Source organism: Bacillus timonensis, from assembly GCF_000285535.1.
GTDB lineage: Bacteria > Bacillota > Bacilli > Bacillales > Bacillaceae_L > Ferdinandcohnia > Ferdinandcohnia timonensis.
Window position 1 is genome coordinate 368,633 of the sequence record NZ_HE610985.1, and the last position, 57,671, is coordinate 426,303.

Genomic DNA, 57,671 nt, shown 5'->3' on the forward strand with positions numbered 1-57,671 from the left:
AAATGCCCAGATAAGCTCTGGGCATTTTACCAATTATTCGTAAAGTCCTTCTAATTCTTCAATTAACTCGCCAACATACGCGACGGCTTTCCGAATTGCATCAGGCTTAGTCATGTCAACACCAGCATATTTCATTAACTCCAGTGGTTTCATTGTGCCTCCTGCTTTTAATACCTCAATCCAACGATCAACAACAGGCTGACCTTCTTCTTTTATCAACTGTGCCACAGCAGTAGAGGCTGTTAACCCAGCTGAGTACGTATAAGGATAAAGACCCATATAGTAATGTGGCTGACGCATCCATGTTAAGCTTGCAGCATCATCAATTTCCACCGTGTCTCCCCAGAAGGATTTCAACACGTCACCTTTAATGGTACTTAAGGCAGGGGCAGTAATTGGTTTTCCACTTTCAGCTAGCGCGTAGACTCGACGTTGATATTCACCCTCAAGTAAGTGAGTCACAAAGTTATGATAGTAAGTTCCTAATAACTGAAGAATTACCCAACGCTTCATTTTCTTATCATCTGTTTTTGATAATAGATGATCAGCCAAAAGTAATTCGTTCATTGTCGAAGGAGCCTCGATAAAGTACATAGATGGACGAGTATTACCAACGCGTTGATGTCCATTCGCATAGTAAAAATGCCCAGCATGTCCTAGTTCGTGAGCTAGAATAAATGCCCCACGCATTGTGTCAGTCCAAGTAATTAAAATGTATGGATGAGCACCATATGGACTTGAACAGAATGCACCAGTTGATTTTCCAACGTTCGCAGGGAGATCAACCCAGCGCTCGGTGAGACCTTTTTCCATGATCGCACTATATTCAGGACCCATTACCTGTAATGCTTCAAGTATCGTTATTGATGCCTCTTCATAAGTTGTTTTTGGATTGAAATCTGGATCAAGAGGTGCTTTTAAATCACTAAAATGCATCGTTTCTAAACCAAGTACACGTTGCTTAAGTTTAGCAAACTTCCGCATATGTGGTGCAAGCTCGGTTTGGATAATATCTAATTGATTATTGTACATCTCTAATGTAACCTGCTGCGGTTGTAAAAGCATTTCAGTCACAGATTTATAGTTTCGTATTTTAGATAATGCCACTTGTTTTTTACTTCGGTCGCATAGGCAGCAGCGAATGTATTTTGATATTTTTTTAATGTTTCAGAGAAAGCTTGAAAAGCATTTCGTCTAACTACTGGACTCTCAGACAGTTCATAACGATCCTCAAATAATGCAAAAGATAGTGGAAGGTCGTTACCTTCCTCATCTTTAAAGGTAGGGAATGTCATATCAGAAGCTTTGCTTCGTTGATAAATCATATATGGCGCATCATGAACTTCTCCAAGAGCAGCAAGTGCTTCTTCCGTTTCTGGTGATAGGGTATACGGTTTTTTCTCCAAAATCATATTTAAATTATTCTGAAATACTTCTAATTCGTTCTCTTCTTTTATGTATTGTTCTATTGTCCCCTTCGGTAAAGCAAGGATTTCAGACTCAATGAATGACAGCGCTGCACTAATTGCTGAAAAAATAGACGAAACCCTAGCTGCATTCCCTTGGTTTTCAGGATTCGTTGCATCTTCACTGAAGCGAAGACTTGCATATGTGCCAACTAAAATCATTCGTTTTTTTAGCTCTTCTTCAGCAAGTAAACAGTCTAAAAAAGTCTTTGAATCATTTCCTAATTGGCCTTTAAATTGGGTAACAGATGAGACGTCCGCCTCAATCGCTGCTAATTCTTGTTCCCATGCATCAACTGACGGAAACAAATCCTCAAGCTTCCACGTTTGGTCAACAGGAACCTCGGAGCGAGTTACTAATTTCTCTTTCACTATAGTCATGATTTTGCCCCCTCAATAAACTATTTCGATACACTAACAATTTTTATTATAAACGAAATAGTAGAAGTATTAATAGTATTTTCAGAAAGTTTTTTCGAAAAAATAAAAAGTGACTGTGACCATTTGGTCTACGTCACTTTTTTGACATCGCCGTCACCGATTTATCCATCTCAATTAGCCACCTTATTTAAACCAGCCTTTTTGCTTAAACCAAACAAACATCCCAATTCCAATCACAATCATAATTGCTTGAATCACGAAATACCCATATTTATAAGTAAGTTCGGGCATATGTGTAAAATTCATTCCATATATTCCAGCAATGAAGGTGAGTGGCATGAAAATGGTCGTAATCACTGTTAATATACGCATCACTTTATTTGTTTGGTGTGAATTCAATGACAGATAGCTGTCCCGTATATCTGCCGTTAGCTCACGACTTGCGTCAATCTTTTCAGTTAGTCGTAACAGGTGATCATGAATGTCATGAAAATATTCGATACGATGCTGCAACAAATCAAGACGATGTGAATTGATAATCCGATAAACTAAATCGCGCATGGGCATCACTGTATGTCGTAAAGTAAGTAAATTGTGACGTGTTTCAAAAAGTTCATCGAGAAGCTCTTCCATTGATTTTTCATTCAAATTATCTTCAATTTCATTTAATGTGTCTTCAAGGTGGTACACAATTGGAAAGTAATTATCAACAAGTTTATCAATGATATGATATAACACAAGGGAGGGGTCCCATTTTTCAATCGTTTCCGTCACCACTAACCTATTCCATACATCATTAATTTCACTTGATTCTTTTAAATGAAAGGTTACAATATAATCCTCACCCAAAAACATATTGATTTCTTCTTTTTCCATTGTATCCTGTTGAAGGCTATGTGAGACGAAGAAGGTATTTGTTTCATAAAAATCTAATTTGGGTCGTTGTAACACATGGATGCAATCTTCAATGGCTAGTGGATGAAAATGAAGGGTTGTTGATAATTCATCTATTTCCATTTCAGTCGGTCGATTAAAATCAATCCAAATCCATTTATAATTCGTATTTTTTATATCTGAAATGGGGATTTCTGTTAGGCGTTCATTTTTATGTGTAATTGCATTAATGCGAATCATGAAATAACCTCATTTTTTGGTTTATCTATAAGAGTTTTGAAAAAAAAACGATACTTCTTGGTTTTTCAAAATCTGTATGATAGTAGAGTAATTTAAGCTAAAAGGGGAAGAAAAAATGAAATCAAAACCATTTGTTTTAGTAAGTATTGTACTTGCGATGCTCATTAGTGCCATGGACACGACAATCCTTCAGACGACTGCCCCGACGATTGCAGAAACGCTTGGCGGTTACAAGTTTTATGGATGGATGTTTGCCATATATGTATTATTTTCTACTGTTTCCTTACCAATATTCGGGAAACTTGCCGATATTTATGGGAGAAAAAAGATTTTTAGCATTTCTATCATTCTCTTCACAGTCGGATCACTACTTTGTGGATTAGCGGACTCTATGATAGAACTTATCGTATACCGAGGCATTCAAGGTTTAGGTGCTGGTGGGGTATCACCTTTAACAATGATTATTGCTGGTGACCTTTACTCTATCGAAAAACGAGGTAAAATCCAGGGCTTCTTTTCAGCCATGTGGGGAGTTTCTGCAGTCATTGCTCCGCTAATCGGAGGCTTTTTCGTTGAAACGATGTCATGGCGTTGGATATTCTTTATCAATATTCCAATCGGGGTTATCGTTCTTTTATGTCTAATTCCTTATAAAGAAAATATTACAAAGGATAAAAATCCACTCAATTATTTTAGTGCATTTCTTTTCACAGCAAGCATGCTTGCATTTTTAATGAACACCATTACCACTAAAAATCTTGTAATCTATAATTTAATTGGGATAATCTTCTTAATCACTTTTATTTTCACAGAGAATAAATCGGATAAACGTTTTATCCCAATCGAGATTTTAAAGAATAACAATATCTTATGGCTGAATATTAATGGTCTATTAATTTTTTTGAGTATTTTTGCGTTCCAAAACTATATTCCTTTATTTATGCAAGAGGTACAGGGGATTTCCATTATTGTAAGTGGACTTGTACTATTTGGAATGAGTGTTGCCTGGATGTTTGCTTCTGTACCATCAGGGAATCTTATCTTAAAATATGGTTATCGCAATACAATTTTCTTTGGAAATGCGCTACTCATCCTTTCTGCGTTTCTTGCATTGTTCATCAATAAGGACACAAGCTTTTGGTATATCTTTGCTATTTTAACAATCCAAGGCTTTGCGTTTGGTATTGTCGTTACAATTGGAACAATTGGGTCACAGGAATTGGCAAAAGCCCATCAAAAGGGGATGTCAACTAGTCTTCATTTCTTTGCAAGAAATATTGGTACCACATTCGGGGCAAGTATTATGGGGATGCTAATTACAAATCAGGTCGATGTCGCAAAAGGAATGCATAATCTCATTTTATTTATGCTGATTGCAGTCGCAGTTGCCACAATCATTAGCTTTTTTGCCAGTCAAAAACTATATTCATATAATCTACAAAAACAGTAGAACACCAAAAGCTCATGCTTTTGGTCTTTTTTTTCTATAATAATAGTGAATTTTGTTGTATGATAAAAATAATTCGAGAATTGAAAGAATTATTTGGTAACATATTTTGGAGGCAATTATGTATAGAATGCTTGTGTATTTAAAACCTTATCGACTCGCCATAACTGTCGCTCTTTGTTTAACATTTGTTGAACTTGCAGTGGAACTCTTGCAACCGCTTTTAATTGCAAAAGTAATTGATGATGGTATTTTACAAAAAGATCTTTCTGTTGTTTTGAAGTGGGGAGGAATTATGGTAGGAATTTCCCTACTGGCCTTTCTCTCAGGAATTACGAATTCCTTTTTTGCTTCACATACAAGTCAAAGCTTTGCTTTTGATGTTAGAAAAGATTTGTTTACAAAAATTCAATCTTTTTCCTTCGCTAATCTTCAAAAATTTGATACAGCTACATTGATTACAAGAATGACGAACGATGTAACTCAGTTACAAAACACAGTGTTTATGAGTTTACGGATTGCAATGCGTGCACCGATGCTTATCGTTTTTGGGATGATCATGGCTTTGCTCGTAAATGTAAAACTAGCTATGATGCTTATCGTTACAATCCCATTTTTAATTTTGTTTCTCCTTTTTGTAATGACGAGAGCGAGAAGTCTTTTTCAATCCGTTCAAAAGAAATTAGATATGGTCAATGGAGTAATGCGGGAAAATCTATCGGGAATGCGCCTAATAAAAGCATTTGTTAGAGGAGCACATGAAACGAAACGGTTTTTTCATGCGAATGAAGAGTTAAAGAACAAAACCATTACATCTTTGCGCCTTATCGAATTGACAATGCCAGTACTTCTTCTTTTAATGAACGGAAGTATTATCGCCATTCTTTGGTTTGGAAGTATGGATGTAAGTGCGGGTCATGTACAAGTTGGGGAAGTTGTAGCTGTTTTCAATTATACAACTCGGATTACTGGAGCACTTGGTGTTTTTTCTTGGATTATCATGCATTTTTCACGAGCAAAAGCCTCCTCAGACCGTGTTGTTGATGTATTAGATACGGACATTGATTTAGTAGAATCTTCAATAAATAAAACTATCAAAAATGCCGAAGGTAGCATTACATTTTCTCATGTTGACTTCAACTATCCAGGAACAAGTGCCAAGGTATTACAAGATATTTCGTTTTCAATTCAACCAGGTGAAATCGTTGCGATTCTTGGGGCGACAGGGTCTGGTAAAACGTCGCTGTTTCAATTAATTCCACGTTTATATGATGTTAGCCATGGCCATGTACAAGTCGATGGCTTTGATGTTAAAGACAGAAAGCTTGATGAATTACGAAAGCAAATTGGTTATGTTCCTCAGGAGGCATTGTTATTCACTGGAACGATAAAAGACAATATTCGTTGGGGAAAACAGGATGCGACTATGGAAGAAATAATAGAAGCAGCAAAAGTAGCCCAAATACATGGGACGATTGAAAAACTTCCACTACAATACGATACAATCATTGGTCAAAAAGGGGTTAACCTTTCGGGTGGTCAAAAACAGCGAATTTCCATTGCAAGAGCCATTATTCGCAACCCAAAAATTTTATTACTCGACGACAGTACAAGTGCATTGGATTTAAGAACAGAAGCCTCCATTTTAAAGGCCTTGAAAGATTATACGTGCACAACCTTAATCATTACATCAAAAATTTACACAGCTATGGCAACTGATACCATCTTACTCATGGAAGATGGAAAGTTACTTGCTTCTGGAAGTCATGATGACCTTTTACATTCCTCTCCTTTTTATCAAAAGGTCTATGATACACAGTTTGCAAAAAGGGGGACAAGCTCATGGCAACACGGATGAACCGCCCTAAACAAAATCATGGAAAAAAACCACAACAAGCTAAAGATAAAATAGGTACCATTAAAAGAATTTGGTCATACCTAGCTGTAAATGATAAATTATTGATTGCCGTTCTTGCGATGGTAGTAGCGAGCTCGGGTCTTGGACTCCTTGGACCGTTTTTGTTAGGAAGAGGAATTGACGAATATATTGTGACAAAGGATCATAAAGGAATTCTTCTTCTTTTACTTGGTTTAGGATTCGTTTTTATCCTCCATTCACTATCTTTATGGTATCAAAACTACTGGATGGTTGGCATTGCACAAAACACCGTATTCTCAATGAGGACGGAACTTTTCGAACAACTGCATCGTTTACCGATTCATTTTTTTGATAAAAGGCAACATGGAGAACTAATGAGTCGTATTACAAATGATATTGAAAACGTGAGTTCTACTTTGAATTCATCCGTTATACAAATTTTTTCAAGTGTCCTTACATTAATTGGAACTGTGGCGATTATGCTTTGGTTAAGTCCGTTGTTGACACTACTCACGATGATTATTATACCAATTATGTTTATTGGGATTAGATGGATCACGAAACGGACAGGAAAACTATTTAAGCAACAGCAACGTTATTTAGGAGAACTCAATGGTTATATTGAAGAAACCATTTCTGGTCAAAGAATTGTTAAGACGTTTTCTCAAGAAGAGACTGTAATAAACGAGTTTTTAGAAAAAAGCAAAAAGCTAAAGAAAGCCGGATATTTTGCACAAGCTTATTCTGGTTTTATCCCGAAGCTTATGAACGTGTTAAATAACCTAAGCTTTGCAATCATTGCGGGAATTGGGGGTATTCTTGCCTTAAACGGACATATTACTATTGGAACAATTGTTATTTTTGCTGAGTATTCAAGGCAATTTACTCGACCACTTAATGACTTAGCCAACCAATTCAATACCCTACTATCTGCGATTGCGGGAGCAGAACGCGTGTTTGATATTTTAGATGAAGAAGTAGAGGCTTGGGACGAAAACAAAGCGAAAAAAATCAAACACGTTCAAGGAAATGTTGAATTTAAACATGTTTCGTTTTCTTATGAAACAGATCGAAATACGATAAAAGATGTGTCATTTGTTGTAAAGGCGGGGCAATCTGCTGCCTTTGTTGGACCTACAGGTGCTGGGAAAACTACGATTATTAATTTATTATCTAGATTTTACGAGCCGGATTCTGGTTCAATTTTAATAGATGGAATTAATACGTCCACAATCACAAGGGAAAGCCTTCGTCAACAAATGGGCTTCGTCCTCCAAGATGTTTATTTATTCCAAGCATCCATTATGGACAATATACGCTATGGCAGGTTAGATGCAACTGACGAGGAAGTTATTGAAGCAGCAAAGTTAGCAAACGCTCATTCATTTATCATGAAACTTCCAAATCTTTATAAGACGATTCTAAACCAAGATGGAAGTGGCATTAGTCAAGGGCAAAAGCAGTTACTTTCGATTGCTAGAGCAATCCTTGCAAATCCGTCTATTTTAATCCTTGATGAAGCGACAAGCAGTATCGATACTGTAACGGAAATGAAGATACAAGAAGCTTTACAGCGGTTAATGATTGGAAAAACAAGCTTCATCATCGCGCACCGCTTAAACACCATTGAAAGAGCCGATCAAATCATCGTATTAAATGAAGGAAATATCGTGGAAAAGGGAAGTCATGATTCTCTGTTACAGCAAAAAGGATATTATCATAATCTATATAATAGTCAATTAGAGAATCAGGTCATTTAAACGTCAAATTGCTTCTTGTCCAAAAATTACCTTTATATTCTAATACATATCATCAAAAGATATATCTAAATTAGAATGTAAAGGGTGATGTTAAAAATGAGGCATTTTAAAGCGATAGGTATTAAATTTATTGTGATATCAATTGTGCTTTTATCACTTTTTGCAATTTTTCGAGGCGCATCCATTAGTAACATACTCTTGATGAGCTTACTTGTTACAGGGATTGCTTACTTGATTGGTGATTTATTTACGTTACCTAGAATGGGAAATGCAGTAGCTACGATAGCAGATTTTGGGTTATCATTTTTCTCAATCTGGTTTTTGAGTTACTTGTTTATGGAAAATACCTCATCTTTAATTACAGCGTCTCTTACTGCAGCAGCTTTAATTACAGCATCTGAGGCACTTTTCCATGCATACATGCAAAAGAAAGTACTCAAAGATGAAAATCAACAACAAATAAGCCGGCAATTACAACCAAGCTTTCAAACAGAATTCGCTGAAGAAAATGATATAAATCCAGATGAAATAAAAAAGAAATAAAAAGAATGAGACTAAATCGGAGCGGATTTAGTCTTTTTATTATGTTCGAAAGCAGGATTCCCGGCCCTTTTGTTGAATTATGTGGGATAAGACAGAATTTTATCAAGGGAGAGAGACATAAATTGTGATAATGGCGGAAACGGATCCCATCTTAATCAAGATGATACGTGAACGAGATATGGATGCTATCATCAATTGGTTCGACGTAAGAAAGGCAAGTTTTTATAAACTTAGCTGGTCATACATAAAAAATCTTGAGGAGATTCAAGACGTTTTTTATAACTGCATAATAAAGGTACATACAGAGATACGTAAGCAAAAAAAGAATCCATTTTTCGAAAGTTGGGTCATGTCACTTTTTATACAGGAATGTAAGAAAATGGGTTCACAAGGCGTTGAGAGGGAGGAGTTTGATGATGTTCTCATTTTAACCTATGTACTTGGCCTTTCACATGATGAGGTTGCCGAGGTACTTACTATACCTGTAAAAACAGTGAAGGATCGCTTACATAAAGGGATTCGACATTTGAGTGGAGTAGATGGTGCTCATTACCATGAAAAATTTATCGATTATGTAAGTCGAACGTTAGAGCGGCCAGAAAAAATTGAACTTGAAATTCATTTACATGCTTGTCAAATTTGTCAAAATAGTTTAGTTGCATTTCAAGATACAATCCACTCACTAATTGATGAAGCTGAAACGATTAAAGTGCCAACAAATTTCTTGGAAGAAGTAATAAAAAAAGTAAAGAAAGTTGAAGATGGTAAAAGAAAAAAGCAAAAGAAACGCACAACCATTGGAATAGCAGTTTCATCTTCACTCTTTTTACTTCTATTGATTGGTTATGTGACAAATGGATTTCATTATATGTATTATTCTTGGCTAGACTGGCGTGATAAAGAGGATGCGCAGCTACTAGCTTATTTAAAAAGTGGGTTAGGTGAACCACTAAATCTTGTTCAAGAAAGTAATGGAATAAAAGTAACAATAAAAAGTGTCATAGCCGATGATTTTCAAACTTTGATTTATTATGAGGTGGAAAATCGTAAGGGAGATGAGCAATATGGAATTAATTTTTGGAATGGGGTCACTGTGGAAGATGAAATGAAGACATTTGACCAACAGGCGATTTCACTTAACCAGCCACCTGTCCAACCGTTAGAGAGTAAAGGGAAAATTTTTAAAGGAACCATTAGTTTATTACCCGTTTTACCTGATACCAAAAACATAAAAGTGAACTTAACAAAACTACAAAAGATGGAACAGGAAGCTGAAAATTCAAGATGGGCTGAATTCTATGGTGATGAGGCCTTTGTCACAGGAGAATGGAACTTTGAAATTCCGGTTAAAAAGAAGGCATCGATTGAGCATGAAATTGAAAAAAAAATGACAGTGGATGGGATGCCAATTAAATTTGAAAAATTGATAATCGCTCCAACTATTACAATCCTTCAGTACCAATTTGAACAATTTGTAAGTGATAAAAACATTAATGAACTGTTGTTCGAAGGAATTAAAGTGAAAGAAAAGACTGCCGAACCAGCATTATTTGGATGGAATATCCCTATTAATGGCGGTTATGGGCAATGGATATCGTTTCAATCTGCTTTTGATTCACTCTATTTTGAGGATCCAAAAGAAGTGAGTATTCAGTTTGGCTCAATATCCTATTATAAAAATGAGTTTTACAAGGTAGATATAGACATGAACCAACCATTTCCACAGTCCTTTGACTATCTTGGTAATAACATCTCGATTGATAAAATTGAATTAGGAATGCCTACTAAAATTGAATTAACAACAGAAATGACAGAAAACAGACAATTTGAATCCATTATGTTTGACATAGTTGGTGAAAATGATGAGACACCAGTTTCGATGGGGATACATGATGTTGAGGGAGTATTGGTGGATCGAAGTGGAAAGATGTATAAAGAGGATGAATACAACTATTATACGAATATGAACCAACTTGAAAGACCACGCTATTACCAAACGAAAATAGGAATTGAAGTCCATAGCGAAATTACAGAAGAGGAAATCATTCCTGGTTGGCTTCAAATTAACGGTTATCAAGGAACAACGTATTTAGATGATGAGATAGATATAAAATTGCAATAAAAAAAGCTCAGAGTCTTTCTGAGCTTTTTACATCTTGTCTTTTCGAAATTGTAAATATTCCTTTTTTGCAGTTGGATTTTCTTCAAAAAACTCAATCAATGTTGATAAACAAAGAGAGGTTTCTTTGCTAATATAATGTTCAAGTTTTTCAACTTCTTCATAAATATTTTTATCTTGTACGCCAATCATTTTCAAAAAGTCTTCAAGCATCTCATGCTTTTCAACTAGTTTCTTAGCCACACTAGTTCCTTTATCGGTAAGCACAAAGCCTCTATATTTTTCATATATTCCAAAACCTTCCTCGTCCAATTTTTGCATCATTTTTGTAACGGAAGAAGGGAGAACATTTAATGAAGAAGCAATATCTACACTTCGAGCGTAGCCTTTTTGCTGAATTGATAAATAAATTTTTTCTAAATAATCTTCCATACTCGGTGTCGGAATCGTCATTACCGCCTTTCAAAAACATCATAATCATATTATATAATGAAATGCGAGTAATTTTCTATCTCAATCCTCTTTTTGTAATCGGATATTCTGAGTATGGAAGCCAATGGATGTTTTTAAATCAAGAACATCTAAAGAAACAACGGCATTTTCGGGCAAATCAAGATTTGAAAAAGTGACTATGCCACTTTCGTCCTCTGTTATTTCATAGAGTTCATAGTCTACTAGATTCAACCGGTAGGCTACATTCTTTTTTTTCTCTACAGAGAAAGTCAAACTTCCATCATTCACGTCAGTAAGTTCAGGAGTCTTTAATTTGCGGTCCTCATCAATTTTAATACCGGTTTCTTCCTCAATATATTGTTGTAGTTCCTTATTTCCCAAAACATTATCAAGCTTTTGATTTTCATGCTGTGTTCCCATATAAAATGCTTCGTTCGAATAGACACTGCTTCGAGCTGCTTCATCCGCAGCACCATATAATAGCACATAATCATCCGCAAAAATCTCCTGAGGGTACCATTCATGGGACGAAACGGAATAATTAAAAAATGAATTCCAGTGGACAGGCATATGGTCCAATCCTCTTAATTTTGCCCATTTAGAAAATGGAAAATGATGGGACGGAAAATAGGAATAGGCAAAATGGTGCCCGTACTCATGTGACAAAGTATCGCGATATTCTCGTGCATCGGTATATTCATTTCCTTTATAAAGTGTAATACTGCTAATAAAAGGATGGTAAATACCCGTAATCATACTATTTGAAGGTGACGGACCGTCCATTACACGAACTTCCTGTAAAAGGTTCATTTCTTCACCATGTTTATTTTTTACTAATTCTTTATATAAATCTTCTAATTGTGATTCATTCCAGTTATCTGAATAGCTAAGGAAAAGAGTCCCTTGTGGAGATTCGTATTTGGCATAATACGAAGAGTCATACGTGACAGGGTCTAAGCTTAGTAGAATCGAGAGACTACAATATAATACTACTAGGAATGCAATTCTTTTTTTCTTCATAATTCTCACTCCCCAAAGTTCATTCTATCATGCCAAGAACCACTGAATCTCTGTTTTATTTTGCCAGATTAACTTTGTAGATTATAATGGGAAAAGAGCAAGTAAACTAGTAAAATAGGTTGGTGAATAAAATGAGTCGTGTGGTAATCGTAACTGGAGCTGCAAATGGAATTGGAAAAGGGATTGCAATGGCCTTCGCTCAAAATGGGGATACGGTTGTTTTAACAGATGTTGATGTAGAAGCTGGTACTAAGCTTTTAAATGAACTTAAACACCAAGGAAATGAAGCAATTTTCAAGAAAACAGATGTAAGAAATGAACAAGATATCATTCTTTTAATGAACCAAACCTATCAAACTTATGGTAAAATTGATATTTTAATAAACAATGCCGGAAAAGGTTTATTTAAATCACCATTCGATGTTACGGTTGAGGAATGGGATGAAGTGATTCATACAAACTTAAGAAGTGTATTTTTATGCTCAAGAGAAGCAGGCCGATATATGAAGGAAAATGGTGGATCCATAGTAAACATTGCATCAACTAGAGCAATGATGTCTGAGCCTCATTCAGAAGGATACTCAGCAACAAAGGGTGGAATCGTAGCGATTACTCATGCACTTGCTGCATCATTTGCAGAATATCAAATTACTGTAAATGCTATTTCGCCTGGCTGGATTGAAACAGGGAAATATGAGGAACTTCGGAAAATCGACCATGAACAGCATTTTTCAAAACGTGTCGGAAAACCAGCTGATATTGCAAATGCATGTCTTTATTTAACTGATGCGAAGAATAATTTTGTTACTGGAATTAATCTCGTTGTTGATGGCGGTATGACGAGAAAAATGATATATGAGGAGTAACATAGAGGGGAAGCTTTAACATTATGAAACTTGTATCTTGGAATGTAAATGGATTACGAGCATGTGTAAAAAAAGGATTTTTGGATTATTTTCATGAAATGGATGCTGATATTTTTTGTGTGCAGGAAACAAAGCTCCAAGAAGGTCAAATCGAACTAGACCTTGAAGGTTATCACCAATTTTGGAACTATGCGATTAAAAAGGGATATTCTGGTACTGCCGTTTTCACAAAGAAAAAGCCGCTTTCTGTTTCGTATGGTGTAGCTGATGAAAATGAAGAGGACGAGGGACGAATTCTCACGCTAGAGTTTGAGGATTTTTATTTAATTAATGTTTATACGCCAAATTCTCAACGGGATCTTGCAAGACTTCATTTCCGTCTCAATTGGGAAGATAGAATACGTGAATATCTCATTCAATTAAATAAACTAAAGCCAATTGTGTTATGTGGGGATTTGAATGTCGCTCATTCCGACATTGATTTAAAGAATGCAAAATCAAATCGAGGAAATTCAGGATTCACCGAAGAAGAGCGTGGAAAAATGACCGACTTGCTTAACTCTGGGTTCATTGATTCCTTTCGATACTTTTATCCAGATATGACGGATAAATATACGTGGTGGAGCTACATGCGAAATGTAAGAGAAAAAAATATTGGATGGAGAATTGACTATTTTATTGTTTCAGAAGAGTTAAAACATCGTCTAAAAGATTCTCAAATCCACTCTCACGTAATGGGCAGCGACCATTGCCCAGTAGTCCTTCAAATACAAAAATAGGAAAAATTTAAAGTAATACTTTAAAGAAGGACAAACATAGATTACAATAAGAATGCTATTGAATTAGAAAGAGTAGCATCTTATTTGGAGGTAAAAATGGAAAACTGGATAACAGATTTTATGGATCAATTTGGGTATATCGGGATTTTTCTATTAATCGCCTTAGAAAACATTTTCCCACCCATTCCATCTGAAGTTATTTTGACTGCAGGTGGATTTATGACGATTAAAACAAATTTAACAGTAACTGGTGTCATTATCGCCGCTACACTTGGATCAGTTGTAGGAGCGATTATCCTATACGGTATTGGTCGATTACTTGACGTGGAACGATTAGAGAAAATTGTTGACCGCTATGGTCGGATTTTACGTGTGACAAAAGAGGATGTTCACAAAGCGGATTCATGGTTTGATAAATACGGATACTGGACAGTATTTTTCTGCCGGATGGTACCTTTAATCAGAAGTTTAATTTCCATTCCAGCAGGGATGTCCAATATGAATTTTTGGATGTTCATTTTGTTTACAACACTAGGTACATTAATTTGGAATGTAATCCTAGTCTTACTTGGTGCTGCATTTGGCGAATCATGGGATGTAATTGTTCACTACATGGACATCTATTCTAATATTACGTATGCATTAATTGCCTTGGCGGGAATTGGATTTCTTGTTATTTTTTTCACCAAAAGAAGATCAAAAACGAGATAAAGTGAAGAAGGAGTTTATTACGTCTAATGGATATTATTGAACTAATAAAAGCGATTATTTTAGGAATGGTTGAAGGTCTAACAGAATTTGCGCCAGTATCTTCAACCGGTCACATGATTATCGTTGATGATATGTGGCTTAAAACACAAGAGTTTCTGGGGAAGTACCCAGCAAATACATTTAAAGTTGTCATCCAACTCGGCTCCATACTAGCCGTAGTAGTTGTCTTTAAAGACCGTTTTATTGATTTACTAGGCTTCAATCGTAAAAATAAAATTGTGCCTGTCGGTGCGAAGCATTTACGATTAACTCATATCATTGTAGGTTTAATTCCTGCAGGTGTACTTGGTGTATTATTTGAAGATGCAATTGATGATCATCTATTTACAACTGAAACAGTATTAATAGGTTTAGTAATCGGTGCGATATTAATGATTATTGCTGATCGATACAGTAGTAACCATCCAAATACGCAAACAGTGGATCAAATTACGTACAAGCAAGCTTTGACAGTTGGACTCATCCAATGTTTATCACTTTGGCCAGGTTTTTCACGTTCAGGTGCAACTATCTCAGGTGGTGTACTTGTAGGTCTTAGCCATAGAGCAGCAGCAGATTTTACGTTTATCATGGCTGTTCCAATTATGGCAGGAGCAAGTGGAATCTCCTTACTTAAAAACATTGAGTACTTTTCAGTTGATGCACTTCCAGTATTTATTGCGGGATTCATTAGTGCATTCGTATTCGCTCTCATTTCAATTCGATTTTTCTTACGCTTAATCGATAAAATCAAACTTTTACCATTTGCGATTTACCGTATCGTATTAGCAGCTGTCATTTACTTTGTGTTTTTATAAACTTTTATCAAATGTGCTCCACAAAAGGGCTGAATAAAGGTTAGCATCTCATTTTGGGATGCTTTTTTTATGGATTAAATTTTTAGTCCCACTTCATATTACAGTTATTTTTGTATAAAATATGGTAATAGTTCCAAAACTTGTACAAAAGTACTAGAAGGGGGAGACCAGTTATTCATTCTCGGAAATATTTACTATGCTTCGTTTTTCTGCTTATTATCACAATTATGCCATCCATCCACCCACAACAAGATAACGTGAAGGCAAACGCATCTCAAAAAGAAGTGCTAGGTCAACTTAATCAGCTTGTTTTAAATGAACCCAATTTAAAAGGAGCAATTGCGGGTATTAGTATTAGGTCTGCAAAGAGCGGGGAAATTCTATATCAACACGCCGGTGACGTTCGGCTTCGACCTGCTTCAAATTTGAAGCTTTTAACAGCCGCAACGGCTTTATCTGCACTTGGAGAAAATTATCAATTTTCAACAGAAATCCTGACAGACGGAGAGCTCGTTGGTAACAAACTAACAGGAAATCTCTACATAAAGGGCAAAGGAGATCCGACTCTTCGTCAGCAAGATTTGGATTTATTAGCGAAAAAAATCAAAAAAGCTGGTGTTGACGTAATATTTGGTAACATCATCGCAGATGATTCCTGGTATGACGAAGAGCGTTATTCGATTGATTTAACTTGGAGCGATGAAACATATTATTACGGTTCTGCGGTTTCAGGTTTAACAGCTTCCCCAAACAAGGATTATGATTCCGGAACTGTAATTGTTCAGGTGTCACCAGGAAAGAAAGTCGGGAGCAAAGCCCATATTTCATTACAACCAACAAATAATTATGTAAAAATCATTAACAACACGAAAACGGTACAAAAAGAGGGGAAGAACGAAATTGATATTATTCGTGAGCATGGGGAAAATGTCATCACCATTGAAGGGACAATCCCAGTCCATTCAAATCCTGTTCAAGAATGGATGACAGTTTGGGAGCCGACTGGCTTTGCATTAGATTTATTTAAGCAATCATTAGTAAAACAAGGAATCCATGTGATTGGAACGGAAGGTATAGCCAAGACTCCACAAAACGCGACACGATTAGCAACAGATAAATCCATCCCCCTAAAAGAACTTCTTGTTCCTTTTATGAAGCTAAGCAATAATGGCCATGGTGAAACATTAGTAAAGGAAATGGGACAGGTTAAGAAAGGGGAAGGAAGCTGGGAACAAGGGATCAATGTTGTGAAGGAAGAACTTCGAAAAATGGGGGTTGACCCAAGTAGTATGGTAATCAGGGATGGTTCTGGAATCTCACATGTTAATCTGATTTCCGCGAACGATATTTCAAAACTTCTTTACTCTGTACAATCCCAATCCTGGTTTCCTGCATTTTTAGATTCTTTACCGGTAGCCGGAAATAGTGAACGACTTATTGGTGGTTCACTACGGTATCGATTGAAGAATCCAGAGTTGACAGGAAAAGTAAAGGCAAAAACGGGGACGATTCGAACGGTGAGCTCATTATCAGGCTATGTGGAGACAAAAAGTGAGGAAAAGCTCATTTTCTCTATATTGTTAAATAACTTAATGGACGATGCTCATGGGAAACCGATTGAGGACAAAATCGTAACATTGTTATACGAATACTAAAAAAGCAGGCAATTTGCCTGCTTTTTACTATTTTATTCAGCTTTTCCTGCTTCGATTTCGATTGAAATTTTCACTTGGTCTCCAACGAGAACGCCACCAGTTTCTAATGCAGCATTCCATACTAAACCATAATCGCTACGATTGATGCTACCTGTTGCACTAAATCCAGCTTTTTCATTTCCCCAAGGATCCTTACCAGAACCTTCGAATACAACCTTGAACGTTTCTGTTTTTGTTGTTCCGAGGATTGTCAAATCACCAGTTACATCATACTCACCATCATCAGTTTTAACGATAGATGTTGATTTAAAGCTCATTTCTGGATGATTTTCTACATCAAAGAAATCAGCAGAACGAAGATGGTTGTCACGATCTGCATTCTTTGTATTAATACTTGAAAGATCTACTTTAAATTCGATGTTTGCAGAGGTTAAATCAGCTGGATCAGCCTCAATTGTTGCTTCAAACTTTTCAAAAGAACCTTTTACCTTAGCAATCATCATATGTTTTACCGAAAAATCAATACTGCTGTGTGATGCATCTACTGCCCATTTTGTGTTTGTCATGTTAAATCTCCCCTAAAAAATTATTTTAAAATCATTTATCTTCAATTCAAGATAATTATCTTTAAGATAAATTATAAAGCTGACCTCTCTTCGTGTCAATAAAAATAATTAAAATTTTAAGCATTATTAATGATTGCAAGTGTATCCCATAGTAAAATTAGCATAATGCATGTAAAAGAAGGGGAATTTAAAAAATAATGATTTGTTCCTTTTCTATCTTTGGAGGTTTTTACTATGTTTGTTGAAATTCTAATACTGGTTGTTTTAATTTTATTAAATTCATTTTTTGCCGCTTCTGAAATGGCAATGGTTTCATTAAATGACAATAAAGTAAAAATGATGGCTGATAGTGGGGATAAAAAAGCAATTTTGTTACATAGGCTTCTTTCAAATCCAAGTGGATTTTTAGCCACAATCCAAATTGGGATAACATTGGCAGGCTTTTTAGCAAGTGCATTTGCAGCTGGAAGTTTTGCCACATACTTAACGAATTGGCTCGTCGAAATAGGAGTTCCGATTGCACCGTCCGTCATTGATTCCATATCCGTAATAGTGATTACACTCATTTTGTCCTATTTTACGTTAGTAATTGGAGAACTTGTACCGAAAAGGCTGGCGTTACAAAAGGCGGAAGAAATCTCATTGATTGCAGCTAGGCCGTTAACTATTTTATCGAAGATCACACTACCATTTGTAAAACTTCTAACATTGTCTACAAACGGACTTGTACGTTTATTCGGAGTTGATCCAAATGCTGATGATGAAAATGTTACAGAAGAAGAAATTCGGATGATGGTTGATGTAGGTAAAGAAAGAGGTACGATTCAGGAATCAGAGAAGTTCATGATTAACAATATTTTTGAATTTGATAATAAAACCGTCTCTGACATTATGACACATCGGACAAATATTATTGGGATACCGCTCGATTACACATTAAAAGAAATCATTCATCTTGTAAATGTCGAAAAATACACGCGGTTTCCTGTTTATGATGAGAGCATCGATCAAATTGTCGGCATATTACATTCAAAAGAATTAATAAAATTTGTTAATGATTGTGATGAAGTCTCCTTTCATTTAAAAGATCTGCTAAGGGATCCTTATTTTGTATTAGAATCAAAACACACAAATGAATTATTTAAGGAAATGCAAAAAAACAATATTCATATGGCAATTGTCATTGATGAATATGGGGGAACAGATGGTATTGTTACCATCGAGGACCTAATTGAAGAAATCGTCGGAAATATTTTTGATGAATATGATGAATATACGATTGATGATGAAGAATTTATTCAGCTTGATGATAAGACGTATTCCATGGCTGGAACAATCAATTTATATGAAGTTGAAGATATTTTAAAGGTTGATCTTCCAACAGATGAATACGATACATTAAGTGGCTTTGTGATTGGTCAATTAGGGTATATTCCATCAGGAGATGTCCACCCAGAAATTGAATACAAAGATCATACGTTTAAGGTTGTTGAAATGGACGAGAAACGAATAATGAGAATAAAAGTAATCAATAATCTTGATTCGGTCGTAAAAGAAGAAGAAACAGAAAAAGATTAACATTATTTCGAAGTGAAAAAACTATTGCTAAAAAACGCGATAAAAAAAGGTGTTCCAATCATAGTTGGAACACCTTTTTAAATAATGCCAAGACTATCTAAAAATACAATGACAATGACAATCGGTACAACGTATCGAATTAAAAAGAACCAAACTTTTAAAAGTGTAAAAGGAAATCCGCTTCCCAGCCTCATTTCCTCGAAAAGGGCTTTTCTTGGAAATTTAAATGAGACAAATAAGGAAATAAAAAAAGCTCCTATAGGTAAGAGAATATTACTTACAAGGTAATCCGCAAAATCAAAGATGGATTTTCCGAATAGACTTACATCACTCCATACTCCAAACGAAAGAGAAGATGGGACTCCTATCATAAATATGACAAGACCTGACACCCATGCATTTAACTTACGCTTTTGCTCATCACCTTTTGATAAATTTGAAACGATTAATTCAAGCATTGAAAATGCTGAAGTTAGTGTAGCAAATAAAAATAATAACAGAAATGCTACTAAAAAAATCATCCCAAATGGCATGTTACTAAATACCGTCGGCAATACATTAAATAAGAGAACAGGTCCTGCATCAGGTTCCAAGCTAAAAGCAAAGACAGCTGGAAAGATAGCCAGCCCAGCCAAAAGTGTAACTAAAATATTTAATAACACGATTGAAAATGCAGATTGCACTAAGTTTTCCTTTTTCGAAAGATAGGAGCTGTAGGTTAACATCGTACAGGCACCAACACTTAATGCAAAAAAGGATTGACCTAAAGCGAATAGAATAGTGTCAGATGTGATTGATGAAAGGGAAGGCTTTAGAATAAACATGATTCCCTCAAGCGAGTTTTCAAGTGTTACCGAGCGAATAATAATGACAATGAAAAGGATAAAAAGTGCTGGCATCATCCATTTACTTGCTGTTTCTATCCCTGCTTGAACACCTTTTGCTACGACAATAATGGTAATTAACATAAATACAAGCTGTGCTGTAACTACAAGAAATGGATTTGAAATCGTTTCTCCAAAATACTTTCCATACTCAGTTTCAGTCAATCCATTTAATCTTCCGATACTTCCACTAAACAAGTAAATTAATATCCAGCCACCCACAACACTATAAAAAGAAAGTAATATAGCATTTGTTATAAAACCTAAACGACCAACGAAGTGCCAATTTGTTCGTGGAGCCAACTCCTTGAACGAGTCGATTGCATTTTTTTGGGTAGATCTCCCTATCACAAATTCAGCTAACAAGAGAGGTAATCCTATTAATAATGTAAAAAAGAGAAATAATAAAAAGAAAATTCCACCACCGCTAGTACCTGCTACATAAGGAAATTTCCAAATTGCCCCTAATCCAATAGCAGAACCTGCTGCTGCTAAAATAAAGCTAATTTTTGACGACCATTGTTCTGATTGTTTCAACCAAATACCTCCATTGCAACTTCATATTGTTTTATTGTTTGTTATGTGAAATAAAATAAAACGTATTATCACACGAAAGCAAAAAAACAATTTTCACTACACGAAAAAAATGTAGCCTGAAATTGTAAAATGTTCAGAAAATAATTGACGCAAAGCGTCTAGAATGATAATATTACGATTAACCAATTACATACATTAACGCTTTTTCGCTTTTATGCAGCAAAGTCAAAGTGTATGAATATTATTATTCTAGTAAAATAATAATGTACTAGAAAATCAAAAAAGAGTAAAGACATTTCGGGGGGATATGCATGAAAAGTTCAAGTAAAATGTTAGGAGTGTTATTAGCTGGCTTCCTTGCATTAGCAGGATGTGGAAGTGAAGACGCTGGTAACACTTCCAAGGATGCTGGTAATAGCAGCGAAAAAGATCAAGTAGTAGTGGGCATCTCGCAATATGCACCACATACTTCATTAGACGCTGCAACTGAAGGTTTCATCAAGGCATTAGAAGATGAAGGCTTTAAGGAAGGGGAAAATTTAAAAATTGATTCTCAAAATGCTCAAGGTGAGCAAAGTAATACTGCAACAATAGCCCAAAACCTTGTTGGTAATAATGTAGATTTAATTTTTGCTAACGCAACACCGAGTGCAATGGCTGTACTTAATGCAACTAGTGATATTCCAATTATCTTTACTTCGGTTACAGATCCAGTTGGTGCTGGATTAGTAGAAGCATTTGATAAACCAGGTGAGAATATCACGGGTACTACTGACAACCATCCAGATGCTACAAAAACTACCATCAACTTTATTACGGAGGAAATGGGTGCTAAGAAGATTGGTGTTATCTACAACTCTGGTGAACAAAACTCTGTAGTACAAGTCGAACAAGTAAAAGAATTTGCTGAAAAAGGTGGGGCAGAATTAGTTGAAGTTTCTGTTTCTACAACAGCTGAAGTCAATCAAGCTGCTCAAAGCTTAGTTGGACGTGTTGATGCCATTTATATTCCGACTGATAACACTGCTGTTCAAGCTTTAGATTCAATCATTGCAGTAGCAAACGAAAAGGATATTCCACTATTCGTTGGTGAACTTGATTCAATGAAGGCTGGTGGATTTGCAGCTAGCGGATTTGAATACTATGATATCGGTTACCAATCTGGCCTAATGGCTGCTAAGATTCTAAAAGGTGAGAAGAAAGCTTCTGAAATGCCAGTTGAACTTCCAAACAGCTTACAGCTTGTCATAAACAAAAAAGCAGCGGAAGAGCAAGGTATCGAGATAAAACCTGAATGGGAAGAAATTGCTGACATCTACGAAGGTGAATAATCAATGATGTTCAAAAAGTCCGGTGAAAATACCACATCGATAGCGGATCTTCGACTAAATACCGACACGTCCTGTGTCGAACGTCGAAGTCATCACATCCTGTGGAAGCTCGTTGGCTTACTTTTGCGTTCCTCACGTATTAATTATATACGTTCCGGTACTCAAAGCTTCGCCGCCTCGAACTTTCGACGCACAGGATGTGCTAGTGTCGACAATGCCAAAGGACGTGGCGTTCTGGTCGACGTGGTCCTTTTCATCCTCCTTTTTGAACACGTACTTAAAGAAAGGATGATTCAACATGTTTACGGCATTATTTGGGGCATTTGAATCAGGAATCATCTATGCAATCATGGCAATTGGTGTTTACCTGTCCTTCCGTATACTAGATTTTCCAGACTTGACGGTTGACGGCAGCTTCGTTACAGGAGCTGCTGTTTCCGCCATTTTAATAACAAATGGAGTAAATCCTTTTATCGCAACACTTCTAGCACTTGTTGCCGGATTTATTGCTGGTAGTATCACTGGATTACTGCACACGGTAGGTAGAATTAATGCATTACTATCTGGTATTTTGATGATGATCGCCCTTTATTCTATAAATCTACGAATTATGGGCAAATCAAATGTTTCATTATTAAACATTGATACAGCTTTTACAAACGTTTCTAATGTATCAGCTTCTCTAGGCTTAGATTCCTTTTTTAATTCTATTTTAACAGCTACAGGATTAGGTGAAAGCTTACCTAAAACGTGGGGAATCCTCATTTTTATGATAGTTGTTACTTTTGCAATTAAATTATTAATTGACCTATTCTTACGAACAGAAATTGGTCTAGCGATAAGGGCAACGGGTGACAACAAAAAAATGATTTCCAGCTTTTCTGCAAATACAAATCTAATGACGATACTTGGATTAGGTCTATCCAATGCTCTAGTAGCATTCTCAGGTTCACTAATCGCCCAACAAGGTGGATTCGCCGATGTTGGAATGGGAATTGGGATGATTGTTATTGGGTTAGCTTCCGTGATTATCGGTGAAGCCTTATTTGGTGCCAAAACGATTGCAAGAGCTACAATTGCAGTTATTGGTGGGGCAATCATTTATCGTATTGTTGTATCACTTGCATTACGTGTTGAGTTCCTACAACCAGGGGATATGAAATTAATTACCGCAATCATTGTAATCATTGCGCTAGTTCTTCCGAAAGTTCTTGAAGGAACAAAAGAGAAAAGCAGAAGGGCAAAACGACAGCAGCAACTTGTACAATCGAACAATGTACCTTCAGAAAGAAAGGGTGAGGCGAGTGCTACAATTAAATCAAATTCATAAAATTTTTAATGAAGGTACTCCCGATGAAAAGATTGCCCTAGATTGGACGAATTTACAGTTAAAAGAAGGAGATTTTGTTACTGTAATTGGAAGTAATGGTGCTGGTAAATCTACGTTAATGAATGTGATTTCAGGTGTATTGATTCCTGATGCTGGTTCTGTAGAGATAGCAGGTAAAGATGTTACATTTTTACCAGAACACAAACGGGCTAGGCTTATTGGACGTGTATTCCAGGACCCAATGGCTGGAACTGCTCCAAACATGACCATTGAGGAAAATTTAGCAATGGCCTACTCACGAAATAAATCTCGCACACTACGTAGAGGAGTAACAAAGAAACGTAAGGACTACTTTAAAGAAGTACTCCAATCTCTAAACTTAGGATTAGAGAATCGCTTATCTGCAAAAGTCGGTTTGTTATCTGGTGGAGAACGCCAAGCCTTATCACTTTTAATGGCTACCTTCACAGAACCTTCAATCTTATTACTGGATGAACATACGGCAGCACTTGACCCTGCTCGTGCAGAATTAATTACAAACTTAACCAAAGAAATAGTCGAGAAATACAATCTAACAACACTAATGGTCACACATAATATGCAACAAGCACTTGATTTAGGAAATCGTCTGATTATGATGGATAAGGGACAAATTATTTTAGAAGTTGATGAACAAGAAAAAGCGAATTTGACTGTTGATCAATTGCTAAATGAGTTCCAACGTATCAGAGGCGCAAAGATGACAAATGACCGTGCTTTACTTTCATAACGTGAAACTTCTATCAGTTGGAGATTTTATTGTCTATTACATGTCAATAAATAAAAAACGGCCGCTTAATTACGAAGCGGTCGTTTTTTATGCGGTGGATTGATTTTCGACAAGTTTTTGTTTTTCTCTTTCGATATCTATCGCAGATACAATATACGCAAAGCCATTTAAAACCAAAATGACGACATTCGATTGTACTCGTTCCGTTTCCCCTAAATGCGTATTCATCAAGATAATGCCAGAGTAAAGTACCACAAAAATTAATGCTATTTTATTCATTACTGCCATTCAACGACAACTCCTTTGCTTGCGGGATTATTATTATTCTATTTAGGAATCGTTTGTCCTATGAGCTTAAATCCAATTAACCATGTAAAAATAGATGGATGTACTACGGATACGCGTCCAATCAAGTTAGTTTCATTCCCATACTTTATTGTATAAGCTTGAAGGGAGTGAAACCGATATGAGTGAAAATAAAAGACGTCATGTGATTAATGCAGACAGAGTCATTATCAATGCAGATGAGGTTATTATTATCGAAACAAATGACAAAAGAAGACATAATCGACGTGATTTTGATGATGTAGGTGGTGTTGAAGACCGTAGACGCCATCGTGATGATGAAGTAATGGGTGAACAGGAAAATGAACGTAAAAGAATGTTTCCATGGTAATCTATAAAAATCACATGGGTGTTCCAAAATTTTGGGACACTCATTTTAATGTGATGGTGAAAATTTAGCTCCATAATCGGAAATTTTTTCACGAATCAGGAAAGAATGTGTATAATAGTTACGGACTTTATTCAATTTGAAGGGTGGAAATATAAGAATGAATATTACCGGATATTCGGTTGAAAGATTAAAGGATCCAACAGGCATATTAGAGGGAGAGCGCTATGAGTTCTTTTTGGAAATCGAGGTTCCTGAGGATGATGAACTATATTCTGAAAATGGAATTGAACTAAAAGTAATTTTTGCAATCGATAGTAGGGGAGAGAGAATCGCCCAATATTATTTTTATGAAAAAGGCACTGAAAAAGTGCTTGATTTCGAGCTAGAGGAAGAAGAAGAAATCACGGTTAATGAATTTTGTAAAACACATTTAGACGAACAAAATGAATAAAAATGTCCAAAATTCTTTATCGTTCAGGAATCTTTGTGTAAAATGAGAGAGTATATCATACATATTAAGCAATAAGGAGTAATGCATAAATGGAAAAAGTACTTGTTTTCGGTCATAAAAATCCAGATACGGATACAATTTGTTCAGCGATTGCTTATGCTGAGTTAAAAAGGAAGCTAGGCTTAGAAGCTGAGCCGGTACGCTTAGGTGAAGTAAACAGTGAAACCCAATATGCATTGGATTATTTCAAAGCTGAAGCACCTCGATTAGTTGAAAATGTAGCAAATGAAGTTGAATCTGTCATTTTAGTTGACCACAATGAACGTCAACAAAGTGCAGATGGACTTGAAAAAGTAAAAATCAAAGAGGTAATCGATCACCATCGTGTAGCAAATTTTGAAACAAGTGATCCATTATATTTCCGTGTAGAGCCTGTTGGTTGTACAGCAACTATTCTTAACAAACTTTACAAAGAAAATAATGTTGAAATCACAAAAGAAATTGCTGGTTTAATGCTTTCAGCAATTATCTCTGATTCACTACTATTTAAATCTCCAACTTGCACTGAGGAAGATATTCAAGCTGCTCGTGAGTTAGCAGAGATTGCAGGAGTCGATGCAGATGCATATGGCCTTGAAATGTTAAAAGCTGGTGCAAATGTAAGTGACAAGACTGCGGAACAATTAGTTTCTTTAGATTCTAAAGAATTCTCAATGAATGGCAGCAAAGTCCAAATCGCTCAAGTAAACGTTGTGGACCCACAGGACGTATTAGCAAGACAGAGTGAGCTTGAAAATGTGATGAATCAACAAATCAGTGAAAATGGACTTGATTTATTCTTACTTGTCATTACAGATATTTTAAACAACGATTCTGTAGGACTAGCAGTCGGTGCAAAAACAGAAGCCGTAGAAAAAGCATTTAATGTAACCCTAGAAAACAAAACAGCCGATTTAAAAGGTGTTGTTTCTCGTAAGAAACAAGTTGTTCCAGTACTTACTGAAAGTTTTAATAGCCTATCATAATAATAAGCCCTAAAAGAGATAAGAAACCTCTTTTAGGGCTTTATTGCATCAATTGCTCTAGTTTTATTGCGCTTACTCGAGATCTTCCTTTAATAATCGTCAGCAATTAATTGTCTATCTAAATATGTTTCAATCATCTCACTAATCTGATATGAGACCTGAGGTAGGTCATAATTTTCATATACATGTTCACAAGACGCTTTATAGGCCATTGTAGCATCATAATGGTTCATATGACGTTCGATATCCTCTGGACTATCACCACGTTCAATCTGACGTTCATAGACAGTATCTCTATCAGCGTAGACAAAGATTCGAATCGCATTCTCTCCATACATTTGCTTCAAAACTTCCGCACCTTCTGGATTTAGTGTTAAATAAACAACCTTATTTTTCTTGAAAATATTTACTATGTCAATTTCACGTATTCCATAGAAATGTCCATCAATCTCGACACTTTCTAGAAATTCATTTTGCTGCATCATTTGGTGAAAGGTTTCTTTACTAACAAAGTGGTAGTCTTCTCCGTTGTTTTCGAAAGGGCGGGGGCTTCGAGTTGTGAATGAGGGTACCGTCTGCATATCAAATGCTGTTGCAACCATTTTTCCTAACGTTTTTCTACCAGAACCATCTGGTCCTGTATAAATAAATATCCTCTCTTTGTCCTTCAATTTGTACATAGGTTTCCTCCCTCTTTTTTTAAAAATTTTATTTGAATATTGGTTGAAATATTCTGTTTTTTAAGTATAGCATAAAATCGGTGTATTTAGCCCATTTATTATGTTAATTTTTTGTGTATTTTAAATTTTCAATATAGGGTATGACATTTATCATATATTTCACATGACACCTATGTCTAGTGCAAATCTTTTTTCTCCGATAATATTGATAATGTAAACGACTGTTGGCGAAAGTCAGCAAAAGTCACCTTATTAATTTTAAAAATCCAAATATGAAAAAAGATTGAAGAAAGGAACGATTACATGAACAAATTAGATCAGCGAAGCTTACGTAAACAAGTGGCGCCGTTTGAAAAATCAAACTTTAAAGCGAGTCTGTTTCAGCTTTTAAATACTGTCATTCCTTATCTTGGCTTATGGGTTCTTGCCTATTATTCATTAAACATTTCTTATCTATTGACATTTGCAATTGGTGTGGTTGCAGCAGGCTTTCTAGTTCGAATTTTTATCATTTTCCATGACTGTTGTCATCACTCATTCTTTAAAAATCGCACAGCAAATAAAATAATTGGAACCATTTCCGGGATTTTAACACTATTTCCATACAGTAAATGGGGACATGATCATTCCGTACACCATGCTACAAGCTCAAATCTCGATAAACGTGGTACGGGTGATATTTGGGTAATGACTGTAGAGGAATACTTGGAAGCTTCAGCTTTGCAACGTCTTTGCTACAGAATTTATCGAAATCCATTTGTGATGTTTATTTTAGGACCAATTTATGTATTTTTAATTGAAAATCGATTCAATAGAAAAAAAGCAAGAAAAAAAGAACGTCTTAACACATATATAACAAATCTAGGAATCGTGGTCCTTTTCGCTATTATTATTTGGGCAATCGGTTGGCAGTCGTTTTTAATCGTACAGGGAACGATTTTTATGATTTCTGGAATTGCTGGAGTTTGGTTATTTTATGTTCAGCATACTTTTGAAGATTCTTATTTTGAGGAAGATGAAAACTGGGAATATGTAAAGGCTGCAGTTGAAGGAAGTTCATTTTACAAGTTACCAAAGCCTTTACAGTGGTTAACAGGAAACATTGGCTATCACCATGTACATCACTTAAGCCCACGTGTTCCGAATTACAAACTTGAAGAAGTACACAATCAAACAGCTCCACTTCAACATGTACCAACCATTACACTTAAAACAAGCTTAAAATCACTTAAATTCCGCCTGTGGGATGAAGAAGAGAAAGTGTTTGTCGGCTACGGAAAAATAAAAGAAATGGTTGCTGATCAAAAGAATGTAAAAAAGATACCCAGCTTAGAAAAATAAGCTGGGTTTTTCTCTATATATGATATGATACAAATTAAACAGAAATAAAATGAGGTAGGTTGGATGAAAAAATATTCACTTTTTCAAAAATGGTCGGGGGTTTCGCCGTATATTTGGGCAGTTATTAGTATTTTACCGTTTTATTTTATTTTCCAATCATCATCGACCCCTGAAATTGTTGCTGGTCTTATCTTAACAGTCATTTTTTTCGTTTCGCTACGATTTGCTTTTATCTCGAGAAAATGGCCAGTTTATTTATGGACTTCAATTTTAATTGGGATTTCATTAACAATGTCCATTTTGTTTGCGTTTATTTATTTTGCTTTCTATATAGCCTATTACAATGGACACATAAGGAACCGAGTAGCTTTTTTAACTTTATACATTATCCATTTAGTTGCTATTACATTCTCTATTAATTACAATCTCGTATTACAAGATGAGATGTTCTTAACCCAATTACCATTCGTTATTATCATTTGGATCAGTGTCATCCTCTTGCCATTTAACATTTATAATAAAAAGAAACAAGAGAAGCTTGAGGAACAACTTGAGGATGCAAATAAACGAATTGCAGAGCTAGTCAAACAAGAAGAACGCCAACGAATTGCAAGGGACCTTCATGATACACTTGGCCAGAGGCTTTCAATGATTGGTTTAAAAAGTGATTTAGCGAGGAAATTGGTACATAAAGATCCAGAGAAAGCACGTCATGAATTAAAGGATGTGCAACAAACGGCAAGAACCGCATTGAATGAAGTTCGTCAAATGGTATCACAAATGCGTGGTATTCGCATAAAGGAAGAAATTGTCCGAGTTCATGAAATATTAAATGCCGCTGGTATTGAATTTGAATATATACAGGATGATTCATTAAAGGATGTTTCACTTTTCCACGAAAATATTATCAGCATGCTAATAAAAGAAGGGGTTAATAATGTTGTTAAGCATAGTAAAGCAACTCGTTGTATCATTGAAATTTCAAAATTTGAGGAAGAAATTCATTTAATCATTAAGGACAATGGGATTGGCACCAATCCTGATAAAGATGTGGTTGATGGTCATGGATTACAGGGAATGAGAGAACGTTTAGAATTTGTAAATGGAAGTCTAAAAATTGTAACGAAGGACGGTACAACTTTACTTATTAAAATACCAAATGTACGTAAACAGGTTGAAGTGGAGGGACTTTTATGATTCGAATTGTGATAGCAGAAGATCAAAGAATGGTCCTAGGGGCGCTAGGTTCACTCTTAAACTTAGAGGACGATATGGAAGTAGTTGGGATGGCAAGTAATGGAAAAGAAGCCGTTTCGCTTGTCAAAGAGCTACAACCAGAAATTTGCATAATGGATATAGAAATGCCACTAAAAACGGGTCTTGAAGCAGCAGAAGAATTAAAAGAAACAGACTGCAAGGTAATTATTTTGACGACGTTTGCTCGAACTGGTTATTTTCAACGCGCCTTAAAGGCAGGAGTGAAGGGATACCTGCTTAAAGATAGTCCAAGTGATGAATTAGCGGATTCAATTCGAAGTGTCATGAGTGGTAAACGCGTGTATGCACCTGAATTAATGGATGATTTATATGCAGATGAAAACCCGTTAACCGAGCGGGAACGGGAAGTACTTGAACTTGTCGCAGATGGAAAAAACACAAAAGAAATAGCGGATGAATTACGAATTAAAACAGGTACAGTCCGAAACTATATTTCAACCATTTTAGATAAACTTGAAGTGAAAAATCGAATCGAGGCAATCACTCAATCCAAAGAAAAAGGTTGGTTTAAATAAGGTCAGACCTGAAAATTTCAATTGAAAAATGATGAATGGAGGAATAAAATAAGGTTGCAATACATTTCGTTTTAAGGTGGAATGATCATGGGAAACCTTGGTTTCGGTGAGTTATTATTAATTATCTTTTTTGCATTACTCGTATTCGGACCTAAAAAGCTTCCTGAGCTTGGAAAAGCAGCTGGAACAACACTTCGTGAATTCAAAAAAGCAACAAAAGGCATCCTTGATGACGACGACGTTGAAACAAAAGCAAATAATGATAAGTAATGGGAGAGGTTTTGTACCTCTCTTTTTTTATTTGTATACGGAAAACGGGGTAATCGATATATCACTTAGATGAAAAACGATAAATGATACGCCGAAAACGGTGTAATCGGTATATCACTGAACTGCTAAACGATAAATGGGATACCGAAAACTAAATTCTATAATGAGCATTATTCATCTTTTTTTACAAAATGTGATGTTCTACCTGTAGTTACTAGCTTGTATTCTTTTAACAAATATTTTCTGATTGTCAACCTAGAACTAATAACCCCACACCACTCAGTAACCTGACTCGTTGTATTCTTCCTTTCCGGAAAAAGTAAACGAAACTCTTTCACACTTCGTAGAACCGCTGATTCCTTATGCTCTAAGTCACCACAATTAAGACAAACGAGATAATTTTGACTGGCGACAACCATAAACGAACACCCCCGCATACAAACAATCCCTTTTTCTAGCTCTTCGTAATTGTATACAGGTAATCGCTTATATGGAGTGTCCTTAATATGTAATGAAACCAATTTTTCTGCTAATTGTAAATGTCCCCCAGGCAAGCTACCAGCAGCCAATGTATCTAATTTTTTAAATAACCTTCCGAGTTGCGCATGAAATACAAATGGAGCTTTTACCGGTGCTTCATAAAGATAAAATTCAGGGTTTATAAATTCAAGCTTGGATTCAACTGATAGAGTAAATCTCAACTCTTCTAATAGCTGTCGAAACAATGATTCGCATCGGGAAAATTGTATTAGCGGGTTTTTGATTTCTTTTCCAGATGGTAGGTGCCAGCGATTACCGTCGATAACAATATCACCTTCAAAGTTTTTTACTTCAAAGATGATGATTTCTTTGGAGGTAATTAGTAAGGAATCAATTTGTAATTGGGTGTTATTCACTTCAAAGAGGAGATTGTTTAAAATAAGGCATTCATTTGTGAGGGTTAGAAACAATTGGTCAAACTGTTTTTCACCGAGCCAACCTTTTTCAAGGTACTTGTAATTATTTTCATCTTTTTCCCCAATTCTCTTGCGGACTTGAATAGTACGAAATAATTCCAATTCAGTATTTTCACCACGAGATTTGTAAATCAATCAACCACATCCTTTCAGCAACATTCTACAAAAACAATCTATACTTTCACAATATTTTTTTGTAGTCCAGCCAATTATCAAAATTATCACTGTGGAAAACTTATTTGAGTGTGTCCTAATCCTAATATTGAACTTTTTGTAGATTTCTAGATAAGAGAAATTTTTCTACTTTTCCGTTTCGTCAGATTTGAAAAATGCTCTGTCGTATGAGAAACTAGTAATGGTAACACTTACATTGTTAGGAGGATACATATGGTAAAAAGTCTTCAGGATACAACAACATTACATAATGGAGTAAAAATGCCTTGGTTTGGACTTGGCGTATTTAAAGTAAAAGAGGGCCAAGAAGTCATTGATTCAGTAAAATGGGCAATCAAACATGGGTATAAGAGTATCGACACAGCTGCTGTCTATCAAAATGAAGAAGGTGTAGGACAAGCAATTCGCGAATCTGGTATTAACCGTGAAGAATTGTTCGTTACATCCAAAGTGTGGAACAGTGACCAAGGTTACGAATCTACACTTCAAGCTTTCGAAACAAGCCTCCAAAAACTAGGTCTGGACTACTTAGATCTATATCTAATTCACTGGCCTGGAAAAGATAAATATATTGAAACATGGCACGCACTTGAAAAGCTATACAAGGAAGGTCGCGTACGTGCAATTGGCGTAAGTAACTTCCATATTCACCACCTTGAAAATCTCTTGAAAAATTCTGAGATAAAACCAATGGTGAACCAAGTTGAATACCATCCACACCTTACACAAACAGAGTTACACGAATTCTGTAAAAAGGAAGGCATTCAATTAGAATCATGGTCTCCACTTAAGCGCGGAGAATTACTTAACGATTCAACACTCGTTGAGATTAGCCAAAAATACAACAAATCAGTTGCACAGGTAATTTTACGCTGGGATCTACAAAACGGCGTTGTAACGATTCCAAAGTCAATTAAAGAAAACCGCATCAAAGAAAATGCGGATGTTTTTGATTTTGAGCTTTCACAAGAAGATATGGAAAAAATCAACTCACTTAATAAAAATGATCGAATTGGTTCAGATCCAGATGAAATGACCGCTGGATTTGAATGATTGATTGGCTAAGCCACACGGATGCTTTCGTGTGGCTTTTATTAATTTCTCTTGTGTTGACAGAAAGTTCGAAATAAAATAAAACTATACATAGCTAGTGTTTGAGAATTCTTTATGTGGCGGACGGCTCAATAGAGTAGAGGAGTGGGTGTAGTGTATAAAGATTTTATCGGTAAACAATCAGCGAAAATAAAAAATATCATCGAATGGGGTGCGGTCAAAAAATTTGCAGAAGCAATCGGTGACGCTCATCCAATTTTCATAGACGAAGAGTTTGGGAAGAATTCCATTTATAAAACAAATATTGCACCACCAACATTTCCTAGAGTTTTAGAGTTTGGTGAAATTCAAGGACTTGTTTTACCTGAAAAAGGACTTATTCATGGTGAGCAGGTTTTTAAGTATAAAAGACCTTTACTCGTTGGGGAAGAAATTTATTGCTATTCCAAAGTCGAAAATTGTGTTGAGAAAAAAGGGGCAACTGGATCAATGTGCTTTCTGACAATTAGTGAAAACGGAGAAGATGTAAATGGTGAGCTGATATTTACTTCTAAGTTGGTCGTTATCATTACCGAAGCAGTTAGAAGGGGGATTATGTCATGAGTTCATTAACGAATATCAAAATAGGTTCTTCACTTGAAACTGTCCAACTTCCACCTGTTTCAAGAATGGACTTAATTAAATATTCTGGTGCCTCCGGTGATTACAACCCCATCCATACGATTGATGTTGAAGCACATAAGGCTGGTTTACCTGGAGTCATTGCACATGGAATGTGGACAATGGGAAACCTCGCAAAACTATTTACGCCTTTTTACCAGGAAGGCTTTATTAAAACCTATTCGATTCGGTTTCGGAATATGGTGTTCTTAGAAGACGTTATCACACTCAAAGCAACATTAAAAAGAATAGAAGAGAACGATCTAGTCTTTGATGTAGCAGCCGTAAACCAGCATGATAAAAATGTAATCAAAGGCAATGTCATTTTTCAAAAATACGAGTAAACCCATTTTCGAATGGGCTTTTTTATTTTACAAATTCACTTTACTTAGGTAGATTACTACTATACTAATATACTAAAATTTTCCAAATCCATTGACAATTGGATTGGCTCAGGCTTACAATACTAATAAGTTAATAGATAATAGGAAAATTCAGAAATTAGAGGTTCTTAGTTATGAGTCAAAAAATAACAATTGGAAAAATTGCTGTACTGCTTGCAACATTAACGGAAGAAGAAATGATTACTTTTTCATCAAGCTTGACGAATGTTAAATACTGTCAAGGAAAAGTCGGCTCGATGAACATGCAAAAGGTGATTGCAGCAGTTGAGACAGCTGCAAAACGACATGGCCTAATTCATGAGTCACAATACCGTGAAACCCATGCTCTTTACCACGCGATTATTGAAGGAATCGAGGGTGTGACACGAGGGCAAACCGCGATTGGTGAAATTAGTCGGACTGTCGGTCTTCGCTTTGCAATCGTTCGAGGGACTCCCTATACAAACGAAGAAGAAGGCGAATGGATTGCCGTTGCTTTTTACGGGACAATTGGGGCACCTATCAAAGGCCTTGAACACGAAACAATTGGTCTCGGAATTAATCATATTTAATATTTGTGACATTGCCTATAGTCCTTTAGTCAATAGGAGGCGATGATGGTATCTCTATGCCATTGTCGCCTCTTTTCGTTTTTCCACGACTCATTTCTAGAAAAAGAATCTGAAACATAATTATTTAGGGGGATGATGTATGGTTGAGTTAACTGGTCATTCGTTAACTTTGGAACAAGTAAAACGGATTTGCTATGACAATGAACTAGTCACAATTAGCAAAGAATCACTTCAAAAAGTCGAGAAAAGTCGTAGAGCTGTTGAAAAGATTGTAGCAGATAAAAGAACAATTTACGGAATTAATACAGGTTTTGGTAAATTTAGTGACGTAATCATTGCAGATGACGATGTGAACGATTTACAACTAAATTTAATTCGCTCTCATGCCTGTGGAGTTGGCGAACCATTCCCTGAAGTAGTTTCGCGAGCAATGGTCTTGCTAAGGTTGAATGCATTATTAAAAGGTTTTTCAGGAATTCGACCGCTAGTTGCTGAAAAACTTGTCGCTCTGTTAAATATGAACATTCATCCAGTTATCCCTCAACAGGGTTCACTTGGTGCCTCTGGTGACTTGGCTCCTCTATCTCACCTTGCACTTGTTCTACTTGGAGAGGGAAAGGTTCATTACAGGGGAGAAATTCTTCCTACAAACGTTGTTTTTGAAAAAGAGGGCATTACCCCGGTTATTTTACAAGCAAAAGAGGGGCTTGCGTTAATCAACGGTACCCAAGCAATGACAGCGATGGGCGTGATTAATTGGTTAGAAGCCTCACAGCTTGCCCTACAAAGTGAAATGATTGCCGCCTTAACACTTGAAGGACTTGAAGGAATCATAGATGCTTTCCATCCTGCTATACATGAGGCACGAGGGTACCAACAACAAATAGATGTGGCAACAAGAATTCGCTCACTTTTAACCGATAGCCAACTGATTACAAAGCAAGGTGAAAAGAGAGTACAAGATGCCTATTCGTTACGTTGCATACCACAGGTTCATGGCGCTTCTTGGCAAGCATTAGACTATGTTAAAGAAAAACTCGAAATTGAAATAAATGCAGCAACTGATAATCCGTTAATCTTTGAAGATGGAAATTTAGTCATTTCAGGCGGGAATTTCCATGGTCAGCCAATCGCAATTGCAATGGATTTTATGAAAATCGCGGTTGCTGAGTTTGCAAGCATTTCTGAGCGTCGTATTGAAAGACTTGTGAATCCTCAACTAAATGATTTGCCACCGTTTTTAAGTGCTCAACCAGGTTTACAATCTGGGGCAATGATTATGCAATATGTGGCTGCATCGCTCGTATCTGAAAATAAAACACTAGCACACCCAGCAAGTGTCGATTCGATTCCATCATCGGCAAATCAAGAGGACCATGTCAGTATGGGAACGATTGGCTCCCGTCATGCCTACCAGATTATTCAAAATGTGCGGCGAGTATTAGCAATAGAATGCATTTGTGCCCTCCAAGCCGTCGAATATCGTGGTGTTCAAAAAATGGCTTCTGCAACATATGCATTTTATCAGGAAGCCCGAAAAATTGTCCCATCGATAACAGAGGACCGTATTTTTGCAGAAGATATTGAGAAAATGACTGAATGGCTTAAAAAAATAACCTAGTATGGACAGCCAATCTTGAATTAATCGAAAAATAATTAGAAAAGGGGAATGAACCATGTCAATTCAAAATCGTATCGTTCATGTAAAAAAAGGGCTGGAGCTTGAATGTAAAGGCTGGGAGCAGGAAGCAGCATTACGAATGTTATACAACAATTTAGATCCTGATGTCGCTGAAAAACCGGAAGAACTGGTAGTTTACGGTGGAATCGGAAAAGCAGCGAGAAATTGGGAAGCTTTTGACGCAATCGTAACTACCCTTCGTCGGTTAGAAAATGATGAAACAATGTTAATTCAATCTGGAAAACCTGTTGCAGTCTTTAAAACTCACAAAGCAGCTCCACGTGTATTGCTATCGAATTCGGTACTTGTTCCAAAATGGGCGAACTGGGAACATTTTCACGAACTAGATAAAAAGGGGCTAATAATGTACGGACAAATGACAGCAGGAAGCTGGATTTACATTGGCTCCCAAGGAATCCTACAAGGAACCTATGAAACTTTCGCAGAAGTAGCACGCCAACATTTTGGTGGCTCATTAAAAGGAACGATTACGCTTACAGCTGGATTAGGAGGAATGGGGGGTGCACAGCCACTTGCCGTTACTATGAACGGTGGCGTTTGTATTGCAGTTGATGTTGATAAAACTCGTATACAAAAACGGATTGATACAAAATATTGCGATAGAATGACAGATTCAATTGATGAAGCGATTAAATGGGCATTAGAAGCAAAACACAACGGTGATGCTTTATCAATTGGTTTAATCGGTAACGCAGCTGAAGTGCATCATGAAATACTAAACAGAAATATACAGATTGAAGTAATGACTGACCAAACTTCCGCTCATGACCCGTTAAATGGCTATGTACCAGAAAGTTATTCTGTTGAAGAAGCTAATACTCTGCGTGCGGACGACCCGAAAAAATATGTTGAATTGTCATCTGCATCAATGGCTAATCACGTAATTGCAATGCTTGAATTTGAACGTAGAGGAACGGTGACCTTTGATTATGGAAACAATATTCGCCAAGTTGCGAAAGATAATGGGGTAGAAAATGCGTTTGATTTTCCAGGATTTGTTCCAGCATACATCCGGCCATTATTCTGTGAAGGTAAAGGACCATTCCGCTGGGCAGCACTTTCCGGAGATCCTGATGACATTTATCGAACAGATGCACTAATTAAAGAATTGTTTCCTCAAAATGAAGCATTGCTTCGTTGGATTGATATGGCTCAAGAGAAAGTCGAGTTCCAAGGACTCCCTGCTCGAATTTGTTGGTTAGGCTATGGGGAAAGGGTGAAAATGGGGCTCGCCATTAATGAATTGGTTCGAAAGGGAGAACTTAAGGCTCCAATTGTAATTGGTCGAGACCACCTTGATTGTGGCTCTGTAGCTTCACCAAACCGAGAAACGGAAAGCATGAAAGATGGCAGTGATGCAGTGGGAGACTGGGCTATTTTGAATGCATTAATCAATGTAGCTGCAGGTGGCTCTTGGATTTCTGTCCATCATGGTGGTGGAGTGGGTATGGGCTATTCACTTCATGCAGGTATGGTTGTTGTTGCTGACGGTACGGATTTAGCTGAAGAACGCCTTCGTCGTGTCCTTACGACTGACCCTGGCATGGGAATTGTCCGCCATGCTGATGCTGGTTATGTGAAAGCAATCGATGTAGCGAAGGAAAAAGGGGTAGATATCCCAATGCTATAAAGCTATTAATCTAAAACGAAAGGAGTGTTACTATGCAATTCGATTTACTCGTTCATAATATAGGTCAATTAATTTTACCAAAGGCAAATTCAAGACCCCTTAAAGGCGAAGAAATGAAGCAGCTTACGATAAAAGAAAATGCAGCATTTGCAATAAAAGATGAAAAAATAGCCTGGATTGGTACAAACGATGAAGCCAGCCATTTCCAAACATTAGAAAAGCTTAATGCACAGCAAAAGGTAGTATCACCAGGACTGGTGGATCCGCACACACATTTAGTGTTCGGAGGTTCTCGTGAAAAAGAACTTGCCTTAAAGCAAGCCGGTATCCCCTATCTTGAAATTTTGGCGAAAGGTGGGGGCATTCTTTCAACGGTGGAAGCTACAAGAAAAGCTACCGAAGAAGAACTATATCAAAAAGCTTCCTTCCATCTAAATCGAATCATTTCATATGGTGTAACCATGATGGAAGCAAAAAGTGGATATGGCTTAGATTCTGACACGGAATTAAAACAGCTTAAAGTTGTTAAGAAACTAAAAGAAAGTTTTCCAATTTCAATTGTTTCTACTTTCCTTGGACCACATGCCATTCCTCCATCCTATAAAGGGAAAGAGGATGAATTTCTGGAGGATATGGTCCGGTTACTTGATAGAATAAAAAAGAAAACCTTGCAGAGTTTGCTGATATTTTTTGTGAAACAGGTGTCTTTACCACGCAACAATCAAAGTACTTTTTACAAAAGGCAAAGGAAAAAGGGTTTGGCTTAAAAATTCACGCGGATGAAATTGACTCATTAGGAGGAACCGAATTAGCCGTAGAACTCGGTGCAACAAGTGCTGATCATTTAGTCGCTGCCTCGGATGAAGCAATCAAGATGCTAGCTGAAGGAGAAACAGTTGCGGTTTTATTGCCAGGAACAACATTCTACCTTGGCAAGGATTCTTATGCACGAGCCCGAAAAATGATTGATGAAGGGGTTGCTGTTGCACTTGCAACGGATTTTAACCCGGGTAGTTGTGTAACTGAAAACTTACAGCTTATTATGTCCCTTGCAGCTTTAAAGTTAAAAATGACCCCGGAAGAAATTTGGAATGCAGTTACAGTAAACGCAGCATATGCAATTGGTAAATGCAAAGAAGCAGGTACCATCACAATCGGTCAAAACGCTAATTTTGTATTATGGGATATTCCAAATTACATGTACCTTCCATATCATTTTGGCGTAAACCATACAAATAGTGTCTTTATTAATGGAACAAAAGTGTGGGGGAGAGACGACAATGTCTGATTTTCAATACCTTACACCTGGAAAACCAGCAATTTTTAAAGATAAATATGTTACAAAAGTGACTGAATGTATGAAACCATATAAAAAAGGTGCAAAGGCTGACATTGGAATCATTGGACTGCCAGCATCGAAATCATCAATTTCACCATCCCTTGCAGCTGAAGCTCCTAAAACGATTCGAAACGCACTGAACGCGTATTCCACGTATTCAGGAGAAAGAAAACATGATTACAAGGATACGACCATACTAGATTTTGGAGATGTGCACACCCATCCGACAAAACTCGAAGAAACCACTGAACGTTTATATATCAGTGTAAAAGAGATGCTTCAAACGAATGCATGCAGAAGATATATCATGCTAGGGGGCGACCATGGTGTAAGCTTTCCTTCAATTCGAGCCTTTCAAGAATATTTTGGTCGAGTCGGTGTGATTCAATGGGATGCCCATCATGATGTTCGTAATGTAGAAGATGGTGGAAGAACGAACGGTACACCTTTTCGAAGTCTACTTGAGGGTGGATTTTTAAAAGGGGAAGATCTCACTCAAATCGGAATTCGTGATTATGCAAATGCCCTTGAATATCATGAATATGTAAAAAGCAAGGACGTCTCAGTATATACCATGGATGATGTAGACCATAACGGAATTGTTCCTATTATGGAAAAAGAAATAAAGCGACTTTCACAACAGGTTGATTTTATTTACCTTTCTGTAGACATGGATGTTGTTGATCAAGCCTTTGCACCAGGTTGCCCAGCAATTGGGCCAGGTGGTTTAACATCTAGGGAGCTTCTTTCAAGTCTTTCGGTAGCCGCATCTCATTCAAAAGTAAAAGCAATGGATATTGTTGAAATCGATCCATCTAAAGATGTGCGTGATATCACCAGTAGGCTCGCAGCACATGTATTGATGTGTTTTATGTATACGTAAATAGAGAATACTATTTAGTAAAAGGAGATGACTAGTATGCATCTCCTTTTCTCATGCAAGGAAAGGGGTTGTCACAATGAACGAGCATATTCTAGAAATTCTTTGGCAAATAGAAAAGGAATACGACGTTAAAATACTTTATGCTTGTGAGGCAGGAAGCCGAACCTGGGGAATTTCTTCCGAAGACAGTGATTATGATGTTCGGTTTATTTACATACAGAAAATTGATTGGTATCTTTCGATAGATCAAAAGCGAGATGTGCTTGAAATTCCAAAACATGATAAATTATCTATCACTGTAAACCCTTTAGTTGATATGAGTGGCTGGGAACTGACAAAGGCACTTCGATTATATCGAAAATCAAATCCTGCTCTTTTAGAATGGCTACATTCACCTATTATCTATTGCCAAGCATTTTCTTTCCTTGAAAAAATGCAACAATTAGAGCCCACCATTTTCTCACCCATTCCATGCATGTATCATTATGTAAGTATGGCAAAGGGAAATTTCAAAATCATTCAAGAAAGTGGACCACAAGTAAAAACGTATGTGAATGTGATTCGACCATTACTAATGGCAAAATCCATTGAAATACAGAATAAAATGATTCACCTTGATTTGAACGAACTCGTTAGTGAGGTTATATCAAACAAGGAGCTAGAATTAATCATTAAGCAACTAATTAAATTTAAGTCTTCTGGCCAAAAGGTCATTGAAAAAATAGCCGTTTTAGACAAATTTATTGAAAAAGAAATTGAACATCTTGAACGATATGTATCTAAGCAAGAATCTAACATCTCAAATTCTACACCCTTGTTAGATCAACTTTTTAGAGAAACATTATCCGATGTATGGAAATGAAATAGGGCTGCCTAAATCTAAGCCATTCCCTAGTACGTCATAAAAACAAAAGTGTATAATGATTTATAAGAGAAAACATTTTCACGGGGGGTGAAGATATGTCAGAGCAAGCTACAAAGACTTACCGAGTTCAAGGCTTTTCCTGAGCAGGTTGTGCGAAAACGTTCGAAACGAATGTGAAACACCTGGATGGTGTTATAGATGCAAATGTAAACTTTGGTGCTTCTAAACTAACAGTTACAGGAAATACAACAATTGAAGAACTTGAAAAAGCAGGTGCCTTTGAAAATCTTAAACTTCGAGATGAACATGAAAAAGCAGCACCACAAATACCATTTTGGAAGCAAAAACAAAATAGTAAAGTCTATATTTCTGCTGTTTTGCTTTTTTTGAGCTGGCTTATAGCTAAGCAATATGGAGAAGAACATATCTCTTCAATATTCGGCTATGCTGCAGCCATAATCATTGGTGGTTATACACTATTTCAAAAAGGAGTAAAAAACCTATTTCACTTCAATTTTGATATGAATACCCTCATGACAGTAGCGATTATTGGAGCAGCCATTATCGGAGAATGGGGTGAAGGGGCAACTGTTGTGATTTTATTTGCAATAAGTGAAGCCTTGGAACGCTATTCAATGGACAAAGCTCGAAAATCAATTGAATCGTTGATGGATATTGCACCAAACGAAGCGTTGATACGACGTGGATCCCAAGAATTGATGATTGATGTTGAGGATATTCAAATTGGAGATATCATGATTGTGAAGCCTGGGAAGAAAGTTGCAATGGACGGTATCGTGATTAAAGGACACTCTTCGATAAATCAAGCTTCGATTACTGGTGAAAGTGTTCCTGTTAGCAAATCAATTGATGATGAGGTTTTTGCTGGAACTTTGAATGAAGAGGGACTGCTTGAAGTAAAAGTAACAAAACGGGTCCAAGATACGACAATCGCCAAAATCATTCATTTAGTCGAAGAAGCGCAGGCTGAACGTGCTCCTTCACAGGCTTTTGTAGATAAATTCGCTAAATACTACACACCTGCAATCATTGTCTTAGCCATTTTAATTGGGATCGTTCCACCCCTGTTCTTTGGTGCAGAATGGAATGTGTGGATTTATCAAGGCCTAGCAGCTTTAGTTGTAGGGTGTCCATGCGCATTAGTCGTTTCAACTCCAGTCGCAGTGGTAACTGCAATTGGTAATGCAGCTCGACACGGTGTACTGATAAAGGGAGGTATATACCTCGAAGAAGCAGGCGCACTCAAAGTGATTGCTTTTGATAAAACGGGTACGTTAACTAAAGGCATTCCCGTTGTCACTGACATCATTTCATACGATGAAAATGAACAAGAGTGGCTGACGTTTACTGCAGCTATTGAAAAAGGATCACAACACCCACTTGCTACAGCTATCCTAAAGAAAGCTGAGGGCCTACCATACCAAGACGTGGTAATTGAAGACTTTCAATCTATCACTGGAAAAGGTCTAAAGGCACTTATAAAAAATGAAGTTTATTTCGTTGGAAGTCCTACCTTTTTTGAAGAAGTAAACAAAGGACTCGTAACTAAGCAACAAGAAAAAATTGCTGAACTACAAAGCCAGGCTAAGACAGTTATGATAGTAGGGACCGAGGAGAAAATCCTTTTACTTATAGCAGTAGCTGATAAACCTAGAGAATCATCAAGTAAGATTATCCGCAAACTTCATGCTGTCGGCATTGAAAAAACAATCATGCTCACCGGTGATAATCAGCGAACAGCCAATGCCATTGGAAAAGAAGTTGGTGTCACCGAAATAAAAGCTGATTTATTACCTGAAGACAAATTAAATGCAATAAAAGAACTTCGAATAACCCATGGAAATGTTGCGATGGTAGGAGATGGGGTAAATGATGCTCCTGCACTAGCAGCTGCGACGATCGGTGTTGCGATGGGAGGTGCTGGAACAGATACAGCACTTGAAACCGCTGATGTCGCCTTAATGTCTGATGATCTAACGAAATTGCCTTATACGATTAAATTAAGTCGAAAAGCATTATGGATCATTAAACAAAACATCATTTTTTCTTTAGGAATTAAGGCATTGGCCTTATTATTGGTTGTTCCTGGCTGGCTCACACTTTGGATAGCAATTTTTGCTGACATGGGTGCAACCTTACTTGTCACACTTAACAGCTTGCGTTTACTTAAAGTAAAGGAATAGGGGTAACTTTGTTATCCCTTTTTCTATGCGATTTTCTCATCTGAATCATCTTCATTGTTTTTAAAGTGAGTATTCCTAACATCCCAATAATAGACCCTTGGAAGTCCCCAATGTAGCCAATATTCATGAACTAAGGTTGCCCCGACAAATAATACCATTTGAATGTCTAGTTGTTTCACAATAATCGCCTCCTTTAGATAGTATACGGGCCCGTGCAGTTGTCCAATAACTAAAGTGATAAAAGAAAAAACCCGTTCCAGAAATAATGCCTCAGAACAGGTCAAATATGTACCGGTACGAATATTTGTTATTTAAAAGTTATTTATTTTTTCGATTTTCTCGAGCAGCTTTTTTGCGAGCTTTTTTACTCATACCTTGCTCCGCGCCAAACTCCGTGTCCATACTATTTGCACCTGTTTGCGATTGATTATTTTTATTTTTAGCCATTTGTCATTCCTCCTTTCATTATTTTTATTCGCTGTTTTAAACAAATTTTTATTTCCTATATTTTACAGCGTTATCTATATACTGGATGATTAACTGAAAAATATACAATTTTCGACAAAAAGATGTTTCTAATCTGCTTTTTTAGTAAAATAAAGCACATACAGGTTAGAAGGAGATTTAAAATTATGACTAATTATCTTGTTATTGGAGCTGGGATTCTTGGCGCGTCTACCGCCTATCATCTGGCAAAATCAGGTGCTCAAGTAACAATTATTGACCGACGAGATCAAGGTCAAGCAACTGATGCTGCTGCAGGGATTGTCTGTCCATGGCTTTCTCAGCGCCGAAATAAAGCGTGGTACAATTTAGCAAAAGCTGGTGCAAAATACTATGCGACATTAATAAGTGAGCTTGAAACACTAGGTGAGTCTGATACAGGGTATAAAAAGGTAGGAGCGATTAGTCTTCATACTGATGAAAAAAAGCTTGATAAAATGCAAGAGCGGGCCCACATTCGTCGCGAAGATGCACCAGAAATTGGAGAGATTACACGTTTACATTCTTTGGAGACAACAGAACTATTTCCGCCAATATCTGAAGAATTTTCGGCCGTACATATAAGCGGTGCAGCTAGAGTAAATGGTAGGGAACTTCGAAACGCTTTGATACGTGCTGCTGAACATTTTGGTGCAGATGTGAAAAAAGGGGAAGCATCTATCGTAAAAGAAGGGGACCAACTTACTGGGGCGATGGTTGACAATGAATTTTTTAAAGCTGATAAAGTAATTGTAACAGCCGGAGTTTGGGCAAATGAATTACTACATCCACTTGGTTTTGATTTTTTGGTAACTTCACAGAAAGCCCAGATTGTCCATTTGGGCTTGGAAGATACAACTACAGGTAATTGGCCAGTTGTGATGCCACCGAATGATCAGTATATTTTAGCTTTTGATGATGGACATGTCGTTGTTGGAGCCACCCATGAAAATGAAAAGGGGTTGGATTACAGGGTTACTGCAGGTGGACTTCATGAGATTTTCGATAAAGCTCTAAGTATTGCTCCCGGTTTATCGGAAGGAACGGTTTTAGAAACAAGAGTTGGCTTTCGACCGTTTACACCAGACTTTCTTCCGGTAATTGGTGCTATTCCTGGCTTTGATAACCTTTTCGTTGCAAATGGACTCGGTGCCTCTGGATTAACTGTTGGTCCATTTTTAGGTGGTGAATTAGCGAAACTAGCCATGGGTAAACCACTTGAAATCGACTTAAGTCATTATGATATTACAGGTGCTATTAAATGATATAGTCGCAAAGCCAAATATCTTAACAGCCTGATTCCAAAAGGGGTCAGGCCTTTGCATTTTCCTAGATTCAAATTAGTAATTATTTCTAAATTACTACAGAAAATTTTCCAGAATAATGTTAAAATAGGCGATATTAGTATTCATTTCAACACATAACGGGAGGCTGGCAGATTGAATAATAAATTTTCACAACCAAAGGGTTTTGGTGAAATACTTGATCTCACATTTAGTTTAAGTAAAAATCGATTTCGTGATTTTTTTACAATCTTACTTATTTTTATGGGACCCATTTACATACTCGAGGCACTAATTCTAGTGAGATCAGGAAGAAGTTTTATAAGACAGGTTGGGCCTGGTAACGATTGGTTTTCACAAGTACTTAGTAGCTTCGATGAAACACTCGTTGTTGAGAATACCAGTTTTGGATTGGCAATTGGAACTATGCTAATTGGTATTGCGGGGTTTGTTCTATTTCCTGTTGCTGAAGCTGCAATTCTAATTGCATTGAACCATATTCGCAAGAATGAAGAATTTATGATTGGTTCAGTAATTAAAAAGGCATTTACACGATTTTGGGCAATGCTAGGAAGCAATATTTTATTTAGTCTGATTGTATTTGGTTTCTTCTTTGTAGCGGTCCTACTATTAGTACCCATTGGAATCTCTGCAATAGCAATAGCACCTGTCGGGATATTAATAGCATTTGTGTTAGGACTAGGGATATTTGTCGCTCTCGGTTATTTATTGACGCGCTGGGGCTTTTATTTTGGTTCCGTAGTATTAGACTATGAATCTCCTGGATTTTCTCGAAGTTGGCATTTATCAAAGAAACGAGGTTGGGTCCTTTTTGGTCTATATATTGTTTTCTTTTTAATTATCAGTGCGATTAGCTTTGCAGTTGAGGCCACTTTCGGAATCTTTTTGGGTAATAGTGTTCTGTTAACGTTACTTGTTAATTTAACAACTATATTTACCACGTTATTGTTTGCAGTAGGATATGGTGTAATGTACCTTGATGCGAAGGCTCGACATGATGCAGAAGATTTGGATGAAATGATTGAGGAGTTCAATGAACCGAGATAGTGGTGATAGTCAATGGGTCAAATATATGATGCAAGAGACCGAATTGAAGAAATTTTAAATGAGAAAGAATATCGGATTTACTATGATGAATCAAGGAACGTGTTTCAGGAATGGTGGAATCAAATAAAAGATCGGCTGGCACATTTTTTAGAAAATTTATTCCCTTCAATTGAGTCGAGTAGTGGTGCCTCAGAGGTGGTGCTAATTCTGGTCATTCTTGCAGCAACTTTACTCTTAGGATTTGCAATATTTTTACTAGTGCGGAATAAAACAAGAAGGACGAAGTTTGGTAAAAATAAACCTCTTCATTCAGCTGAGGAATTAAGCTGGACCTATCAAAAGCATATACGAGAAGCGGTAATGCATGAAGAAAATGAACAGTATTCACCTGCAACGAGACATTTGTTTTTAGCACTCCTCCTATTTTTCCATGAGAAAGAATGGCTTGAGGCAAAACGATGGAAAACAAATTGGGAGTATTACGATGAATTACGTAGAGTGAATCAATCTTGGGCAGATGAATTTTACGATTTAGCAATAGTGTTTGATGAGATTGCATATGGAGAATATGAAATTGATAGTGAAGAATACACCAAGTTTCGAAAAAAAGCTTTTGTCTGGCTAGATGACAAAGAGGGAGGAAAGGAGAAGAAAGATGCAAAACCGTAAAGTATGGGCCACTTTGATCGGCCTTATTGCTCTCCTACTCTTTCTAACATATTTTATTGAATCCTTTAACCCAAAAGCATATCCACATTATGTGTCTAACTCTCCTGCTCCAACCGGTGTTAAGGCAATTTATACATATTTAAATGAAGAGCATGATGTAAAAAGGTGGTCCCACTCACCACATCTTCTTTCCAAACACGATAGTAATCAAGTATTGATTATGGTGGAACCATATTTTACACCTGAAACAGAAGAAATGGCTGGGTATCTTGATTTTATGAAAGCTGGCAATAAGGTGATTTTGTTTAAAACAAATCCACGAGGGATGTTTGATATCAGGACCTTACCAGCAGACATTGATCCTTTTCTTGATGAAGCGATTACCATCAAGAATCGTGACGGAAAAGAATATGTTGCATTTTTACAAGCTACAAACAGAATCATACCAGGTAAAAAGGACAAAGTACTTCTTGAGGATGAGGAAGGTGTAATTGCAACAAGTCGAAAAATTGGGGATGGTGAACTCATTACAGCGATTTCACCAGAGTGGATGCTAAATGGCAATCTCTTAAACTATGAACATATTCCACTTGTAATATCATTAATTGGGGATACCGATACAACTACTTATTATTTTGATGAATATGTTCATGGACCGCAAAATGCTTCCAGTATTACATCACTATATCCAGCCTGGTTTTTAGTTCTCCTTTTACAAGGTGGAATAATCATACTGCTTTGGCTTTGGTACAAAGGAAAGCGATTTGGTCCAATATTTTCCCCCCGTGAAGAATATGTTCGATTTAGTGATGAAGGTATACGTGCTTTGAGCGCATGGTATTTAAGAGGACATTACTACCATGAATCATTGAACATTCAAGCTGATTATGTGAAACAACTGATACAAGAAAAATGGGGGATACCTACTCATCGCAACTGGTCTGACATTTCAAGTAAGCATGTGCAGCGCTGGACCGGAAAAAACGAAAGCGAAATTCACAGGTTTTTACGAGACCTCTCGAAAAACTTAGAAAATGAAAAAATATCAAAATACGATTATTTGCAGTGGTCAAAGAACATAGATGAATTACGAAAAGAGGTGGAGAAAGGATGAGACCAGAACTTACATCCTTACTTGAAAAATATGAACAAAGAATTTTAGGTCAACATATAAATTTACGACTTTTACTTTCTGCTATACTAGCTGGTGGTCATGTCTTAATAGAAGGTGTACCTGGTACCGGCAAGACACAGATGGTACGAACACTCGCAACACTTCTTGGTGGAGAGTTCACAAGAATTCAATTTACGCCTGACCTGTTACCAAGTGATATTACTGGAAGTATGATTTACAACATGAAGGAGGGTACGTTTGAAACATTAAAAGGACCCGTTTTCACAAATATCCTATTAGCCGATGAAATAAATCGTACACCTGCGAAAACGCAGGCTTCATTGTTAGAAGCAATGGAGGAAAAACAGGTTACGATACAAGGTGAGACATACAAGCTACCAGACGTATTCTTTGTTGTCGCTACACAAAACCCAATTGAATTTGAGGGGACTTACCGTTTGCCAGAAGCTCAACAGGACCGTTTTTTATTCAAGTTGCAAATTGATTTCCCAGCTTTCGAGGAAGAAAAAAAAGTTGTAAAACAAATAATCGAACAAAGTTTCGGTGATCAAGATTCGTCAAGCATCCTCAATTTATCCACTTTTTTATCGATTCGAAAGGAAATTGAACAAGTCACTTTAGGTGATGGTGTTCTTGAATACATCATGCAAATCGTCCGAAAAACAAGGGAGTCTGAAACAATTCGATTTGGAGCAAGTACCAGGGCAGCTATCTCGATTGCAAAAGCAGCACAGGCTTGGGCTTACCTAACTAGCCGAGATTATGTAACTCCAGACGATGTAAAAATGGTCTCAAAGCCCGCACTAAGACATCGTATTCAGTTATCTCCGCATGCAGAATTGGAGGGAATCACCATTGACGAAATCATTGAAGAACTTGTGGGATCGGTTCCTGTTCCTAGATAGAGGTATTCTTCCTACAAAACGTCTGATGTCCGTATTTTTAATTCTTTCAATTGGATTTTTAGTATTGACTTCATTTGAACTTTCATGGGGGATTATCTTTGGTATCAATGGATTTGTTTTATTTGGAAGTTTCCTTGATTTATTCTTTTCTCCAAAAAAAAAGCAAATAACAGCGACACGTAAATTACAGAATGAATTGGAGAGAGGCCTTTCAACACCAATTAAAATTTTTATAACCAACAATTCTACATTTGACATGTTTTATCGATTAGTAGATGGAATTCCCGCTTCCTTTTCTAGAGACTTTCCAATTCAAGGGAAAATCTCTGGTGAAACAACTACTCGCATCACTTATGAAACTGAAGCAATGGAACGTGGTGATTATCAAATTAATAAATTATATTTCCGGTACAAAAGTATTCTAGGTTTATGGGAAAAACAAGTCACATTCACATTAGAAAACCAAGTAAAAGTTATACCAAATCTTTCAGAAACAAGACAGTATCTAGAAAACGCACAGAAATTTTTATTATATGAAGGCGTAAAAATTCGAAAGCAACAAAAAGACGTAGGAGAGTTTTCAAAAATTAGAAGTTATGTCGTCGGTGATGATCCTCGCACTATTAACTGGAGACAGACAGCAAAGCTCCATGAGGTCATGACGAATGAATACGAACCAGAGCACGGAAAATATATTACGATATTACTTGATTGTGGAAGAATGATGGGGGCAGAGTTGGATAAGGGGAATCGCCTTGAAAGAGCGATTGAATCCGCAATAACAGTAGCCACTGCAGCTCTCAAGCACGGGGATTTTGTATCTATGTTGGCTTTTTCAACTGATGTTAAGGTTTTTGTCCCAGCTGGAAAAGGGATGGCCCATCTTCAAATCATTTTACATGCGATTTATAATCTCAAAGTAGACGCAGTTGAATCAAACTATGGCGCTGTTTTATCTTATTTAGAAACAATGCAAACAAAACGAAGCCTCGTTTTACTGTTTAGTGATGTACATGCATTTGTAAGGGAAGAAAGTGCATTGATTTATTTACAAAAAGTAAGGCAACGGCATTACTTTCTAATGATTGGAATAGAGGATGCAACATTAAACAAGAGAATTAAAGAGAGGCCTACAAATGTCCAAACGGTGATGCTAAAAAGTATGGCACAAATGCAGATGCTCGAGAAAAAGCGTGGAAAACTAAAATGGGAAAAACAAGGCCTCATAATGGTAGAGGCCAAAGCCGAAAATATGGCAGCAACAGCCGTTTCCTATTATATTGATATTATGAATCGGAATTTGCTGTAGCCTTTTTTCTCGCTAGTAATAGTTTTCCAGTTACGATGTAAAGGATTAATCCAATTACAGTAATGAATGCAACTGCATATTTAGCTTCAAGTGAAATAGCAGCGGGTGTAATAAAACCTTCGATGATCCCGGCAATAACAAATAAAGGAAGCGTGCCTAAAAGGAGCTGTACTGAACGTTTCGCCTGATATTTTAACTGATAACCTCTTGTGTGATTTCCAGGCACAAGCAGTTTGTAGCCCATTAACAGTCCAGCTCCACCTGCAATGAAAATAGCGGTAAGCTCAATCATTCCATGCGGGACAATATAAGCCCAAAAATCATAGGTTTTCCCATAATGCCAAAATAGGCCGGCTAATGCACCAACGATAATCCCGTTGTAAATTAAAATATAAACGGTTAGAAGTCCAAAGGTAATTCCGCTTGCAAATGCAAGAATAGCGACTTGAATATTGTTTGTCATAATGGTTGCAGACATTAAGGATGAATCTACTTCACCATCTTGACTTCCTAAATAGTCAGGATCAACACCTTGCGCAATGTCAGTTGGCAAAATAGAAAACATATGTAGTGGGTCCTGTGCAACTGAAAAAAAGCTACCAACCCCACCTAGAGTAAACAAGACCATGGCAATAACCACGAATTTCCATTGTTCAAGTAATAGACCGATAAATTTTGTACGAAAGAAATACCTGATTTGCCTGAAACTTGAAACCTGGTCTTTGTATAGAAGGTTATGAGCCTTTGAGACAAGACCGTTTAAATAAGGGGTAATCTCTTCGTTTGGAAAATAGGTCTGACTATAGGAAAGATGTTGCGTGCATTTTTGATAAAGTCTATAAAACTCATTAATTTCATTACTAGTTCGCGATTTTCTACGCTTATGAATCTTGGAAATCATTTGCTCAAGCTGTTTCCACTCGTCTCGGTGCTGTTTTACAAACTGCTTCATGTTCACGGGCAACCACCTCTTTACTTTACAATAACCTTATTATAGTAATTTTAGAGAAAAATAGAAACCAGGAAAGGGGGATCTTTTTGAATCAAGAACAAACGAATATTAAAACACCGGAGTTTGTTTCCATCCAATTTCAGTTAGCTGGGGTAGGAAGCCGTGCAGCTGCCTTCTTACTAGATACATTAATTTTGACAACGGCGAGTTTTCTAATTTTACTAATCTTACTGGTTATTTTAAACGGCAGTCCTGATATATGGCTACTAGGAGAAACTTTTTCTTCCAGCGCATTGGCAATTACAATTATCATATTGTTTTTATTAAACTGGAGTTATTTTTCTTGCTTGAGTTTTTCGCTGGAGGTAAGACCATCGGTAAAAAAGTTCTCGGAATTCGTGTCATACAAGAAAACGGGCATAGTATTACACTGTTATCAAGTTTCATCCGCAATTTTCTGCGCATCATTGATTCTTTACCAGCATCCTATTTTTTAGGAATTATTATGATATTCTTTCATACTAAACATAAGCGAATTGGTGACCTTGTTGCGGGCACAATCGTCATCCATGAAAGACGAACAAAAAATCATAAAAAACCAAAACCACTAGAATTGGAAATTCGTAAACGTGGACTTGATAAAGATTCACTTCCAATCGACCAATGGGCATTAAAATCTTTTGGAAACAAGGAATGGAAATTGCTTCAAACTTATTGTCATCGTTTTCTACAATTGAAAGAGGATATAAAAGACAGAAGAACGAAGCAAATCGCAAATATTTTGTTACCAAAAGTGGGAATCGATGTAGCCGGAAAGACGTACGAACAATTAGAAAATGAGTTATTAGTCCTATATTTACTAGTAAAAGATGAATGGGAATTTGAATTTCAAAACGAGAATCTCCAACTTTAGACTGACATCCTATAAATTGCTATGTATAATGTATCTTATAGTTTACTAAACGAGACAAGCAATTCAAATACATATAGGTAATATGACCTAAAAACGATAGGATAAAGTTTGTTACAGGAGATACGAACCATGGAATGGAAAATGATTGGTATTGGCTGCTTACTCACCAGCCTATTATTCGGCTGTTCAATACAGGCCAAAGAAGCAAAAGTTGAAAATACGGAGGTAGAAGTGGCTACAGAAGAAATTATTACTACTGTCCAAAAACCATTGCCCCTTGACATTTCCGAGAAACGGACAAAAGAAATCACCCATCTTATGATTCATTTTATTAGTAATGCGGGGGTTAATCCGGCAGATCCTTATAATGTAGAAGATGTCTATTCTATTTTTGAGGAATACGGACTTTCCGTTCATTACCTGATTGATCGGGAAGGCACTATTTATAGCCTTGTTCCCGAGGACAGGGTGGCCTATCATGCAGGAAAAGGAAGCTTGTCTGATTTTCCAGAATACGAAAATAAGATGAATGAATATTCGATTGGAATTGAGCTTCTTGCAATCGGTACAAGGGAAGAAATGGTAAAGATTATACCAGAAAACATCTATAATCAAATAGATCCTTCATTGGCAGGCTATACGGATGCTCAATATCAATCACTTGAATTATTGATTACTACTATTTTAAAAAGAAATCCTTCTATTTTACGTGACAGAAACCATGTCATTGGACATGATGAATATGCACCTGGAAGAAAAACAGACCCTGGCTCACTATTTGATTGGTCAAAAATAGGTCTTTAAGGAAAACATCTACATTGAGTAGATGTTTTTTAAATTTTAAATTGTTTGAAAAGTATGTGAATATTACTTATAATGAAAACGTATGCAGGTTTGGTTTTATACTTATTAAGGGGGAATTGAATTTGTACGTACCTTTGCTTTTATCTCAATTTTTAGATCGAGCTGTCAAACTATACGGAAAAAAAACCGCTTTGATTGATGACGACAAAAGCTTTACGTATGCAGAAATAAATGAAAGAGTTAACCAACTCTCACGAGGATTAAACTATCTTGGAGTGAAAAAGGGGACCGTGTCGCATACTTAGCTCCGAATTCATCTGAGATGTTTGAGGGCTTTTACGGAGTATTTCAAGTCGGTGCCATCATTGTTCCGTTAAATACAAGATTAATTCCATCTGATTATGAGTACATACTAAACCACAGTGAAACAAAAGTTTTATTTGTTGATCATGAGCTGGTAGGACACATTGAGCCTATTCGTGAAAACTTAAAAACTGTTGAAAAGATCATTGTCCACGGGCAAAAAGGGGACATGGGGTGGACTGTTTCTTATGAGGAATGGCTGGCACGCTTTGAAAAAGCTCCAGTCGAACGACCTAAGTTAGATGAAAATGACATTGCTACCCTTTTATACACAAGCGGAACAACTGGAAAACCAAAAGGCGTTATGCTCTCACATCGTAGTAATTACCTTCATGCATTAACAACCATGCATCATCTTCGCGTATCAGACCGTGATACACTTCTTCATATATTGCCTATGTTCCATGTCAATGGTTGGGGATCACCTTTTTACTACACAGCAAATGGAGCCACACAGGTTTGCTTACGAAAGGTAAGGCCAGAGGAAATTTTTAGAAAGATAGATACCTATAAAGTTACCGTTATGCATATGGCTCCAACCGTTCTTAATTCGTTACTACAATATGCTGAATCAAGTGGATTTACAAAACAAGAACAAGATATTCGAATTGTTATCGCTGGATCAGCACCTCCACCTGCATTTGTTAAACGTGTGGAAGAGGAGCTAGAGTGGGAATTTATCCAAGTATATGGTATGACTGAAGCTGCACCTCTTATCACCACTTCCATTATTCGCAATACACAGAATGACCTATCTAAAGAAGAAAAATATCGTTTAAAAGCAAAAGCCGGGTATGAGTTTATTGGAGCAGAGGTACGTGTTGTCAATGAATTTGGAGAAGACGTAACCAAGGACGGGAAAGAAATAGGGGAAGTCATTGTCCGCAGTAACACTGTAATGGAGGGCTATTTAAATAATAAAGAAGGTACAGACGAAGTCATTCGCAATGGCTTTTATCATACAGGTGATCTGGCAATTGTAGATGCAGAAGGAAATATAGAAATTGCTGACCGTAAAAAAGACATCATAATCAGTGGTGGAGAAAACATTTCCTCCATTGAAGTTGAAAGTGCATTATACGATCACCCTGCTGTTTTAGAAGTTGCAGTAATATCAATACCACATAAAAAATGGGGTGAGACCCCACAGGCAATTGTTGTTAAACGTGAAGGCTATGATGTAACAGAAGAAGAGTTAATTGCTTTCTCACGGAGTCGTTTAGCGCATTTTAAAGCCCCTACAAAGGTTGTCTTCAAAGATGAACTACCCAAAACAGCATCAGGTAAAATCCAAAAAGTTCACCTTCGGAAGGAATATTGGCACGAAACAGAAAAATTTATTAATTAATAGAAAAAGCTAAAGGCACCTAGTGCTAGACATAGAGAAAGACCCCGTTTTCTAAAATAGAAAATGGGGCCTATTTTATGCGCCGAGCTTTTGGTCTACTTTTCTATCTTTAGCAAATGTCCAATTTACTAAAAAGATACCTAGAAAAATAAAGAGGGCACCGATATATACAAACCATTCTACAACTTCCTTTAAAAGCACCCATCCAGATAACACTCCAAAAAAAGGCGCTAAAAATAAGAATGCTGAGGTTTTTCCTGGGTCACCGGTATTTAGTAAATAAAACCAAATTGCAAATTGTACAATCGAAGCCATGATTGCAAGCCATAAAATAATAAAAACGGAAGTAGGAGTAATCGTTAAATCAGGTGTCTCAAGAGTCAAGCTCATCAAAAGGAGAAGAATGCCGCCAAACAACATTTGATAAGCCGTTAACACCCAAATATTAAAATTGGAACCCCATTTTTTAATTAACAATGTTCCAATCGACCAAGATATAGATGCTCCGAGGCCCAATAATATCCCAATTTCTAAATGTAGGTGAAAACCAAGGGTTATAAAGACTCCTGAAAACCCAATGACTACCCCAATCCAATGAAAAAGTTGATAACGAATTCCAAGAAAGATTGTACTTAAAATAACAACAAGTAAGGGATTGCTAAATGTAAGGATGGAAGACTCCCCTGCTGAAATCGTCCGAAGGCTTAAGAATATGCAGCCCATGACACCAGCCGTTTGAAAGAGCCCAATCGTAAAAATTCGTACCCAATCAAGAAACTTTTTGGGTAGTGGTTTTTTCCATACAAATAAAGCCATGAGAATACCTGCAATTGTAAAGCGTAAACCAACAAGAAGAAGGGGCGTTACATAACCTAATCCAATTTTACCAACCGCAAAAGAGGAACCCATTAACGCTGTAGTGGTCACAACTAACACACCAAATAGAAAAGGATTCATATAATGTCTCCCATTTTTTTCCTCATCATAACATAATTTCTAATTTAAAATACCATTTTAAGCAAAAAATAATAGAAAAAGGTAAGCAACGATTCGCCTACCTTTTCCACATCAATGAGTTTTACCTATACAGATTGAATATCCTTTCTACGCAAGAGCTGGGATTCGTAATAAATACTGAAGTCTAGCTGCTAGTCTTCTCACGAAAATTGTCAACTTTACGAATGAATAAAACAACTCTGGGAATAAGCGAAACAGAATATTCAATGTATATCCCTCCACATTGATATTTGTGAAAGTAAACCTTCCACAGGATTATTGTTTGCAAACCTCGAAATAATAATGTGTACAAGGTATGTTTTCTTTTGTACACTGGAAAGATAAAATAGTACATAACTCAATTGGGGAGGAAAAAATCATGGAAAAAGTAAAAGTTGGAGAAGTTTTTTCAATTAGTGATGAAACTGGCGAAGAGCAAGATGTTGAGGTACTTGGCGTTGTAACGATTGAAGGAACAGAATATGCAGCAGTTGGATTTCTGGAAGATTTAGAAGAAGAGTCTGAGGATGATATTGATATTTTCTTTTTAAAAGTGGATGAAGAGGGAGATTTCTCAGCAATCGAAAGTGACGAAGAATTTGATAAAGTATCTGCCGCTTTCGATGAAATATTTGATGAAGAATTAGACGAGGAATAATATGTAACTGATTTACTGTGAACCCCGGCTGTGGGGTTCTTTTCATTATTCTGCTATTTAAATCATTCATAAAACTACACATCCCAATTGAATGGATCCTAAGATTATACAAAAAAGTACAATTCTATTCAAAATTAAGCAGAATTCATATAAAATGGACTATAGTTAAAAAATTTTTTTCCACAGGAAGAAACATCGACCAAATTTAGCTTATCTTTTGATATGAAGTTAACAGTATGTCTATGAGGAGGAAAAAGTATGAAAAAAGCATTGTTAAATGTTGATTATACGAATGATTTTGTTGCAAATGATGGAGCTTTAACTTGTGGGGAACCAGGCCAAAAAATCGAAAAAGAAATAGTTCGGATTACTGAAGAATTTATTTCAAATGGGGATTTTGTTGTATTTGCAATCGATCTTCATAAAGAAGGCGATGAATTACATCCTGAAACTTTAATTTTCCCACCTCATAATATAGAAGATACGTCAGGGAGACTTCTTTACGGGGATTTACAAAGAGTGTTCAATGAGCAGCAAACAAATGCAAATGTATACTGGATGGATAAAACAAGATATTCTGCGTTTGCTGGTACAGACCTTGACATTAAATTACGAGAGCGTGGCATCACAGAAGTTCATATAGTTGGAGTTTGTACGGATATTTGTGTGCTTCACACTGCAGTCGACGCATACAATCGTGGATTTAAAATTGTCATACACAGTTCAGCAGTTGCAAGTTTTAATCAAGCTGGACATGAATGGGCTTTAGGCCATTTTAAAGACTCAATCGGCGCTGAAGTCCGTTAGAGTAAAAGCAATGGGTCATTTATTGGAGGGAATTTTGGATGAATAAGCATTATAAAGATGATAGTTTTGCACTACATACAGATCTATATCAAATTAATATGGCTGAGATTTATTGGAGGGAAAGCTTACATACTCGAAAAGCAGTATTTGAGGTAAATTTCAGGAAACTTCCATTTGGGAATGGTTATGCCGTTTTTGCTGGACTTGAAAGAATTATTCAATTCCTGGAGAATTTTGCATTTAGCGAAACGGATATTGCCTACTTAAGGGAGGAGGGCTATAGGGAGGACTTTTTAGATTATCTAAAAGATCTTCGATTTACAGGAACTCTTCGTTCAATGAAGGAAGGGGAAGTTGTTTTTGCAAATGAGCCTCTTCTTCGTATTGAGGGCCCTATTTGTGAAGTAGTTTTATTGGAAACTCCCATTTTAAATATTATCAACTACCAAACATTGATTGCAACAAAGGCCTCAAGGATTAAGCAGGTGGTTGGAGACCAAACTGCTATGGAGTTCGGTACAAGACGTGCACAAGAAATGGATGCAGCAATATGGGGGACGAGGGCAGCTTATATTGCTGGATTTGATTCAACCTCAAATGTTCGTGCTGGTAAATTATTTGATATTCCAATTTCCGGAACACATGCACATTCATTAGTACAAGCATATAGAGATGAGTATCAAGCTTTTAAACATTATGCAAGTACTCATAAAGATTGTGTTTTTCTCGTTGATACATATGACACATTGAAATCCGGTGTTCCAAATGCGATTAAAGTCGCTAAGGAAGAAGGAGACAATATTAACTTTATAGGGATTCGCTTAGACAGTGGTGACTTGTCTTATTTATCAAAGGAAGCACGAAAAATGCTAGATGAAGCAGGATTTCCAAACGCCAAAATTGTGGCATCCAATGATCTTGATGAACATACCATTATCAACTTAAAATCCCAAGGGGCGAAAATTGATTCATGGGGCATCGGAACTAAGCTGATTACTGCCTATGACCAACCTGCATTAGGTGCAGTTTATAAACTTGTCTCAGTTGAAGATAAAAATGGAGACATGGTAGACACTATTAAAATAAGCGGTAATCCTGAAAAGGTTTCAACACCTGGATTAAAGCGAGTGTATAGGATAATTAATAAGAATAGCCAAAAGTCTGAAGGAGACTATATTACACTCGAGCATGAGGACCCACAACATGAAGAAAGACTTAAAATGTTCCATCCAGTCCATACATTTATAAGTAAATTT

General features: G+C 36.7%; 53 protein-coding genes and 4 pseudogenes (1 of these 57 cut by a window edge). 44 read left to right on the forward strand and 13 right to left on the reverse strand.

The window, feature by feature from the left end; translation table 11 throughout:
* Window positions 1–33: 33 nt before the first annotated feature.
* Together pepF and corA are read right to left on the reverse strand one after the other, a co-directional pair.
* Window positions 34–1,847, reverse strand: a pseudogene (gene pepF, locus BTHG_RS24085) (oligoendopeptidase F).
* A gap of 183 nt (window positions 1,848–2,030) precedes the next feature.
* Window positions 2,031–2,981, reverse strand: coding sequence for a magnesium/cobalt transporter CorA (gene corA, locus BTHG_RS02160; RefSeq protein ID WP_010281748.1), 951 nt, complete (start codon window positions 2,979–2,981; stop codon window positions 2,031–2,033).
* Between the two features lie 115 nt (window positions 2,982–3,096).
* Here corA and BTHG_RS02165 point away from each other — a divergent pair, with 115 nt between their 5' ends.
* From BTHG_RS02165 to BTHG_RS02185, 5 genes are all read left to right on the forward strand, one after another.
* On the forward strand, window positions 3,097–4,431 hold the full coding sequence (locus tag BTHG_RS02165; protein WP_010281751.1) for an MDR family MFS transporter: 1,335 nt from the start codon (window positions 3,097–3,099) through the stop codon (window positions 4,429–4,431).
* Window positions 4,432–4,549: 118 nt separating this feature from the next.
* Window positions 4,550–6,286 (forward strand): ABC transporter ATP-binding protein, encoded by a 1,737-nt coding sequence (locus tag BTHG_RS02170; protein ID WP_010281753.1) that lies wholly within the window; start codon window positions 4,550–4,552, stop codon window positions 6,284–6,286.
* Window positions 6,271–8,067 (forward strand): ABC transporter ATP-binding protein, encoded by a 1,797-nt coding sequence (locus BTHG_RS02175; RefSeq protein WP_010281755.1) that lies wholly within the window; start codon window positions 6,271–6,273, stop codon window positions 8,065–8,067. The genes BTHG_RS02170 and BTHG_RS02175 overlap by 16 nt, the downstream gene beginning before the upstream one ends.
* A gap of 96 nt (window positions 8,068–8,163) precedes the next feature.
* Complete coding sequence (locus BTHG_RS02180; RefSeq protein WP_010281757.1) at window positions 8,164–8,610, forward strand: YndM family protein; 447 nt, start codon at window positions 8,164–8,166, stop codon at window positions 8,608–8,610.
* 130 nt (window positions 8,611–8,740) lie between these two features.
* On the forward strand, window positions 8,741–10,732 hold the full coding sequence (locus BTHG_RS02185) for a DUF4179 domain-containing protein (RefSeq protein WP_010281759.1): 1,992 nt from the start codon (window positions 8,741–8,743) through the stop codon (window positions 10,730–10,732).
* A 27-nt stretch (window positions 10,733–10,759) separates the two neighbouring features.
* Here BTHG_RS02185 and mntR read toward each other — a convergent pair whose 3' ends face one another.
* Window positions 10,760–11,182 (reverse strand): transcriptional regulator MntR, encoded by a 423-nt coding sequence (gene mntR / locus BTHG_RS02190; protein WP_010281761.1) that lies wholly within the window; start codon window positions 11,180–11,182, stop codon window positions 10,760–10,762.
* Between the two features lie 60 nt (window positions 11,183–11,242).
* On the reverse strand, window positions 11,243–12,202 hold the full coding sequence (locus BTHG_RS02195) for a hypothetical protein (protein ID WP_010281764.1): 960 nt from the start codon (window positions 12,200–12,202) through the stop codon (window positions 11,243–11,245).
* A gap of 131 nt (window positions 12,203–12,333) precedes the next feature.
* Between BTHG_RS02195 and BTHG_RS02200 the strand changes: the two genes are divergently transcribed.
* The 5 genes from BTHG_RS02200 (at window position 12,334) to dacB (ending at window position 17,070) form a co-directional block, all read left to right on the forward strand.
* The gene (locus BTHG_RS02200; RefSeq protein ID WP_010281767.1) at window positions 12,334–13,068 is read left to right on the forward strand and encodes a glucose 1-dehydrogenase; all 735 of its coding nucleotides are present in this window, start codon (window positions 12,334–12,336) and stop codon (window positions 13,066–13,068) included.
* A 23-nt stretch (window positions 13,069–13,091) separates the two neighbouring features.
* Window positions 13,092–13,847, forward strand: coding sequence for an exodeoxyribonuclease III (locus tag BTHG_RS02205; RefSeq protein ID WP_010281775.1), 756 nt, complete (start codon window positions 13,092–13,094; stop codon window positions 13,845–13,847).
* A 96-nt stretch (window positions 13,848–13,943) separates the two neighbouring features.
* Window positions 13,944–14,558, forward strand: a complete 615-nt coding sequence (locus BTHG_RS02210; protein WP_010281778.1) for a DedA family protein — start codon at window positions 13,944–13,946, stop codon at window positions 14,556–14,558.
* 26 nt (window positions 14,559–14,584) lie between these two features.
* Window positions 14,585–15,415 (forward strand): undecaprenyl-diphosphate phosphatase, encoded by an 831-nt coding sequence (locus tag BTHG_RS02215; RefSeq protein WP_010281781.1) that lies wholly within the window; start codon window positions 14,585–14,587, stop codon window positions 15,413–15,415.
* Window positions 15,416–15,642: 227 nt separating this feature from the next.
* Complete coding sequence (dacB, locus tag BTHG_RS02220; protein ID WP_042341517.1) at window positions 15,643–17,070, forward strand: D-alanyl-D-alanine carboxypeptidase/D-alanyl-D-alanine endopeptidase; 1,428 nt, start codon at window positions 15,643–15,645, stop codon at window positions 17,068–17,070.
* Window positions 17,071–17,102: 32 nt separating this feature from the next.
* On the opposite strand, the gene BTHG_RS02225 is transcribed toward dacB, so the two are convergent.
* On the reverse strand, window positions 17,103–17,636 hold the full coding sequence (locus BTHG_RS02225) for a YceI family protein (protein WP_010281785.1): 534 nt from the start codon (window positions 17,634–17,636) through the stop codon (window positions 17,103–17,105).
* Between the two features lie 234 nt (window positions 17,637–17,870).
* On the opposite strand from BTHG_RS02225, the gene BTHG_RS24090 reads away from it, so the two are divergent.
* Window positions 17,871–19,214: a hemolysin family protein gene (locus BTHG_RS24090; protein WP_010281786.1), complete on the forward strand. Its 1,344-nt coding sequence runs from the start codon at window positions 17,871–17,873 to the stop codon at window positions 19,212–19,214.
* A gap of 77 nt (window positions 19,215–19,291) precedes the next feature.
* Here BTHG_RS24090 and BTHG_RS02235 read toward each other — a convergent pair whose 3' ends face one another.
* Window positions 19,292–20,635: a sodium-dependent transporter gene (locus tag BTHG_RS02235; RefSeq protein WP_010281788.1), complete on the reverse strand. Its 1,344-nt coding sequence runs from the start codon at window positions 20,633–20,635 to the stop codon at window positions 19,292–19,294.
* A gap of 311 nt (window positions 20,636–20,946) precedes the next feature.
* Here BTHG_RS02235 and BTHG_RS02240 point away from each other — a divergent pair, with 311 nt between their 5' ends.
* The 3 genes from BTHG_RS02240 (at window position 20,947) to BTHG_RS02255 (ending at window position 24,065) form a co-directional block, all read left to right on the forward strand.
* A complete protein-coding gene (locus tag BTHG_RS02240; protein ID WP_010281790.1) occupies window positions 20,947–21,966 on the forward strand; it encodes an ABC transporter substrate-binding protein in 1,020 nt (339 codons plus the stop codon).
* 298 nt (window positions 21,967–22,264) lie between these two features.
* Window positions 22,265–23,296, forward strand: a complete 1,032-nt coding sequence (locus BTHG_RS02250) for an ABC transporter permease (RefSeq protein ID WP_010281796.1) — start codon at window positions 22,265–22,267, stop codon at window positions 23,294–23,296.
* On the forward strand, window positions 23,271–24,065 hold the full coding sequence (locus BTHG_RS02255; protein ID WP_010281799.1) for an ABC transporter ATP-binding protein: 795 nt from the start codon (window positions 23,271–23,273) through the stop codon (window positions 24,063–24,065). Before BTHG_RS02250 ends, BTHG_RS02255 begins: the two co-directional genes overlap by 26 nt.
* Before the next feature lie 87 nt (window positions 24,066–24,152).
* Here BTHG_RS02255 and BTHG_RS02260 read toward each other — a convergent pair whose 3' ends face one another.
* Window positions 24,153–24,353 (reverse strand): hypothetical protein, encoded by a 201-nt coding sequence (locus BTHG_RS02260; RefSeq protein WP_010281800.1) that lies wholly within the window; start codon window positions 24,351–24,353, stop codon window positions 24,153–24,155.
* Between the two features lie 178 nt (window positions 24,354–24,531).
* Here BTHG_RS02260 and BTHG_RS02265 point away from each other — a divergent pair, with 178 nt between their 5' ends.
* The 3 genes from BTHG_RS02265 to BTHG_RS02275 all read left to right on the forward strand — a co-directional run bounded on the left by BTHG_RS02265 (window position 24,532) and on the right by BTHG_RS02275 (window position 26,217).
* Entirely contained in the window at window positions 24,532–24,741 is a 210-nt protein-coding gene (locus BTHG_RS02265; RefSeq protein ID WP_010281801.1) for a hypothetical protein, read from the forward strand.
* 157 nt (window positions 24,742–24,898) lie between these two features.
* Window positions 24,899–25,192 (forward strand): DUF6509 family protein, encoded by a 294-nt coding sequence (locus tag BTHG_RS02270; RefSeq protein ID WP_010281802.1) that lies wholly within the window; start codon window positions 24,899–24,901, stop codon window positions 25,190–25,192.
* 89 nt (window positions 25,193–25,281) lie between these two features.
* Window positions 25,282–26,217: a manganese-dependent inorganic pyrophosphatase gene (locus tag BTHG_RS02275; protein WP_010281810.1), complete on the forward strand. Its 936-nt coding sequence runs from the start codon at window positions 25,282–25,284 to the stop codon at window positions 26,215–26,217.
* 89 nt (window positions 26,218–26,306) lie between these two features.
* Here the strand turns inward: BTHG_RS02275 and BTHG_RS02280 are convergent, their stop codons facing one another.
* Window positions 26,307–26,897, reverse strand: coding sequence for a guanylate kinase (locus tag BTHG_RS02280; protein ID WP_010281812.1), 591 nt, complete (start codon window positions 26,895–26,897; stop codon window positions 26,307–26,309).
* Between the two features lie 303 nt (window positions 26,898–27,200).
* Here BTHG_RS02280 and BTHG_RS02285 point away from each other — a divergent pair, with 303 nt between their 5' ends.
* The 4 genes from BTHG_RS02285 (at window position 27,201) to BTHG_RS02300 (ending at window position 30,301) form a co-directional block, all read left to right on the forward strand.
* Window positions 27,201–28,238, forward strand: a complete 1,038-nt coding sequence (locus tag BTHG_RS02285) for a fatty acid desaturase (protein WP_010281820.1) — start codon at window positions 27,201–27,203, stop codon at window positions 28,236–28,238.
* A 63-nt stretch (window positions 28,239–28,301) separates the two neighbouring features.
* The gene (locus BTHG_RS02290) at window positions 28,302–29,435 is read left to right on the forward strand and encodes a sensor histidine kinase (RefSeq protein ID WP_010281823.1); all 1,134 of its coding nucleotides are present in this window, start codon (window positions 28,302–28,304) and stop codon (window positions 29,433–29,435) included.
* The gene (locus tag BTHG_RS02295) at window positions 29,432–30,031 is read left to right on the forward strand and encodes a response regulator transcription factor (protein ID WP_010281830.1); all 600 of its coding nucleotides are present in this window, start codon (window positions 29,432–29,434) and stop codon (window positions 30,029–30,031) included. The genes BTHG_RS02290 and BTHG_RS02295 overlap by 4 nt, the downstream gene beginning before the upstream one ends.
* Window positions 30,032–30,118: 87 nt before the next feature.
* Window positions 30,119–30,301, forward strand: coding sequence for a twin-arginine translocase TatA/TatE family subunit (locus BTHG_RS02300; protein ID WP_010281832.1), 183 nt, complete (start codon window positions 30,119–30,121; stop codon window positions 30,299–30,301).
* 170 nt (window positions 30,302–30,471) lie between these two features.
* On the opposite strand, the gene BTHG_RS02305 is transcribed toward BTHG_RS02300, so the two are convergent.
* Window positions 30,472–31,392, reverse strand: coding sequence for a nuclease-related domain-containing protein (locus BTHG_RS02305; protein ID WP_010281836.1), 921 nt, complete (start codon window positions 31,390–31,392; stop codon window positions 30,472–30,474).
* A gap of 252 nt (window positions 31,393–31,644) precedes the next feature.
* Between BTHG_RS02305 and BTHG_RS02310 the strand changes: the two genes are divergently transcribed.
* The 10 genes and pseudogenes from BTHG_RS02310 to BTHG_RS02355 all read left to right on the forward strand — a co-directional run bounded on the left by BTHG_RS02310 (window position 31,645) and on the right by BTHG_RS02355 (window position 42,722).
* Window positions 31,645–32,484, forward strand: coding sequence for an aldo/keto reductase (locus BTHG_RS02310; RefSeq protein WP_010281840.1), 840 nt, complete (start codon window positions 31,645–31,647; stop codon window positions 32,482–32,484).
* A 153-nt stretch (window positions 32,485–32,637) separates the two neighbouring features.
* The gene (locus BTHG_RS02315) at window positions 32,638–33,087 is read left to right on the forward strand and encodes a MaoC family dehydratase N-terminal domain-containing protein (protein ID WP_010281844.1); all 450 of its coding nucleotides are present in this window, start codon (window positions 32,638–32,640) and stop codon (window positions 33,085–33,087) included.
* The gene (locus BTHG_RS02320) at window positions 33,084–33,488 is read left to right on the forward strand and encodes a MaoC/PaaZ C-terminal domain-containing protein (protein ID WP_010281847.1); all 405 of its coding nucleotides are present in this window, start codon (window positions 33,084–33,086) and stop codon (window positions 33,486–33,488) included. Before BTHG_RS02315 ends, BTHG_RS02320 begins: the two co-directional genes overlap by 4 nt.
* A gap of 173 nt (window positions 33,489–33,661) precedes the next feature.
* A complete protein-coding gene (gene hutP, locus BTHG_RS02325) occupies window positions 33,662–34,099 on the forward strand; it encodes a hut operon transcriptional regulator HutP (RefSeq protein ID WP_010281850.1) in 438 nt (145 codons plus the stop codon).
* Between the two features lie 139 nt (window positions 34,100–34,238).
* On the forward strand, window positions 34,239–35,720 hold the full coding sequence (gene hutH / locus BTHG_RS02330; RefSeq protein WP_010281854.1) for a histidine ammonia-lyase: 1,482 nt from the start codon (window positions 34,239–34,241) through the stop codon (window positions 35,718–35,720).
* A 55-nt stretch (window positions 35,721–35,775) separates the two neighbouring features.
* The gene (hutU, locus tag BTHG_RS02335) at window positions 35,776–37,431 is read left to right on the forward strand and encodes a urocanate hydratase (RefSeq protein ID WP_010281858.1); all 1,656 of its coding nucleotides are present in this window, start codon (window positions 35,776–35,778) and stop codon (window positions 37,429–37,431) included.
* A 32-nt stretch (window positions 37,432–37,463) separates the two neighbouring features.
* A pseudogene (hutI, locus tag BTHG_RS24095) lies at window positions 37,464–38,719 on the forward strand (imidazolonepropionase).
* Entirely contained in the window at window positions 38,712–39,653 is a 942-nt protein-coding gene (gene hutG, locus BTHG_RS02345) for a formimidoylglutamase (RefSeq protein WP_010281867.1), read from the forward strand. Before hutI ends, hutG begins: the two are co-directional and overlap by 8 nt.
* A gap of 76 nt (window positions 39,654–39,729) precedes the next feature.
* Window positions 39,730–40,515 (forward strand): nucleotidyltransferase domain-containing protein, encoded by a 786-nt coding sequence (locus tag BTHG_RS02350; RefSeq protein ID WP_010281871.1) that lies wholly within the window; start codon window positions 39,730–39,732, stop codon window positions 40,513–40,515.
* Window positions 40,516–40,613: 98 nt separating this feature from the next.
* Window positions 40,614–42,722, forward strand: coding sequence for a heavy metal translocating P-type ATPase (locus BTHG_RS02355; protein ID WP_083849032.1), 2,109 nt, complete (start codon window positions 40,614–40,616; stop codon window positions 42,720–42,722).
* Window positions 42,723–42,745: 23 nt separating this feature from the next.
* Here BTHG_RS02355 and BTHG_RS26990 read toward each other — a convergent pair whose 3' ends face one another.
* The gene (locus BTHG_RS26990) at window positions 42,746–42,901 is read right to left on the reverse strand and encodes a hypothetical protein (protein WP_010281879.1); all 156 of its coding nucleotides are present in this window, start codon (window positions 42,899–42,901) and stop codon (window positions 42,746–42,748) included.
* 139 nt (window positions 42,902–43,040) lie between these two features.
* Complete coding sequence (locus tag BTHG_RS27595) at window positions 43,041–43,169, reverse strand: hypothetical protein (protein WP_269719480.1); 129 nt, start codon at window positions 43,167–43,169, stop codon at window positions 43,041–43,043.
* 185 nt (window positions 43,170–43,354) lie between these two features.
* Between BTHG_RS27595 and BTHG_RS02370 the strand changes: the two genes are divergently transcribed.
* The 6 genes from BTHG_RS02370 (at window position 43,355) to BTHG_RS02395 (ending at window position 49,574) form a co-directional block, all read left to right on the forward strand.
* On the forward strand, window positions 43,355–44,470 hold the full coding sequence (locus BTHG_RS02370; RefSeq protein WP_010281882.1) for an NAD(P)/FAD-dependent oxidoreductase: 1,116 nt from the start codon (window positions 43,355–43,357) through the stop codon (window positions 44,468–44,470).
* 174 nt (window positions 44,471–44,644) lie between these two features.
* Entirely contained in the window at window positions 44,645–45,556 is a 912-nt protein-coding gene (locus BTHG_RS02375) for a hypothetical protein (RefSeq protein ID WP_010281886.1), read from the forward strand.
* Window positions 45,557–45,568: 12 nt separating this feature from the next.
* The gene (locus BTHG_RS02380; protein ID WP_010281888.1) at window positions 45,569–46,225 is read left to right on the forward strand and encodes a DUF4129 domain-containing protein; all 657 of its coding nucleotides are present in this window, start codon (window positions 45,569–45,571) and stop codon (window positions 46,223–46,225) included.
* On the forward strand, window positions 46,212–47,339 hold the full coding sequence (locus BTHG_RS02385) for a DUF4350 domain-containing protein (protein ID WP_010281891.1): 1,128 nt from the start codon (window positions 46,212–46,214) through the stop codon (window positions 47,337–47,339). The genes BTHG_RS02380 and BTHG_RS02385 overlap by 14 nt, the downstream gene beginning before the upstream one ends.
* Window positions 47,336–48,265 (forward strand): AAA family ATPase, encoded by a 930-nt coding sequence (locus BTHG_RS02390; RefSeq protein ID WP_010281895.1) that lies wholly within the window; start codon window positions 47,336–47,338, stop codon window positions 48,263–48,265. Before BTHG_RS02385 ends, BTHG_RS02390 begins: the two co-directional genes overlap by 4 nt.
* Window positions 48,216–49,574, forward strand: coding sequence for a DUF58 domain-containing protein (locus BTHG_RS02395; RefSeq protein ID WP_010281898.1), 1,359 nt, complete (start codon window positions 48,216–48,218; stop codon window positions 49,572–49,574). The genes BTHG_RS02390 and BTHG_RS02395 overlap by 50 nt, the downstream gene beginning before the upstream one ends.
* Here BTHG_RS02395 and BTHG_RS02400 read toward each other — a convergent pair.
* Complete coding sequence (locus BTHG_RS02400; protein WP_026021662.1) at window positions 49,552–50,532, reverse strand: stage II sporulation protein M; 981 nt, start codon at window positions 50,530–50,532, stop codon at window positions 49,552–49,554. The genes BTHG_RS02395 and BTHG_RS02400 overlap by 23 nt on opposite strands.
* A gap of 188 nt (window positions 50,533–50,720) precedes the next feature.
* Here BTHG_RS02400 and BTHG_RS27770 point away from each other — a divergent pair.
* The 4 genes and pseudogenes from BTHG_RS27770 to BTHG_RS24105 form a co-directional block, all read left to right on the forward strand.
* Window positions 50,721–50,792 (forward strand): annotated as a pseudogene (locus tag BTHG_RS27770) (hypothetical protein); the annotation flags it as partial.
* Window positions 50,793–50,869: 77 nt separating this feature from the next.
* Window positions 50,870–51,439 carry an RDD family protein gene (locus tag BTHG_RS24100; protein WP_010281903.1) on the forward strand — a complete coding sequence of 190 codons (570 nt, stop codon included), beginning with the start codon at window positions 50,870–50,872 and terminating at the stop codon, window positions 51,437–51,439.
* A 129-nt stretch (window positions 51,440–51,568) separates the two neighbouring features.
* Complete coding sequence (locus BTHG_RS02410) at window positions 51,569–52,243, forward strand: N-acetylmuramoyl-L-alanine amidase (protein WP_010281907.1); 675 nt, start codon at window positions 51,569–51,571, stop codon at window positions 52,241–52,243.
* A gap of 122 nt (window positions 52,244–52,365) precedes the next feature.
* Window positions 52,366–53,954: pseudogene (locus BTHG_RS24105) on the forward strand (long-chain-fatty-acid--CoA ligase).
* Window positions 53,955–54,029: 75 nt separating this feature from the next.
* Here BTHG_RS24105 and BTHG_RS02420 read toward each other — a convergent pair.
* Window positions 54,030–54,911: a DMT family transporter gene (locus BTHG_RS02420; RefSeq protein ID WP_010281909.1), complete on the reverse strand. Its 882-nt coding sequence runs from the start codon at window positions 54,909–54,911 to the stop codon at window positions 54,030–54,032.
* A gap of 418 nt (window positions 54,912–55,329) precedes the next feature.
* On the opposite strand from BTHG_RS02420, the gene BTHG_RS02425 reads away from it, so the two are divergent.
* From BTHG_RS02425 to BTHG_RS02435, 3 genes are all read left to right on the forward strand, one after another.
* Complete coding sequence (locus BTHG_RS02425; RefSeq protein ID WP_010281911.1) at window positions 55,330–55,608, forward strand: DUF1292 domain-containing protein; 279 nt, start codon at window positions 55,330–55,332, stop codon at window positions 55,606–55,608.
* 258 nt (window positions 55,609–55,866) lie between these two features.
* The gene (locus tag BTHG_RS02430) at window positions 55,867–56,415 is read left to right on the forward strand and encodes a cysteine hydrolase family protein (protein WP_010281913.1); all 549 of its coding nucleotides are present in this window, start codon (window positions 55,867–55,869) and stop codon (window positions 56,413–56,415) included.
* A gap of 38 nt (window positions 56,416–56,453) precedes the next feature.
* Window positions 56,454–57,671, forward strand: partial view of a nicotinate phosphoribosyltransferase gene (locus tag BTHG_RS02435; RefSeq protein ID WP_010281917.1) — the 5' portion only. The gene runs 252 nt beyond the window's last position; the window shows 1,218 of its 1,470 coding nt (coding positions 1–1,218); it begins with the start codon at window positions 56,454–56,456; the stop codon falls past the right edge of the window.

Coding starts and splice junctions, on each gene's coding strand:
- BTHG_RS02250 (WP_010281796.1), top strand. CDS start 22,265: ATGTTTACGGCATTATTTGGGGCATTTGAATCAGGAATCATCTATGCA.
- BTHG_RS02385 (WP_010281891.1), top strand. CDS start 46,212: ATGCAAAACCGTAAAGTATGGGCCACTTTGATCGGCCTTATTGCTCTC.
- BTHG_RS02280 (WP_010281812.1), bottom strand. CDS start 26,897: ATGTACAAATTGAAGGACAAAGAGAGGATATTTATTTATACAGGACCA.
- BTHG_RS02195 (WP_010281764.1), bottom strand. CDS start 12,202: ATGAAGAAAAAAAGAATTGCATTCCTAGTAGTATTATATTGTAGTCTC.
- BTHG_RS02165 (WP_010281751.1), top strand. CDS start 3,097: ATGAAATCAAAACCATTTGTTTTAGTAAGTATTGTACTTGCGATGCTC.
- BTHG_RS02215 (WP_010281781.1), top strand. CDS start 14,585: ATGGATATTATTGAACTAATAAAAGCGATTATTTTAGGAATGGTTGAA.
- hutG (WP_010281867.1), top strand. CDS start 38,712: ATGTCTGATTTTCAATACCTTACACCTGGAAAACCAGCAATTTTTAAA.
- BTHG_RS02310 (WP_010281840.1), top strand. CDS start 31,645: ATGGTAAAAAGTCTTCAGGATACAACAACATTACATAATGGAGTAAAA.
- BTHG_RS24090 (WP_010281786.1), top strand. CDS start 17,871: ATGTTTGTTGAAATTCTAATACTGGTTGTTTTAATTTTATTAAATTCA.
- BTHG_RS02430 (WP_010281913.1), top strand. CDS start 55,867: ATGAAAAAAGCATTGTTAAATGTTGATTATACGAATGATTTTGTTGCA.
- hutU (WP_010281858.1), top strand. CDS start 35,776: ATGTCAATTCAAAATCGTATCGTTCATGTAAAAAAAGGGCTGGAGCTT.
- hutP (WP_010281850.1), top strand. CDS start 33,662: ATGAGTCAAAAAATAACAATTGGAAAAATTGCTGTACTGCTTGCAACA.
- BTHG_RS02390 (WP_010281895.1), top strand. CDS start 47,336: ATGAGACCAGAACTTACATCCTTACTTGAAAAATATGAACAAAGAATT.
- BTHG_RS02410 (WP_010281907.1), top strand. CDS start 51,569: ATGGAATGGAAAATGATTGGTATTGGCTGCTTACTCACCAGCCTATTA.
- corA (WP_010281748.1), bottom strand. CDS start 2,981: ATGATTCGCATTAATGCAATTACACATAAAAATGAACGCCTAACAGAA.
- BTHG_RS02320 (WP_010281847.1), top strand. CDS start 33,084: ATGAGTTCATTAACGAATATCAAAATAGGTTCTTCACTTGAAACTGTC.
- BTHG_RS02260 (WP_010281800.1), bottom strand. CDS start 24,353: ATGGCAGTAATGAATAAAATAGCATTAATTTTTGTGGTACTTTACTCT.
- BTHG_RS02290 (WP_010281823.1), top strand. CDS start 28,302: ATGAAAAAATATTCACTTTTTCAAAAATGGTCGGGGGTTTCGCCGTAT.
- BTHG_RS27595 (WP_269719480.1), bottom strand. CDS start 43,169: ATGGCTAAAAATAAAAATAATCAATCGCAAACAGGTGCAAATAGTATG.
- BTHG_RS02180 (WP_010281757.1), top strand. CDS start 8,164: ATGAGGCATTTTAAAGCGATAGGTATTAAATTTATTGTGATATCAATT.
- BTHG_RS02240 (WP_010281790.1), top strand. CDS start 20,947: ATGAAAAGTTCAAGTAAAATGTTAGGAGTGTTATTAGCTGGCTTCCTT.
- BTHG_RS02185 (WP_010281759.1), top strand. CDS start 8,741: ATGGCGGAAACGGATCCCATCTTAATCAAGATGATACGTGAACGAGAT.
- hutH (WP_010281854.1), top strand. CDS start 34,239: ATGGTTGAGTTAACTGGTCATTCGTTAACTTTGGAACAAGTAAAACGG.
- BTHG_RS02175 (WP_010281755.1), top strand. CDS start 6,271: ATGGCAACACGGATGAACCGCCCTAAACAAAATCATGGAAAAAAACCA.
- mntR (WP_010281761.1), bottom strand. CDS start 11,182: ATGACGATTCCGACACCGAGTATGGAAGATTATTTAGAAAAAATTTAT.
- BTHG_RS02370 (WP_010281882.1), top strand. CDS start 43,355: ATGACTAATTATCTTGTTATTGGAGCTGGGATTCTTGGCGCGTCTACC.
- BTHG_RS02295 (WP_010281830.1), top strand. CDS start 29,432: ATGATTCGAATTGTGATAGCAGAAGATCAAAGAATGGTCCTAGGGGCG.
- BTHG_RS02270 (WP_010281802.1), top strand. CDS start 24,899: ATGAATATTACCGGATATTCGGTTGAAAGATTAAAGGATCCAACAGGC.
- BTHG_RS02425 (WP_010281911.1), top strand. CDS start 55,330: ATGGAAAAAGTAAAAGTTGGAGAAGTTTTTTCAATTAGTGATGAAACT.
- BTHG_RS02350 (WP_010281871.1), top strand. CDS start 39,730: ATGAACGAGCATATTCTAGAAATTCTTTGGCAAATAGAAAAGGAATAC.
- BTHG_RS02205 (WP_010281775.1), top strand. CDS start 13,092: ATGAAACTTGTATCTTGGAATGTAAATGGATTACGAGCATGTGTAAAA.
- BTHG_RS02210 (WP_010281778.1), top strand. CDS start 13,944: ATGGAAAACTGGATAACAGATTTTATGGATCAATTTGGGTATATCGGG.
- BTHG_RS02200 (WP_010281767.1), top strand. CDS start 12,334: ATGAGTCGTGTGGTAATCGTAACTGGAGCTGCAAATGGAATTGGAAAA.
- BTHG_RS02275 (WP_010281810.1), top strand. CDS start 25,282: ATGGAAAAAGTACTTGTTTTCGGTCATAAAAATCCAGATACGGATACA.
- BTHG_RS02300 (WP_010281832.1), top strand. CDS start 30,119: ATGGGAAACCTTGGTTTCGGTGAGTTATTATTAATTATCTTTTTTGCA.
- BTHG_RS02170 (WP_010281753.1), top strand. CDS start 4,550: ATGTATAGAATGCTTGTGTATTTAAAACCTTATCGACTCGCCATAACT.
- BTHG_RS02420 (WP_010281909.1), bottom strand. CDS start 54,911: ATGAATCCTTTTCTATTTGGTGTGTTAGTTGTGACCACTACAGCGTTA.
- BTHG_RS02380 (WP_010281888.1), top strand. CDS start 45,569: ATGGGTCAAATATATGATGCAAGAGACCGAATTGAAGAAATTTTAAAT.
- BTHG_RS02285 (WP_010281820.1), top strand. CDS start 27,201: ATGAACAAATTAGATCAGCGAAGCTTACGTAAACAAGTGGCGCCGTTT.
- BTHG_RS02225 (WP_010281785.1), bottom strand. CDS start 17,636: ATGACAAACACAAAATGGGCAGTAGATGCATCACACAGCAGTATTGAT.
- BTHG_RS02265 (WP_010281801.1), top strand. CDS start 24,532: ATGAGTGAAAATAAAAGACGTCATGTGATTAATGCAGACAGAGTCATT.
- dacB (WP_042341517.1), top strand. CDS start 15,643: ATGCCATCCATCCACCCACAACAAGATAACGTGAAGGCAAACGCATCT.